This is a genomic window from Flavobacterium sp. GW821-FHT12A05 (genome assembly GCF_058807735.1).
In genome coordinates, this window is the sequence record NZ_JBXAQY010000007.1 from 341,633 (window position 1) to 399,303 (window position 57,671).

Sequence of the window (57,671 nt, forward strand, 5' to 3'; positions counted from 1 at the left end):
AAAGTTAACTGTCCAGTACCCGTTGCACAAAACGGGCCATTGGCCGTTAAGCTTCCTTGCGGTAATGGATTAACGGTAATCGTTGCTGAACCTCCAGTAAATCCTGTGCTTCTAATACAGGTATTTGCATCGGTAACAGAAACTATAGCATACGTGGTGGTCGAAGTAACTGGAGTTGTAAAAGTAGCGAAAGGCGTTCCGCTGACAACTCCTGAAGCAGTACGATTTGTTCCTCCGTTTTCTGTATAAATAACCGTAAAAGGTCCGACTCCGGAAGTAGCTGTAAAAGTTAATAGTCCAGAACCTGTTGCACAAAACGGGCCGTTGGCTGTTAAACTTCCTTGTGGAAGTGGATTAACTGTTATTGTCACTGGAGTGGAGTTAACGGCTGTACAAGTTCCACTTTGAATTACAGCTCTAAATTGAGTTGTTTGTGTAAGTGCCCCAGAAGTATAAGTCGCAATTGTATTTGTGATAGGTGTAATATCAGAAACGAAAGAATCTGTTGATGATTCCCATCTTAAAACCGATCCTGTATGACCAGTCAAAGTTAACAAACCGCTTGTCAAACCTGAGCAAACTGATTTACTTGTACCAACTGATCCGCCCACGGATGGAGGCGAAACAGTTACATTTGATGCTCCAACTGTTACACTATTTGTACAAACGCCTGATGCCAAACCTGTAACAGTTATTGTACTTGTTCCCGAAGTGGTTAAACCAACAACATCAAAATCTCCTGAACCAGCTCCAGTTACTGTCATCGCTGCAGTTAAACCAGTTCCTGTTGGATTAGTGCGATTATAAGTTACTACGTATACTCCTATTGGAAGTGTAGTACCTGTGAGTCTTAGTTTGGCCGTTCCTACTGAAGTACAAGCATTTATTAATGTCTGAAGATTATTTACACTATAAGTCGGACAAGTATAGGTTACATTAACCTGACCCGCGGCACCGTTTCCTCCAAGCTGTGCAGGTGATCCGGACAAATGCAATCCGCCACTTCCACCACCGCCCGGAGCAGTCCCCGGCTGTCCCGGACCAACAGCTAAAAGTACACTGCCCGCAGACGGCCCTCCTGCACCACCACCTGTACCGCCTCCTTTTCCTCCAGCTCCTGATCCAGCCAAAAGATTAAGCAAAGCAGTAGCTCCTGCACCACCATCTCCTCCTGCTGTTGTTGTAATAGAACCTTTTGAAATTGTTGCCGAACCACCCGCGCCTCCTGCAGGGCTACCTCCTGTGGAATTAACGGGTCCACCACTACCCCCAGCAGCCAAGAAAACGGTATCATAACCTTGAATATAAGAATTTCCACCGTTCCCTCCTGATCCTGTAGTTGCTACAGTAGTCTGAGCTACTTTAACATTCAACGTTGCACCAGCAGTAACAGATATAACGCCTTTAGCATAAGCTCCACCGCCTCCACCTGCACCACTTCTTCCTGTTAAAGCTGTAGAAGCACTTGCTCCTCCACCGGCTCCTCCACCGCCCCAGCCTTCTACATTCATGGTGAGAACTCCAGCAGGAACTAATATAGTACCATCAGCAGTGAAAGGCGGATGCTGTGCCCACATTGAAAAACAAGCAAAGAAGAATAAAAGGGAAAGTTTTGTCTTAGAACACGAAATTTTAGAATAAAACTTCAATTGAGAAAAACGAAAAATTAAAAATTGAGGTAAAATCAACGAGGCAGGTAATTTTTTTTTCATCGTACTATTTTTTAAAATTGATAGAAAAGACTCAAAATCAAATAACTCTGATTGGCTGGAATTCTAAATACCGGAAAAAATAAATTTTGACTGCAGAAAACAATCTGTAATACAAAACCAAAAAAATATGTAAATGCTTTAATAGTGGTATTTAAAAAAGGCAATCAATATTCTTGGCTGATAAAAAAATAAAATACATTTTCATTTTATAGGGGTTAATAAAAATGCATTTCAACGGCTTTTAAGTGCGTTTGTCGAATGATTATTACAACAAGGTACGATTTTATTTACATTGTAGTTGATTCTGTGAGTTAAAAGTTAGAATTTTAACACTTTCTTTATCAATTAGCTGCTTTTATAACAGTAATTGTTAAAGTAGTAAAACATCAGCAAAAACAAGGCTTTGTGAAAGAAAATACGGTCAATTTTTAATATGAAGTACAAAAAAACAAGATATAAATTTCTATCTGGTTTTTACTTTTTCTATCGCTTTATTTATTAAAAAATAATCTTTTTTACCTTTGTATTATTACTTTCTGAGACAATCTTTACTATCAAAATCTGTTTTTCTGACTTCAAATTTGAAATTTGTAAGTCATTTGAATTAAGATCTTTATTTTCATAAAGTAATTGACCTCCAATATCAAAAATAAAAACTTCTCTAAGATTTTCTTTTAAAGCTTTTATGCTGATTATTTTATTTTTAATGGAAACTAAAACTCCATCCGAAGAATTTTGAAAATCCGAAACCTTCAAATTCTCATTTTGAAAGTAGAGTTCAAACCTCTCTAAAAAATCTCCTGCTTGACTATTAAAAGTATAATCGGACAATCGTAAATCATGAACAACATTCTTCTGCTTATCATATAAATAAATTTCTTTTTTAGTCATTTCACCATCTCCATGATCAATAGAAATGGTAAAATCATCTCTTTCGGAAATTCTGTAACCCAAGGGTATTCTATCAGACTCTTGAAAAGGCAATGCCCGTCCTTGAATTACTAATTTTTTATCTTCTGCGATACTATAAAAATCGGCATTTTGATTTGCGTTCATTGATTCAGCATCGTATCGCATATCGTAAGAATTTGTCGCTCCGTTTAGATAACCAATTAGAATTTGCTTAAAAACGCCGATTTCGTTAGTAAGATTGAGCCAAATTCGATGTTTCTCTAATTGTTTTGCATTTTTAGAATTCTCAATTTTTGCAGGTTTATAAAAAGCATTATTCCTGTCTATAATTCTCATACTATTATTAAACTCAATAGATTCAGAAGAAGTACTTTTTACAAAAAAAGCTTGCCCCGATGCAATTTTACCATCTGGAGGAAGCTCATCTTCATTTGCTGAACGAGCTTTAGTACTAATACCGCCAACTAAATTATAAACAGCATAATCATCTGAACTGTATTTTAGATTTGCTATTGGTGTATTGTGCGTCCAGAAATATAATGCACCTGTTATTTTAGATTCATTTACATTTAGAAAAATATCGGCATCAATGGCTGAAGGATATGGATTGCCAATTAAGCTGAATAAATCGGCTTCTACTGGATTGATTTCTACTTTTCCGTTGTTAGGTATTCCTTTAAAAACTCCTTCGAAGACAGATCGTTCTGTTATAGAATAATCCTGCGGACCTCTTATTGAATATCCTTTGCCAACAATCATTGAATTGAATGGAGACTCTATATTCCATTTTTTTAATCCAGTGTTATAAGATGTATATTTATCTGATAAAGTATTGGGAGAAAAATCGATTAATTTTTGATTGCCAACAGGCGATGACCAATAGGTATAATCGTATCTGACGATTGGCTTTGTTTTTCGCTTAAGATGAATAATCCCGGTATTTACCAAATCATCATCTGACTGATATAAACTTGCTCCATCTTCTAAAACAAGAGTTCCTAACCCAGAATAAGAGAATTCAATTCCTAATGTATTCTGGCTTAAAAGTGTCACTATTTTACCTTCGTCTATACTGCAGCTGCACACATTTGAAGAAGCTAAATTTGGAAAATCTGCTTTAAAAAACACTTCTTTTCCTCCCGAAGGATAACCATTCGTCCATGAAGAACCATTCCATGTTGTTGATTCCAAGCAAAGTTTTAAACGTGCTATTTTATGTTTGGAAATTCCCGCAACCGAATTAAAATCTCCTCCAATCATGAGTCTATAATCAGATGTAAAACTTAATGTATAAAGATTCTTGTTTAGATGAGCATCAAAAGAGGCGTCAAAATCTCCGGTTTTCAAAAGTCTAATGAATCTTAATACTGCATTATTTTTGTAAGTTCCTGAAAATGTTCCTCCAACCAGAATACGATCATCGGGCTGTACTAAGATCGCGCGCACATCTCCTTTGCTAAATCCGGTTCCGGAATCGAAACTTGAATCTAAGTTTCCATTGGTATTTAAACGAACAATTCGCTTTTGTGAAGTATTATTAAAAGTTGTAAAAGCACCTCCCACTATTATCTTCTGATCAGATTGTAATGCCAGCGAATAAACTGTATTATTAAAGCCTGTTCCAATATTAAAACTGGTGTCAATGCTTCCATCTGAATTTAATCTCACTAAACGAGAATAGTCCTTATTATCATTAAATTTTGAAAATTTTCCTCCCAACAAAATCTTACCATCGGGTTGAATTAAAATACATTGAATAGCAGCATCGGTTTCAAGATTAGCATTAAAGGACAAATCACGCGATCCGTCTGGAAATAATCTAACAATTTTCGCAAGAGCATTCACATTATTATAGCGAGAAAAACTTCCGGCAACGATAATTTTCTGATCAGGTTGAACAGCCATTGTATAAACCGTGCCATTGAATCCAGAACCACTATTAAAACTGTTGTCAATAGCGCCATTTGCAAAAATCCTCACAATTCTACTATATGCCCCATTATTATATTTTGTAAAACTGCCTGCAAAAACAATTTTATCATCTGTTTGTTTAACTGCTGTTTCTACGGAATTATTAACTCCAACTTGTCCTGTATTAAAGCTATTGTCGAGAGTTCCATCTTCTAGAAGTCTGGCGATTCTGGAAACGGGAATATTATTGTATTTGGTAAATTTCCCAAAAACCATTTCTTTTTTATCTTCTAAAGAAATAATCTTTAAAACAGCATTATCAAATCCCACTCCGGCTGATAAATAACTAATATCCAATTCTCCATTGGCATATACTTTTGCAAGCCGACCTTGGTTTTGTCCGTCAAAAGTAGAGAATGAACCACCCATAAACCATGATCCTTCTGAATCTTGAGTAAGAGCTAAAACGGAATTATTTCCTGGTCCTAAATCTGTTTCAAAATTACTATTTATGGTTCCGTCAGAATTTAGCAAAACTACCCTGTTTACATTTTCATCATTATAAAACCCAGTAAAAGATCCACCGACCATTATATTACCTATTTTATCCAGCTTGATAATTTGTACTGCACCTTTTGTAAAACCAGCTCCTGAAAAAGTTGTATCACGCGAACCGTCTTCATTAAGGCGGATAATTCTGTTTGCTTCGCTGCCGTTGAAAAACGTAAAGCTTCCTCCCAAGATAATTTTGTTATCTGACTGTATCTCGATTGCATTCACATTATCATTAAAACCTTCTCCAATGTTAAACGTTGAATCAATACTTCCGTCAGAGTTTAATCGTACTATTTTATTCGTGGGAAATCCGTTGAATGAAGTAAAATTCCCTGTAATTAAAATTTTCCCATTGTTTAATATTCTTGCATTCGTAATATTTACAGAAGAACCGGAACCAGTTATAAAAGAAGAATCTAAAGCCCCGTTTGGCAATATTCGTGCTATACGATTTACGGTAACATTATTATATTTTGTAAAACTTCCAACAATTATTATTTTTCCATCTGGCTGTGTTACGATATCGTAGATAATTCCTGTAGGAGCACCTATTGAAGTATTAAATGAAGAGTCATGTGTTCCATCGTTATTCAGCCGAATAAGTCTGCCGGCACTGTTTCCGTTGTAAGCTGTGAAATTACCTGCAGCAATAATTTTACCATCTGGCAGTAAATCGCAAGTATACACATTTCCGTTAAAACCTGTACCTGTGTTAAAGGTATCATCGATTGAACCATCAGGATCTAAACGAGTTATATGAGAAGACAAATTTCCGTTGAGACTTAAATAATCTCCTCCAACAAGAAGTTTTTGATCTGACTGCAAAATGAGGGTGCGGCCAATACCGTCAAAACCATCACCTTTTAAACCATCATCAATTGGATTAAATGTTATATCAACTTTACCTTGCTGCGAAAAAACAGGCATTGAAAAAGGCAAAACAAGAAGAACGAGCGAGTAAAGTAAATTTTTTATCAAAACGGCAGATATTTATTTGTAAGAATTAACCGAAATTAAATATCTTTTGAAGAAACTACAATACCCACTTTCAGTGATTTTTTGGGAAATAAAAAAAATCCATTTATCATTACGACAAATGGATTTTTTTATGTTGTTGAAGAAAGTCTTTTATTTAAAGATTACTTTTCTGGTAACTTCGGCATTGTTTTCAAGGGTTACTTTTACCAGTAACACCTGATCTGCTGCCTGCAGGTTTGAAATCGAAAGTTCAGTACTGCCGACTTTCTTTTTGTTGAAAATTAGTTTTCCTGTAATGTCGAAAACAGTAACGTCTTTAATGTTTTCTTTTGAAGAAGTTATTCTGATTACCTTGTCTTTTACAGAAACCAAAAGTCCGTCTTTTACATTTTCGAAATCACCCGTTCCAAGTGTTTTATTCGTATAACGAAGCGTGAAACGATCTTTAAATGTTCCTATTTCGGTTTTAAAGTTATAATCTCCGGCTTTTAAATCGTAAATAACACCTGTTTTTTTATCTTCCAGATACACTTCCTGACTGTTGAAAAGTCCGTCAACATGGTCAATCGAGATTTTGAAATCGCCTGCAATTGTTGTTTTATATCCAAGCGGAATAACATCGCTGTTTTCAAAAGGAAGTGCACGTCCCTGAATCGATAATGGTGTGTTTTCGTTAATACTATAAAAATCTACATAAGTATTTCCGTTAAAACCAACCGCATCATAATTCTGATCCCAGCTGTTTGAAGCTCCTTCTATATAACCTACTAACATTTGTTTGAAGGCTCCCTCAGCATTTGTAAAGTTCAGCCAAATACGGTTTCTTTCCAATGCGTCGCTTTTTGCTGTTTTATAGAAATTATCATTACTGCCTCCAACTCTCATGCTGTTTGTAAAAGTGATGCTGTTAGTTGTCGGGGCGGCAAAGAAACCTTGTCCGGCTGCGATGAATCCGGTTGGTCCGGTTGGATCACCACCGCTTGCAAGAGGTCCAGATAAATTAATCGAAGCATAATCTGCAGAAGCATATTTGTATTTGTTTCCTGATCCGCCGTTAGAAGGAGGTGTATTATGTGTCCAGAAATAAATTGTTCCAATATTGGTGTCTGTAATAAGCTGCGTAGTGCTTATCGCCGATGGATATGGATTTCCAAGTAAATTGAATTTGTCCTTTACTGTAGTTTTTGGAACATCTCCATTGTTAGGCACTCCAATAAATGATGCTGTTTGTATTCCAGGGGTCACAATGTCAAAATTTTGTGGTCCTCTCACACTGTATCCCTCACCGGGAATCATTGTTTTTCCGCCTCCATAGTGAATCGCCCAGCTTCCTCCAGTGGCATCGTAGCTTGTATATTTATCAGCAAGTGTATTTGGCGACATACTGTGTAGTGTAAAGTTTGATCCCAGTGTTAATGGCGATGACCAATAAGTATAATCATAACGACGAACACTTGTTTCTCTTATGTAGGTAATATTTCCAGAGTTAACTGCATTCTTGTTAGACTGCATTAAACTTGAGTTATTATTGAAAATTAATGATCCTCCAGCATTAACGGTTACTTCATTAGTGATGTTTAATGTTTTGTTTGAGTTAACAGTCAATACTCCACCTGAATTTATTGAGACTGTGTGTGCGTAAAAATTCGGAGCAACGCCATCAATAATCGGCTGCTTTCCTGTAACTGGTATTACAACACAATCCGTTTGTACTGGAACTCCGTTTGGTGTCCAGTTTGCTGGATTACTCCAGCTTGTGTCTACTAAACCGTTCCATTGTTTTGATGTAGCGGTATTAATTGTTACTGATGCAGCACTTGATATACAACCTGTACTGATATTTTTAGCTGTTACATTATATGTTGTTGGCGCAAGTGATGGAAAAATTCCGTTTGTATTAGAATAATCCAAACCGTCAATACTATATCCATATCCACTAACCGGACTAGAAACAGTAATTGTACCTGTATTATTTGCGCATGTTGGTTGTGTAGTTACGGTTGCTGTTGGTGTTGCCGGTCCAGAGATTATATTGATTGTTCCTCCAAGACTTACTAATGCACATGGAGATAACTGTCCTACAGTTTCAACAGTATAATTTACAGTTGCTGTTGCATTACCACTTATTGTTACTGTTTTTGCACCAGAATTTTTAACAGCATTTAGTCCTGTTGGCAGGCCTGAGACAGTTACATCTGTTGCTCCTCCACCCCACGTATAAACAATATTTGTAATAGTTGCTCCAGAACATATATTTTGGCTTGATGTCCCACTGCTTAATGTCAATGTAACAGTTGGATTTGTTGTAATAGAAACAGGAGTACTGCTATTAACACAAGTTCCATTATAAGCAGCTGAAACATTTCGTCTATAATAAGTAATGTTTTGAACTGTATTTCCTGTTATTGGAGCTGGTGTATAATCTTCGCTATTTATTCCTGTACCAGTTGTAACATCTGCCCAGCTTCCAGCATTAGAAGGAGTCGTTGTTGACTGCCATTGAAATTTTATTGTTGGATTTATTTCTGTTCCAACATATTGATAAGACGATCCATCAATAACACCTGGAGTGCCTCCGCTGCAAACAACTGCTGGCGTTGTTGCTGCGATTGTGTTGGTAGACGCGTTAAATGAAGTCATACTAAATTCAATAATATTTCCGCCTCCATTTTCATAATAATCTAACACTAAATTATTGTTACCTGTAAGGTTGATTAATAAATTGTCAAATGTAGTAGGTGCTTGTTCTCCCCATCTTTCAAAAACTAATACGCCATCTACATATAATCGAGCGCCATCATCTGTTCTAATTTTAACTAAATAACAACCAGATTTGGTTGATTTCATTCTATAACGAACTGCAAATTGTTGAGTACGTATAGAAGCTCTTTGAACACCATTTGAAAAAACTGGAAAACAAACATCTTCACCACCAAAATCTTGTGCAATAGATTCTGATGTTTCATCATAATATCCAGCATATTCTGTACTTGAAAAAGGAGTTGTTGTATCTACTGAAGCAGGTGAAGGAGCACCTCCTGGAGGTAATGTAGAACTTGTCCAATTATAAATATGTCCTCTCCATCTATTATCTGCTGTTCCTGCTGCTAATTGATTATCTAATGAGTTTCCAACTGAGTTTACAGAAAATGTAATACCGCTTACTCCTGTTGTTCCATTATTCGTACAACTTCCTGTAGATAAAACAACTTTTATTTGTCCAGAAAATGGAGCCAACCAATTTGTGATAGAAGTACCACTAGGTCCATTAGCGCTTACCAATGGGGTTAAACTGCTGCTGGAATGATCTAAAATACTTAAATTTTCACTTACTCCACTAGCGGTAAATGCATCTCCAACCTGAAAATTATATCTATATCCCTGAACAATATTTACTAAAGCATATTGACCTGCATTTAAAGTCGCAGTTGTTTGAGAGTTATCAATACAAGGTATATATGTTCCAACAGAATTAGAAGGAGCTAAGGCATTAATTACAAAATTAGTTTCAGCTCTTGTACAATAATTCCCATAGGATGCATAAAATTTATAAGTTCCTGCTGGACTTGAAGTTGTAACTCCTGAGCCGGGAACTCCAACAGGGTTAAAAGATGCTCCTGTTCCTAATACAGCGCCACCAGCTGCATTTGCATACCAATTTATTGTTGGTGTTAATATAATTTGTCCCCCAGATACTGGTGTTGTAACTGTCCATATATAGTTTCCACTGTAAGTTCCTGTAGTTCCATAAGTTGTTGAAATAAGAGTATAAGTCACGCCTGCTGTAAAATTTGCAGTCATTCGCGGTTCTGTCTGTGCACCGCCATCGTCGTCGTCGTCGGCAATCCACGTACCGCCTGAACAAGTTCCTGGTATAAGTGCCCCGGAATATATATATGCCAACCCATCATAAGATCCATTTTCACTCATTTTGAAAGTATAAGATCCGGAAGTATTTACTGTAAATGTGGTAGCAGTATAGTTTCTAGTCGCTCCATTTGGTGCATAGTCACATCCAGAGTGTGGTTCATCTTCCGCTTTGTTTCTTACTGCGATTGGGTCAGTAGCGGCATTCCAAGCGCCTGAAAATGTGTTTGATGAGGCCTGTAATGATCCTGACTCACCAAAACATACCGATGTTCCTGTTGTAATTGGTGTAATTGCTGTGGGTAGTGTATAAGTAATCCTTATTTGACCAGCTCCTCCAGCTCCTCCTGATCGATTACCTCGAGCTCCACTTCCTCCTCCTCCTGGATTCGATCCTGAATTTCCATTATTTGTATTGCCTACGCCTGTAGCCCCTGCTCCACCATCTAGTACTGCAGCTCCTCCGATATTATTATTTGTTGAATTTCCTGATCCACTACTTCCAGCACTTCCTCCTCCTCCTCCAGAATTATTTGAGGTTGGATTTCCTCCTCCTCCTCCATAAAAACTACTTAAAAAACCTGCTGTGTTACCTGTAGTCACGGCGGCAGCTCCAGCTCCCGTCCCGCCAGTAAGTGATCCTCGTGTCCCTCCAGCTCCACCTACCGCAGTAAATGAACCAAATTGACTGCTGTTTCCATTACCACCGTTGCTACTTGTGCTTCCTGCTGTTCCACCTTGTCCAACGGTATAAGACACAGATGTCCCAGTTACAGTATAATTATATTTTGCGTAAGCTCCGCCGGAACCTCCTCCTCCTGATATACCGGAAAAATTACTTCCGCCGCCGCCGCCGCCAGATCCCCATAATTCTACAGTAAGCGAAGTTACACCACAAGGAATTGTAAAAGTTCCTGCACCTGTAGTAGTAATTGTTCTTGTTATCGTTTGTGCGAAAGAAAATAACGAAATTGCAAAAAGGAATAAACTGAAAAGTAGTTTTCTAATCATATAGGCGTGGTATTAAATTTGTTTTTGGGCATTTAACTCAAATAAAAAAAGTAGAATTTCGTTATTTATGAAACTTGTTTTTTTAATAGTTAAACTGTTAAAAATGTTGTTAGTAACTGTTTAATCTATTAAACAATTTAACGAACAGAATTTACGGACAAAACTATTACAAATTGGAATAAAAAACAACACTCTGTCAAACGGTTTTTAAGAAAAGTAAATATTTTATCATAATATTTAACAGTTAATTGTCTATTTTTAGCAATTAAAGTTAAAAAGAAAGAAAAAAGCCATGAATTTATTTTGCACTCCAAAAGAAGCTTTACAGAAATTAGAGCATTTTTGCGCTTATCAGGAGCGTTGTCATGACGAAGTTGTCTCAAAACTTTACAGTTTAAAAATGACAGCAGATGAAATTGATTCAATTGTAGTTCAGCTTATTGAAGGAAATTTTTTAAACGAAACTCGATTTGCCTGCAGTTTTGCCAGAGGCAAACATCGGATGAAATATTGGGGGAAAATTAGAATTACAAATGAATTAAAAGCCCGCCATATTTCTTCAACAAATATTACACTTGCTTTAAAAGAAATTTCAGCTGAGGAATATTTCGAAACTTTCGAAAATCTTTCAGAAAGAGGATGGAATTCTATTCACGAACAGAATGCTTTAAAAAAGCGCAAAAAATTCTGCGATTACATGCTTCGTCGCGGTTACGAAAGTGATTTGGTCTATGAAAAAGTTAAAGAATTAGAACAAAAATTAGAATAAAAAAACAACTCTGAAAATCTCTTTCAAGTTTGCTTTTCATAGAGAAAAATATTTCTCTAAATCATCCTAAATCTCTTACGGAATAATAAATAACTCCTAGTTGTAAAATATCGCTTTTCTGCGGATTTTTTACAAAATCAGACGTTTTTTCGATTATTCCTTCGAAAAAACTATTCAAAATTCCCTTATATTACGGATTTTTCTTATTTTTTAAAGACTTGTTTTATAAGAAATTCCACAGATAGTCCATTTTTAGAATGTATTTCATCGATTATTTTATCAGTTTATCGATTATATAGTGGTTATAAAAACCGCGATAAAATCAAACACGTAGATGTATCTATATTTGCTCGGTTCGAAAAACTATGCCAGCATAACAATCTGATAGAAAAACATCTAGTATGAAAAAAACTCTACTCTTATTTTTATTTTTATTGCCTTTTTTGGGAATTGCGCAAAATATCGATTTTGTACAATGGAATGGTTCAACGGATTTGGCTCCAACTATTTTAAACAATTACATAGTTGCAAGTAATGTTACTGGAGCAGGTTTTTCAAACGGTAATCCAACCCCAACTTATGATGGAATTGAAGGTACTAATTGGCCAACAGGAGGAATAAACCTAGGACGCTATTTTCAAATAACATTAAACCCTATTTTAGATGGTCGAATTGTGTTAAATGAAATTTTATTTAATTACAAAGGAAACTCAGCAGGATATCAGATTCGTTATTCTAAGCAGGCCGATTTTTCTTCCCCAGTTACAATAGCTAATGTAACCGGAGCAGCAACAAATGACACTTCTACTCCTGGAAATTTATCAGGATTGAATATAGCACTCAATGCGGGCGAAAGAATATACATTCGTTTTTACGCTTACAATGGTGGAGGAACTTGGAAGTTAATGAATAATAACCTTTTAAAGCTTAGAGGGACTATCGTACAAAATCCATCTCCAATGAATGGAACCTACATTGTAGGAAGTGCAGCGACAGCAAGTTTTCCAACTCTTACCAGTACCGTTAGAGCATTAAACGCGGTGGGAGTTTCCGGAGCGGTTAATTTATTATTAGATAATACTAACTACAATATTTCTACAGGCGAAACTTTTCCATTAGTAATTACTCCTTACACAGGAAATACAAATTACAAAGTAACTTTTAGACCTAATACAAACAGAACGGTTACTATTGAATCTACTAACTCGCCATCTTATACTTCAACACCGGCTGTATTTAAACTTAATGGTGTCGATAATGTAGTTTTTGATGGAAGTAACAATGGAACAACAACTAAAAACCTAACCATTTACAATAATAACCCTATAAATCCAAAGAAATCTGTTATCTGGATTGCCAGCGAAAACAGCACAAATGGAGCTTCAAATAATGAAATAAAAAACTTAATTTTAAGACAATACTATCGTGATGATAATATTTCAGTAGGAGTATTTGGGGGTGGAACTAGTGATGTTGGAAGCGATGCAGAAGCTGCAAATTCAAACAATATAATACAAAATGTAACTTTTACAAAAGTTGGCCAAGCAGTATATTCCACAGGATCAGCATCTGCACTTTCATCTAACTGGAAAATACAGAATAACACAATTGGCGGAACAACAACAGCAGATAAGCCATTTGTAGGTATTTATCTTTCAAACATGAAAGACTATGAGATTTCCGGAAATACAATTAATGGGGTCGAAAAAAACACAACTGGCTATAGTCCGTTACACTCAGGAATAATCATTACGGGCTCAAGTAATGGGACAATTTCAAAAAACAAAATTAACGACATCAACAATAGCGTTGGAAACAGTTATTGTGCTGGAATTTATATAAATAGTAATAATAACAGTATTTATAATAATATCATTAGCAATGTTGTTTCTTCAAATATTGGACATGGTATTTATTTAAATTCTGGAGATAATAACAAGATCTATTACAATACTGTTGTAATGAATAATAATTCAAATCCAACAGGATCTTCATGTCTTTATATTGCCAATGGTACTAATGTTGCAATTAAAAACAATATTTTTTATAGCTCACAGACAAATGGTACGCAATATTTAATAAATTCAGATATTGCTCAAAGTGCCATAACAGATTTCAATAACAATGCCTACTATTTATCGACAACTACGTCTAAATTTCAAAATAGATTATCTACTGGCTCTTACACTGATTTAACATCTTGGACAGGGGCAATTACTGCTCCAAAAGAAAGAAGCTCTATTGTTGTTGAACCAAAGTTTATTTCGCCAACTGATTTCCATTTAGCTCAAAATACCACAAATTCTGGTATACATGCAAAAGGAGCGCCAATAATTGGTATTACTATTACCACCGATATCGACGATGAAATCAGAAGTACAACAACACCAGATATGGGTGCTGATGAAATTATTATATGCGAGCAAGGAGATCAAACTTCATTTGGTACAAACTCATGGATTGGTTACGTGTATAAATGGACTGGCAACAATGCTCCAAATCCAGCATTAAACGATACTCCTGCAAGCGCAACAAATGTTTTTATAGGAAATGTGACGGAACCAGCACAATTTGACAGAAATGTTGGCGCAGGTGCGGTTAGAGGCGTAACAACTAATATTTGTGGAACTCCGCCCGTAGATAATTTTTTCGTTCGTTATAAAATGAAAACTACTACAGCTGCAGGTGTTTATAATTTTACGGTTGCTGGAGATGATGGTATTAGACTTTATATAGACGGAACACTTGTGGTTGGTCGTTGGAATGATCATAGTTACCTTGCAGATGCTGTACAATATACTTTAACAGCTGCTTCTCATGAGTTTGTTTTAGAATATTACGAAAATGCCGGATCTGCTCGTGCAACTATTTCATACGGAATTGTACAGGGAGATCAAAATCTTCCTTACGGAAATAAAGTTTGGAATGTTTATGGGTTTACACAGAATAACTTAGCACTTGAAAACATAAAATCTAGTTATGCGGGAAGTTATGTTGATTCCAACTTAAATGTAGATACACAAACATTTTGGAATAAAACACAGTCACCATCAAGTTATTCGGGTTGGCAAGGTGCACCAATACCTGTAGATAATTTTACAGTTAGTTACAGACGCCAAGGTTTTCCTTGTGGCAGTTATCAAATACAATTGGTAAATTGTGATGATGTAGGTGAAATATACCTTGACGGGACAAGTATTTACCTTCAAAACGGATATACCACAGCTTTAACGAATGTTGGAACATATCCCTTAAATTCTGCTTCAAAAATCGAGATTCGTCTTAGAGAAGATGGAGGTGATGCCAATGTTGCGGTTAAATTTGTTAGTGTACCTACTATTTACGATGGATCTTCAGCTCCAACAAGCGGCAGTGCAATAACAATAACGGGATCGAATGTAACTTTAGGATCTGACGTTACTGTTTGTTCTTGTACAATTAAAGCAGGTGCTAAACTTACAGTTCCAAAAGATAAAACGCTAACTATCGATGACGCCTTAATTTTCGAAGGAACTGGGAAACTTCTTATAACTAATGGCGGCTCATTATTGCAAAACAATACAACTGCTAATGCGCTTCAAGGTGCAGCGGCAGATTCATTTGAGATGCAAAGAAGTACATCAACTCGTCGTTATGACTATACCTACTGGTCATCGCCATTAACATTAGCTTCTGGTTTTACACTTAAAAAAATGTCGCCAAATACGCTTGCTGACAAATATACAAGCTACGATGCAACTGGAGGAAGCTGGGCGATTCACTATGGCGGGGAAAAAGTAATGATTCCTGGGGAAGGATACAGCGTGAGAGGGCCGCAGAACTTTGATATAACAACTGCAGGAACTCAAATTGCTTCGTTTGTAGGAGTTCCAAACAATGGGGATGTTCCTAAAACTACTGTTAAGGATAGATTTAATTTACTCGGTAATCCATATCCTTCGGCAATAGATGGTTATAAACTGATTAGGGATGCCAACATTGGAACAGTATATCTGTGGACACACAATACTCCTCCGGCTAACGACGGGACAAATAATAAATACAAATATGCTTCTTCAGATTATGCGTCATTTAATTTATCAGGCGGTCTCAAAACTGGTGGAAACACAAGTCTCCCAACCGGATATATTGCGGCTGGACAAGGTTTCTTTGCTGCTCCAACAACTAATAGTATTACCTATACAAACAGTATGAGAATTGGCGGCAACAACAGTACTTTCTATAAAACAGCAAAAACGGATGATCTTGAAAGAAATCGTATATGGCTGAATTTATCAAATGCAGAAGGAGCCTTCAAACAAATTTTAATTGGTTATATAGAGGGAGCTTCAAACGGCTGGGATCAGAATTTTGATGCAGTTGGTTTTAACGGAAACAGTTATCTAGATTTTTATAGTATAAACGAAACTACAGTATTATCTATTCAAGGACGTGCACTGCCGTTTGAAAACAGTGATGTAATTCCGTTAGGTTATAAATCAACAGTTGCCGGTGATTTTACAATTTCTATTGATCAAGTTGACGGACTATTTAATAATCAGGAAGTTTATTTAGAAGATAAAAAAACTGGTATAATTTCAAATCTAAAAACAGGAGATTATAATTTTAAAACAGAAATAGGAACTTTTAAAGATCGTTTCACTCTTCGTTACACTAATAAAACATTAGGAACCGATGATTTTGAAAATGTTGATGGAGGTCTTTTAGTTTCGGTAAAAGATAAAGTAATCAGACTAACTTCTTCAAAAGAAAACATTAAAGAAGTTAATCTATTTGATATTTCGGGAAGACTTATTTATCAAAAAGGAAAAGTGGGAACAACAGAATTATCGATCTCAAATTTACAATCAAGTGATCAGATTCTACTAGTAAAAGTTGTTCTGGAAAATGGCTATACAATAACTAAGAAAGTAATTTTTAAATAGTCGATAAATAAAAAATAATAAAAATCCGACAGCGAAAGCTGCCGGATTTTTCCATGTAAAAACAATACATAATTAAAACAAATAAAATATTGCATTAGAGAATTATAAACCACATTAACCCTCAAATCAACCAAAAAAATCAAAACCTATATGTGCCCAAAATCACTTTTGTTTACTCGTTCATTATTTTTAAAATTATCTTTAGTTCTTTTTTTAATTTCGTTTAATGTTTCTGCACAATCTACTGTTTCAAGAATTTATACGGATTGGAATGGATATTGGACATCAAATTCCTCAACTCCTGCTGGCAATCGCCCTGATTTAGAAAATAACCTAATCGCTTTTTCCTGGAAAACCAAAACGTACTCTACGGGTGTTAATGATGGTGCTCTTGATACGCGTTCTATCTCTTATGATAAGCAAAAATTTAGGGCATTAAAAATCCAGTCTTTAGGAATAGGCCCAAGTACTTATTTTTTACAAGGTTCTAAAATTGACGGATCAAATTCTATTACAAGATTAGAGCCTGCATTGGCTGGATCTACGGCTACTGGTGCGGAATTAGCATCAAGATTAACTGACGGTGTAAACGGATTATCGTTAGGAACCGGAGTAGCAAATATAAAAAATGGAACAGCTGAGTTCAAAATAGGAACGAACAATCTAAATTTAACCGGAATTAATGATGGTACTCCTGATTTGATTGTAACTCAAGTTGCAGAATATGGAGGTGATCCGGATAAGTTTAAATTTATTGATGCAGCGGGTAATACGGTTGGAAAAGAATTATCGATAACTTTTGGTTCAACTACTCCTTCAATGGGAACTTATAGTCTGGATTTATTTAATATGAACGGAACTGTTGCTTTTACACCTGCGGCGACAAGAGAAATTAGGATGCTGGCTATCGAAACCAGTGAGTTCGAAATAAACGCTTCTAACGCTTCATCTGTAGATCGGTTTGTTGTAACCTTTTCAGGTAGTTCAGATTGTGCTTTTATAGCTTTTAATACCAATTCATTAAAAATTGCCGAATTACAACTTTTAAAAACAGCTTCGTTGAATTCTTGTGCTGTTGAAGGCAGTACAATCAATTATACTTTTGAAGTAAAAAATCCCGGAGAAGTTCCTATTACGAATATACGAGTAACAGATCCAAAACCTATTACTTATACTACAGGAAATACTATTGCAAGTCTGGCACCTGGTACGAGTGCCATATTAAGAGGTACTTATACTGTTACAGCAGCTGATGTAACTGCCGGAAGAGTTGTTAACTCTGCAAAAGTAACAGGAACAGATCCATCTTTAAATACTGTTGAGGATATCTCAGGCACATCATTTGCTAATGACACACCTACTTCTATAGATTTACTTGCACCTCCTACGATAGGTACAACAGTAAATACAACATGTACTGATTTAGGAACTGTAACCCTAACCGGCTTACCTGGAACTGGAAATTGGCAAATAGTGAGAAGTCCAGATGGAGCAATAAAAACAGGATCAGGAACAAGTACAATAATTACAGGTCTTGTGGCAGGAACCGCTTACAGCTTTAAAGTAACAAGTGCAGATGGTTGTAAATCTCCTTCAAGCGCACCAGTAACGGTTACCAATCAGTCAGCTACAACATGGAATGGCACTGCTTGGTCAAATGGCACTCCAAACAGTACTAAAAGCGTTATTTTTACAGGTCCTTATACTCTTACCGGAAATCTTGATGCATGCTCTTGCACAGTCAGTTCATCTGGAAGTTTAATTGTTCCATCTGGAATTGTTTTAAACCTCACTAATGAAGTAACCGTTAATGCTGGAGGATCATTAATTTTCAATAATAACTCAAGTTTAATGCAGTCTAACAAGAATGCAGTTAACTCTGGAAGTATTACCTACATAAGAGAAACAAGTGTTCGTCGTTACGATTATACCTACTGGTCATCGCCATTAACACTGGGATCAAACTTTACACTACACAGTATGTCGCCTAATACTCTTGCTGACAAATATACCAGCTACGATGCAACTGGAGGAAGCTGGGCGATTCACTATGGTGGCGGAAAAACAATGATTCCCGGTGAGGGATACAGTGTGAGAGGACCTCAGAATTTTGACATTGTGACCCCTGGAATACAAACAGCATCATTTATTGGAGTGCCTAACAATGGAGATGTTCCAAAAACTACAGTAAAGGACAAATTCAATTTACTTGGAAATCCATATCCATCTGCGATAAGCACTACGCAGCTTATTACAGATACCAATATCGGAACAATTTATTTCTGGACACATAATACGCCTCCTTCTAACGGCGGATCAGGAAACAAATACAAATATGCTTCTGCAGATTATGCTTCCATTAATTTATCAGGACCTCTTGCAAGCGGTGGTGATCCAACCGGACCAACCGGATTCATAGCAGCCGGTCAAGGTTTCTTCGCTGCGCCGACAACTAACAGCATCACTTTTACAAACAGCATGAGAGTTGGAGGCAGTAATGATAATTTCTATAAAACAGCAAAAACTGACGGATTAGAGAGAAACCGTATTTGGCTGAACTTTACAAATGCCGAGGGCGCTTTCAAACAAATGTTAGTAGGTTATATCGAAGGTGCTTCTAACAGCTGGGATCAGAATTATGATGCGGTTGGTTTTAACGGAAATACTTATGTAGATTTTTATAGTATTAACGAAAACACACCATTATCGATTCAGGGACGTGCACTTCCTTTTGAAAACAGCGATGTAATTCCATTAGGATATAAAACAACAATTGCAGGCGATTTCAAAATCTCGATTGACCATGTTGACGGACTTTTCAACAGTCAGGAAGTGTATCTGGAAGATAAAAAAACAGGTGTTATTTACGATTTAAAAGCTGGAGATTATAACTTTAAAACCGAAATAGGAACTTTTAAAGATCGTTTTACTCTTCGTTATACGAATAAAACACTTGGAACGGGTGATTTCGAAAATGTGAAAGACGGACTTTTGGTTTCTGTAAAAGACAAGGTAATCAGAATAACTTCTTCAAAAGAAAACATTAAAGAGGTTACTGTTTTCGATATTACAGGAAAATTGATTTTCAACAAAAAGAAAGTCGGCAGTACTGAACTTTCGATTTCAAACCTGCAGGCAGCAGATCAGGTGTTACTGGTAAAAGTAACCCTTGAAAACAATGCCGAAGTAACCAGAAAAGTAATCTTTAAATAAAAGACTTTCTTCAACAACATAAAAAAATCCATTTGTCGTAATGATAAATGGATTTTTTATTTAAGGTATAATCTATGCTTTTTCGATTAAAATACTGACGGCATTTCCGCCAAAACCAACGGCGTTTACTAAGACTTTTTTAATTTCTTTTTCTTGACTTTTCTTTTTTGAAAATGGAGTTTCTATAAAAGTATTGTGCTGCATCATCAACAATGCCAATTCCAGACTCAGCGTTCCTGATGCGCCAAAAGTGTGTCCGATTTTCCATTTGTTTGTCGTTAACAAAGGTATCTCTAAACCGAAAACTTTTTCGATAGCACGTAATTCTGTTAAATCTCCTTTTATGGTTCCGGGGGCATGCATTACAATAGCATCAACACTTTTTAAATCTATATCTTTTAAAGCCATTTTCATCGATTTTTGAAAACAATCCGCTTCCGCAGAAATAGAAATATTATGTTCTAAAATTTCTGTTGCATATCCAACTCCGGTTATATAAGCAATCGCATTTTCTTTTTCACCAGATTCTAAACAACAAACTGCGGCTCCTTCACCTAAAATCATGGTGTTTTGTGTTTTCTCAAAATCAAAAGCTAAATTAGGCCAGGCATCTAGGTCCTGGTTAAGACGTGAATAAATTTTCAAAGCCCGCATCTGACCAATGGTAAAATCGGTTAAAGGCGCTTCGCTTCCTCCTACTAAAAATTTATCGGCCATTCCTGATTTTAACCACGCCACTCCGTTTAAAAGCGCATGAAGCGCTGTAGAACAAGTAATAGAATGCGAAATTTCAGGGCCGATGCTTTGCAAATCATGCGCAATCCAAGACGAAATATTTCCTAAAGTTGTCGTTGGCGAAGCTAATGTTTGTGCTTTTCCGGTTTCTAAATATTCTTTGTAATGCTTTTCGAATAAATCTGTAGCACCTCTTGAAGATCCTATATTAATTCCGAAAGTATCATTTGTTTTCCAGCCAGCATCCTGAACTGCTTTTCGCGAAGCTGCCAAAGCACATAGAACCGAATCGTCTAAAAATTTATATTTAATATCAGACTCTCGTATTTCGGCAATAATTTGTTTCGATTCAGCGCTTAGAGCCGCAACCGAAGTTTCCTGCTGATCTAAAAACTGCTTCGTAAAACAATGGTTTCTATCGAGATATTTTTTCCAAACTTCATCACTATTATTCCCTAAAGGAGAAATAGATGAAAAAGCAGTTATGGCAATTTTTGGTGTATTCACAATAATTAATTTAGCACAAAGGTCTGTAAAAAAATGGCACACTGATGACACGGGTTGAACAGATTTACACGGAGTAAATAATTAATCTGTGTTCATCCGTTTAATCTGTTAAAATCTGCGGGCAAAATCACACCATTTCAATGGCTTCTTCAATTGTATTATATACTTTTTGAAGTTGATCGTCTGTCATTATGTATGGCGGCAAAATGTAAACAATATTTCCAACTGGTCTTAAAACAACACCTTTATCAATAAAGAAATTATACAACTTGTTGCGCATTGATCCGTAATAACTTTCGTTTGAATCTGATTTTATTTCAACCGCAAAAATAACTCCCAAAGTTCTCGCCGTTAAAACCTTTGGATGGCTTTCCATTTTCTTTTGAAAGTCTAAGTGCTTTTTATTTATTCTTTCAATATTACGCTGCATTTCATCGGTCTGCAATAATTCGATACTTGCTAAAGCTGCCGCACAACCCGTTGGATTTGCCGTAAAAGTATGTCCGTGAAACAGTGCTTTATTAATATCATCATCATAAAACGCCTCAAAAATATCCTGGGTAAATGTTGTAATCGCCATTGGGATTGTTCCTCCAGTTAATGCTTTTGAAAGGCAAATCATATCTGGTTCTTCTGAAACATAATCCATTGCGAAAGTTTTTCCTGTTTTCCCAAAACCCGTCATCACTTCGTCGGCAATTGTGAGAACTTTATTTTCTCTACAAATCTGAATTAATTTTGCCAAAGATTCCGGTTCATACATCACCATTCCAGCCGCGCCCTGCACCAAAGGTTCAAAAATAAATCCAGCACAATTGTGACTTTTAATTGCATTTTCCAGAGCCTCAAAACTTACCTGCTCCTGCCCTTTTACCGGAACCGGAATTCGGACCACATCTATAAACATGCCTTGAAAAGCCTGCGTATAAAATGAAATTCCGCTAGCTGCCATTGCTGCAAAAGTATCTCCGTGAAAAGCATTTTCAAAAGCAATAATGGTAGTTCGTTTTTCATTTTTATTGAAGAAATATTGCAAAGCCACTTTTATAGCTATTTCAACGGCCGTTGAACCATTATCTGAAAAGAAAATCTTCTGTTGATTTTTCGGCAGAATTTCCATTAACTTTTCAGCCACTTTTACTGCCGGTTCATGTGTGAAACCTCCAAACAAAACATGTTCAAGAGTTGTCAGCTGTTTATAGATCGCATCAGCAATAAATTTATTACTGTGCCCAAACGGGTTTACCCACCAAGATGCAATTGCATCAATATACTCCTTATTATTTTCGTCCCAAAGCAACGCGCCCTCTGCCTTTGTAATAGCAATTGGCGTTTGTGCTGTTTTATGCTGTGTATAAGGATGCCATAAATATTGGCTGTCTTTTTCTGTTAAGGTCATCTTAGCAATATTGTAGATTTCTGATTTTAGATTTTAGATTTTTTCCAAAGCCAATATATTGTCTCTAAATAAATCGGCGTATTCTTTGATTACATTTTGATCGAAATAAGGTTCTTCATCAATTCTTCCTATGCATTTTATTTTGGTTTTATTGAGAATTAGACTTTCTGTCGATTTGTTTTCGCTTCCGCTGAAGATAATTCCCGACACTTTAAATCCTCGATTCTGAATTGCCTCAATCGTTAATAAAGTATGATTGATACTGCCCAGATAATGTCTGGAAACAATTATAACTTTATAATCGGGTTTTATTAAATCGATGATGGTTTCTTTTTCGTTTAAAGGAACAAAAATACCTCCTGCACCTTCAATAACTAAATGATTAGTTGTTTTGGGTTCCTGAATTTGATTGAGCTCAATTGTTATTCCATCAATTTCTGCTGCTAAATGCGGACTTGCCGGTGTATTTAATTTATAACTGTTCTCAAAAAAACGAGTCTTTTCATTAGAAATTCGGGATTGAACTTTATGAGTATCTGAATTGTCTAAATCGCCTGCCTGAACCGGTTTCCAATAATCGGCCTCTAAAGCTTCAACAATTATAGACGAAGCGATTGTTTTTCCAACATCTGTAGAAATTCCTGTAACGAATATTTTCATAGTCTATAGACCACGGCTATTACTGATTAAACAGATAACCGCGGATTTTTATTTTTTTTAATCAATCTTGACTTAACAATCAGTGCAAACCTCCTGCATCTATTTATCTGTTGGCCATCAGCAAAAATACCAATAAAAAAAGAAACCCATCATTACGATGGGTTTTGTTTATTATTCTTCTTTTAATTCGTCGATCACTTTTCTTATTTCTTTGGCATACTTTCCATAAAATGTATGAACCCACCATTCTAAACTTATTCCCATAAAAAGAACACAGAAAACAACAATAAAAAAGAATGTAATCAATTGGCCGGTTGTAAATTCATGATCGAAAAAGCCCGGGATTTTTAAAAATGCATAAAAGTAAAAACCTACCAAATACAAAATTAAAAAAGGCACAAGAGCAAATCCAAAAGTTTTATACAATTCCATATTCAGCCTAATATCAAAATAGGTTTCGTACAAACTATCTTTAGTTTTCAATGTAATCACGCTTAATCTTTTATAAAAGAAATATAGTTTCACTAAATAATATGTACAAACCGCCACATACAAGCTGTAAATCAGATAATAAAAGAAAACCATTTTTGGTGCAAAGTCATAAATTAACGGAACGAATGCTACAATCAAAATCGATATAATTTGATATATAAATTCGTTCTTGATATTTTTTTTGATTTTATCCAAAGGCGTGTTTGCCGATTGTATTTTTTCTAAATTGTTTGGAACAACCACATTATCTGTTTTCTCGTTATTCCATGCATTTTGTATATCGTTAAAATCCATATCCTTGGTTTTTAATTATTTCTTTTAATTTTTCCTTTGCCCTATTCAGTTTTACCCTTGCATTTCCCTCGGAGATTCCGAGGTTTTCGCCTATTTCTTTATGTGAAAATCCTTCTAACTGATAAAAAATAATAGCCTTGTCGATTTTTTCCAGTTTTTGAACTGCTTTATAAAAATGTTCGATCTGACTTTCTTTAAGGTGAGAATCGCCTTCATCTTCTTTTATATTATCTGAAGCGATATCGTATTTATCAACTTTCCGTTTCTCTTTCTTTAGGAAAACAATGGCCGTATTTACTGCAACACGATACATCCAGGTCGAAAATTGGCTTTCGTTCCTAAAAGAATCATACGATTTCCAGAGCTGACAAATAATTTCCTGAAATAAATCCTGCTGATCGTCATAAGTGTCCATGTACATTTTCGAAACTTTGTACAAAATTCCTTTATGACTTTCTATCCGATTTAAAAATTCTTTCTCCCTGTCTTTCAAAATCTATTACTTCAAGATTGGTTTTACTACGTAACCAGCTTTTCTTAATAAATTAATTACTCCAAATTCTCCCGCTAAATGCCCCGATCCTACAGCAAAAAAGACACTTTGCTTTTTCATTAATTCGGGCATATTTTTTACCCAGTTTACATTTCTTCCGTCCAGAATAATCTTTTTCGTTTTCTCGCTTGTAAACTTTTCGTCGGTTGTATTATCGTATAATAAATCGACATTTTCTGTTTTATAAGCCGAAATTAATTTTGTGGTTTCTTCTGGTGTCGATTCTCCAAGCATTGCGATCATTTCGTCATTTGTATAAGCATTCTCAAGTATCGCGAATTGTTCCTTTACAGTTTCTAGTCCGCCAATTTCAATATTTCTTTTCTTAGCTTGTTCTATAAATTCCATTTCGTAGAATTTTAAATCTGTACAGCCAAAAGTTTTCATCGAAATCAAACTCATTACGGTAAGCAAACTAAAACTATCGACTTGCTGTATTGTCATTCCGGTGCTTTTTTTCAAAATAGCATCTAGTTTGGTTAATTGTTCCGGAGTAAGTTTTTTACTCAAAGGTTCTTTTCCCATTGCCAATTGCTGCATTTCTAACATTTGTTTTGGATCTGAAAAATTGATTTCCAGCATTAGTTTTTCTGAAGACTCAAAAGCTTTTTTTGTTTTATCTGTCAAGAAATAATCCGGAGAGCAAATCATGTGTATGGTTCCGTACAAATAAGACGGTTTTGAAAGTCCGTTTCCGGAAACTTCCCATAAAAGTGAGTTTTCTAATTTTGGAGATGCTGTTTGAGCTTGAGTTTTTGCTCCGAAAAGAAGTATTGTAACTATAAATAACTGGAATAAATTTTTCATTTTGAGATGAATTAGGTTGATAAATGAAACTCATTTTGTAATTACAACTCGTAAGTACAGGAATTAACGAAACGTTACAAAAAAAAACCTAAAATTTATTTTGGCCCGCTGGTTTTACTGATTAACATTGGGTTTTCAAAACCAAAATGTCACCCTGAGCGAAGTCGAAGGGCTCACTAACTCTAAATGGCTTCGACTTCGCTCAGCCTGACAAAGACACCTTAAAATATAAAATCTCTCAAAAGTCCTAATACCGAAATAATCTCTTCTTCAGAATTATAACTATGAATACAAAAGCGAAGACGTTCCTGACCTTCTGGAACTGTTGGAGAAAGTATAGGTTTTACATCAAAACCTTTGTCTTGTAATTGCTGCGCCAGTTTCTTTACATTTTCATTTCCCTGAACGATAGCAGATTGTATTGCCGATTTACTTCGGACAAACATTGGCTTTAAACCCAATAAGTTTTTCTGCTGATTGAAGAAAACAATATTCTGACGTAGTTTTTGAATGGCTTCTTTTTCGATTTCTAATTGCTGATAGGCTGTTAGAATAGAAGCAACAGAATGCGGAGATAATCCTGTGGTATAAATAAAACTTCGGGCAAAATTTATTAGATATTCTTTAAGTTCCGGACTTCCGAGTATAACTGCGCCGTGACATCCGAGTCCTTTTCCGAAAGTCATGATTCGGGCAAAAAGGCGGTTGTGTAATTCTAAATATTGAGTCAGTCCTTCTCCTTTTTCACCAAAAACGCCTAAAGTATGTGCTTCGTCAACAACAAGATAACAATTGTATTTTTCAGAAAGCTGTACCAATTCTTCCAGATTGGGGCTGTCGCCGTCCATAGAAAAAACCGTTTCGGTAACGATATAAATATTGGTTTCAGGAAATTTTAGAATTAAGCGTTCTAAATCTTCAAAATCATTGTGATTGAATTTATACGATTTGGCATTTGACATTACAATTCCATCCCGAATTGAGGCGTGACTTAATTCATCGTACAAAATAACATCGTTTCTTTGCGGTACAGCGCTAAAAAAACCCACATTGGCATCGTAACCCGAATTAAAAATTAAAGCCGATTCTGCGTCATGAAATTGCGAAATAAAGTTTTCTGTAATTTGATACAAAGAATGATTCCCCGAAATTAATCTGGACCCCGTTGCACCATTCTGAAAAATTTCATTTTCGAGCAAGTACGCATGAGTAAGTTTGAAAATCGATTCTGATTTTGAAAAACCTATATAATCGTTAGAAGAAAAATCGATTAGGTTATTAAACACAGGAAGTTTTCTCAGCGAGTTATTCTGCTTTCTGTTTTCCAGTTTCTGATTGAGGTTTTCAGGTAATTTCATAAAAACAAAGTTATGAAATTGAAATTTATATAAAACAGCGGGTTTTATACTTCCCGCTGTTTGCTGCTTTATTCTAAATTGCACTTATAAAAGGCGATTGTCTGCTGAAATTTGACTTTTCCATTTCTTGAGTCATAAAAACGCCAATATCAAATGCACTTATTTTATCTCCCAAACAATCTTCGAGATTTACTGTTATTTCAGAACTATTATCTGAAAATTCAATAAACGGAACGCGAACCTGCGTCCAGTTTGCATCGCTTTCCTCCAAAAGATCATACGCTTTTTGTCTGTCTTGCTGAATAATTGGGAAATTAGTTTTCATCCAATCTGTTGCCATAATTGTTTTGGGACTTTTTTTATCAAAGGGTGTATCAATATTAAGTCCGGCAAGCAGAACGTAACGGTCAATTTTAAATTCTTTCATTGCCTTTAAAACATTTTTTGTTACCTGACTTGCAACCAAAGGTTCGTCTTTTCTCTGTCCAATCGTACTTACAACGGCTTGACAGTCTTTCAGCAATAATTTTATGGTTTCAAAATCGAGCGCATCGCCTTGGATAATTTCAATATCAGGATTTTTGATTTCGAAATTTTCAGGATTTCTTAATAATAGTTTTACACTAAATCCTTTTTTTAATAACTGGTTTACAAGAAATTTTCCAGTTCTTCCGCCGCCACCTAAAACAGCGGCTTTTGATATATTTTTCATAGGTATTCTTTATAAAATTTGACATAAATAATTTGCGCTTTATGAGATCAATAAAGCGAAAACATAAAAGCTTACTGAGCTTTTACAATAGAATCGATATTTTATAAAGAGATTTTAATGCTTCAAAAGTAAAAAATTTCTTTTAAAGTAGTAAACAAAAAAAAGCCAGACATTACTATCTGGCTTTTCATTTATTATAAAAATTGTATTAGTCAACTAAAACAATTACTTTATTGTCTTTCATTTCGATTGTACCTGACGTAATCTCTAATGTATAAGTTTGGTCATTAACTCTCGTAAATTTATCCGCTACCTCTTTAGAAAAATTAAAGCTTGAAGCTGCAATTTTTATAGTTCCTTTTTCTAGAATAGAAACAATAGGAGCGTGATTATTCAATATTTGAAAGCTTCCGTTAACTCCAGGAAGTGTAACTGATGTTACTTCTCCTGAAAATAATTTTGCTTCTGGTGATACTATATCTAAAATCATCTTTTTTTAGTTATGAGTTATAAGTTATGAGTTATAAGTGAGTTGGAACTCATAATTTATAACTCATAATTCATAATTATATTAAGCTTCAGCTAACATTTTTTCTCCAGCTTCGATAGCATCCTGAATAGAACCTTTCAAGTTGAAAGCTGCTTCTGGAAGGTGATCTAATTCACCGTCGATAATCATGTTAAATCCTTTGATAGTATCTTTAATATCTACAAGAACTCCAGGAATACCTGTAAATTGCTCTGCTACGTGGAACGGCTGAGACAAGAAACGTTGTACACGACGTGCTCTTGATACAGAAAGTTTATCTTCTTCAGATAACTCTTCCATACCTAAGATCGCGATAATATCTTGAAGTTGTTTGTATTTTTGAAGAATCTCTTTTACTCTTTGCGCACAGTTGTAGTGCTCATCTCCTAAGATATGTGGAGTTAAAATTCTTGAAGTAGAATCTAACGGGTCAACCGCTGGATAAATACCTAGCTCAGCAATTTTACGAGACAATACAGTTGTTGCATCTAAGTGGGCGAAAGTTGTAGCCGGCGCCGGGTCAGTTAAGTCATCCGCAGGAACGTAAACCGCTTGTACAGATGTAATAGATCCTTTGTTTGTAGATGTAATACGCTCTTGCATAGCACCCATCTCTGTTGCCAAAGTTGGTTGGTATCCTACTGCAGATGGCATACGACCTAAAAGTGCCGATACCTCAGAACCTGCCTGCGTAAAACGGAAGATATTGTCAACAAAGAACAATACATCTTTACCTTGGTCAGATCCAGCTCCATCACGGAAATACTCAGCGATAGATAATCCTGAAAGTGCCACACGTGCACGAGCTCCAGGCGGCTCATTCATTTGTCCGAAAACGAAAGTAGCTTTAGACTCTCTCATTCCCGGCATATCTACTTTAGATAAATCCCATCCTCCATTTTCCATAGAGTGCATGAAATCATCACCGTATTTAATAATTCCTGACTCTAACATCTCACGAAGTAAGTCATTTCCTTCACGTGTTCTTTCACCTACTCCAGCGAATACTGAAAGTCCACCGTGACCTTTTGCAATATTGTTGATCAACTCCTGAATCAATACTGTTTTACCAACACCTGCACCACCAAACAATCCAATTTTACCTCCTTTTGCATAAGGTTCGATCAAATCGATTACTTTAATACCTGTGAATAAAACTTCAGATGAAGTTGACAAATCTTCAAATTTAGGAGCTTGTCTGTGAATAGACAAACCGTTTTCTCCTGTTTTTGGCAAGTTTCCTAAACCATCAATTGCATCTCCAATTACATTAAATAATCTTCCATATACGTCTGGACCGATTGGCATTTGGATTGGATTTCCTGTTCCAACTACTTCATATCCTCTAGACAAACCGTCTGTAGAGTCCATAGAAATGGTACGAACAGTGTTTTCTCCAATGTGAGATTGTACTTCTAGAACTAATAAAGTTCCATCTTTTTTAGTGACTTCTAGTGAATCATAAATTTTTGGAAGTTCAACATCTTTACCGTTGAAAACTACGTCTACTACTGGTCCAATGATTTGAGCAACTTTTCCTATTACTTTTGACATTACTTATGTGTTTATTAAATAGCTATTTAGGTTTATCGAAAATACCTCTTTTTTCAGAGCGCAAAGATAATTTTTTAAAATATAAAATCAATTTTTTTTTCATAAAAAATACCACGATTTTGTTTGATTCATAAAACTTACCCAAAAAACAAGCAAAAAAGCATTTTTTTAATAGAAAGAAAAAAACCGCTTCATCTTAAAAATGAGCGGTTTTTTGAGATCAAAAATCGTTATAATTATAATTTCGCCGGAAACAGAACCGGATAATTCCCAATATCTACACCTTTTAAATTTGAACCGTATTTACCATTAATTGCCTGAATAAATTTATTAGCAATAAAAGCATACCCTCTTGGAGAAGGATGAACTCCATCTAAAGAAAACATACCTCCCGTAACAAATGTCGCTTTTAATGTAAAATTGTTCATTGTAATACCACTTGGCTTATTTAGATCTGCCATAATTGATTCTGCATCAACAATTGCTAAACCATTTGCTTCTGCAACTGCTTTTATTGTTGAATTATAAGCTGCTGTTGCCACTCCAATTTCTGCTACTTCAGAAGGAAGTAAAACATATCTGTCAGGCAAAGGAAAAGTAACTCCTAACTGCGATAAAGCAGGAGAAGGCGAAGCAATTCCATCAAGTGCTACACTTGGAACTTTTCCAATTCTGCTGGAAGCCCCCAAAACAATTAAGTCAGTAGGAAGCGCTTGTCTCGCTCTTCCAAAAATCTGCCCCATAACCGTAGCGGTAGTCGCATCTAATCCGCCGCCCATCAATACTGTTTTTAAACTTGCCGACAAATCAGGCAGAGTTTCATCTACAATTAATAACGGATTATTTCCAGTTGTAGACAAAAGATTAATTCGGCTTCCCTGCCCTAAAAAAACTAAAGCATTACGCAATGGCCCGTACAATTGAGCGTTTAAAGTATTTACTAAGCTAACTCCTCCGGCACTTAAATTAGCCTGAGTAAGTTGATTATATGCAATTACATGAAAATGAGGAAGAGTTGTAATAACAGGTAAATTAGCCACAACACCTTTTCTTCCACCAGCAACAAGCTGCGTAACCAATCCTTTATATGCCGCATCGAAAGTGGCAGGCGGCGTTAAAGGATTCACCGTTGGGTCTCCACCAGCAGTTGCATATCCTAATTCATCATTTCCTCCAATCCATAATGAGAAGAAAGTAGGATTTTGACTTAAAGCATCTGCCAAAACTGTAGTTGTTGCACTTGAAGCAAAACGAGCAAAATAAGGATTCGCCGTTCCTGCAGCTACCCCGGCCGGATTACCATAACCAGGCGCCAGCAAATGAAAAGATTTAGCGCCAGGAACTCCTAAATTATTAAAACTACCCGTCAAGTGAGCTGTAACTTCTGTTGTTGGCACTCCACTAACAGGATCAACAGTTGAAACTGGATGCTCCGGCGTAACAGTTGTATTAAAATAAAAACGAGGTCCGGCAATAACATTTCCTCCTAACAACAAACCTCCAATATTATCTTTTGTAAAAGGCGTTGTAAATGTTCCTCCTCCTGCCAAAGCAAATTGCTGTGCCAAGATATTAGGATATGCACCTTCCTGTCCTTTAATAAATAGAGCATTGTCACTAAAACCCGCTGCAAAAGAATCTCCTAACGCAACATATTTAGAAAAATTAGCAGAACCAGATGTCAAAGGCTGACCATCTGAAGAATCTACAACGGTAACCGCGTCATCGTCGCTGTTACAGGCCGCAAAGGTCAACGAAACCAATAAGAGCCATTTGAAATTTTTTATCATGATTATATATTTTTAAATTATTTCTTTCTAAAAAGAGTCCTTCATTGAAAGTAAATAATATGATTATAGTATTTTAAAGATTTTCAATTACGGATTAATTGTCCAAGAAGCAAAGTATTGCTGTCCTATTAATCCAGCCCCAATTACCTGATAGTATTCTTTACCGCCAATGTTCGCCGCTCCTAATTTCACAACCGATTTTAATTGTGGAATTCCATAATTAATCTGAGCATCTATTACTGTTGCAGATTTGATTATACCATCAGCAAATCCTGCCTGCCATAAATATTCGCTATTCCATCTTCCGCTGACATTAAATCCAAAATTTTTGAATAATTTTTCATTTCCAAGAGAAACTTTAACTCTATGTTTTGGAGTATTGAAACCAGCCTCAAAACTTGGATCTTTTGCCTGATCAAAATCAAATTGAGCGTAATTATAATTAACTCCTAATTCGAAGTCAGAAACTATTTTTCTAGAAAGACCAACCCCAAATCCTAATGAATGAATTTCTACATCTGAGTTTGTATATAATTGATACGTTCTATATTCTCCGTTTTGAAGAGCACGTATAGATTGTGCGCCTGCATCAGTAATCGGATTACCAGGTATTGGCAAGTTTGGACTATCCTGTGCTGTTCCATAGAAAGGAGAAACCACATTTAAATTACCTATAAAATTATTGTAGATATTATAGTAACCATTAATATCGATTGACATTCCTTCAAAAACAGAACGATATCCTAATTCAAAAGCTTTCACTTCTTCCGGTTTAACAAGATTAGCTCTTGATTTCGTTAACAACGCAGCCGCTGCAACAGGATTAGTTCCGGCCATAGCAGAAAAAGCGCTAACAGAACTTGCTATATACGAATTGTAATAAGCATCGTTACCATTCATAACTTTCGACGGACCTCCATTATACGCCTGACCTTCTGCACTAAGATTAAATGTTTCATTAAATCTTGTTAAGTTATCCGGAGCAGATCCAAGCAATACTGCGTTTCCGATATTAAATCCGATATACTGATCCTGAGTTGACGGGTTTCTGAAACCTGTTTGGAAAGATCCTCTGAAAATATGATTTTTTCTTTCACCTGCCGAATATACCAAAGACAAACGCGGTGAATAATTTCCATCAAAGTTTTTAGATTTATCGTAACGGATAGAACCTGTAAACTTCAATCTGTCGTCCATGAATTTTTTCATTAACTGAACGTAAGCGCCATATTCGTTATAATCAATTGGTCCATTTGCATCTGTGTAGATTCTTCCGTGAGAATTTAATTCATAAGCTCTAAATGATCCCCCAGCCTGAATTTCTGCGAATTTTATTAGATCTCTGAAATTGTAATTAACATCTGAATGATAAATCTTTGAATTATCTACCAATTTTGAACCAGAAAGAACATCCGCTTCATTTACAACCTGATTAAATGCGCTTTGAAATTGAGGTGTTCCTGGTAAAAAACGTCCTGTATCAGCTGTAGCTCTTGCTGCAGCATGAGCTTGCTGCGGATTCATTCCTCCTAAAGTTCCCTGAATGAAAGCTCCTGCATATTGACCAAACCAAGTATTATCGTCTTTCCATTTTCTGTTTACATTAATCCCTGTAAAAACCATATCGTAAGAATGTCCTCCATCTTCTGAAGTCATATAACCTCTTAAGAAAAAGTTTTTTCCTTTAAATTCTAATTTATGCTGCTGCATAAAAAAATCATTTAAATAATATCTGTTTGCTCCTTGATAAACCGCATTACCAGTACCAAATTTACTCTGCCAGATAATTTCTAATCTTTCATCACCAAAAGGTCTGCCGTGAAAAGAGAAATCAACTTTTTTATTCGCTGCTTTATTATTAGTTAAATCTATTTCGTTATATCCGGTTCTGCTTACATTTGAATTTGGAAGAAGATTAGATGCTCCTGCAGGAATTAATCCCATAGCTTCTAATTTTAAACCAACCCCTTTAATGTTTGTAGAAGCCTCATCACCATATACGTTGATACCATCGTAGTTAGGATCTGTTCTATCAACACCTGATCTTGTTTTATCATTGTAATTTGTTGCATACCAATCTGTAGCCTGCATATAAGTAAAATTCGCTTTTGCTGCAAAATATTTATTAAAAGCATGAGCGAATCGAATACCAAAATCATAGTAACTATTTGTACCCGCTGCCTCTTGTGAAGTTACACCATATTTAAAATAAGTTGAAACACCTTGATAAGTAAAAGGGCTTTTACTATTCATGAATAAAATTCCGTTGAATGCATTTGCTCCGTATAAAGCTGACGATGCTCCAGGAAGCAGCTCCACACTTTGAACATCAATCTCAGAAACTCCAATCATATTTCCTAAAACGAAATTCAACAGCGGAGATGAGTTATCCATACCGTCTACCAATTGCATAAAACGAGTATTGGCAACGGTTGCAAATCCTCTGGTATTTACAGATTTAAAAGTCATACTACTTGTATTCATCTGCACCTCTTTTAAATTCTCTAAACCATCATAAAAAGATGGCGAAGCAGTCTTCTTAATATCCTGAATACCCATTCTTTCAATTGTAACAGGAGATTCTAAAATACGTTCAGGTGTTCTTGAAGCCGAAACCACGATCTCATCCAGCTTATTTTCTTCACCTTTTAAAACCACATTTACTTTTTGACTTGCCGATGTTACATTAACTGTTACCGTTTCAAATCCTACCGCCGAAACTTTTATCGAAAAGGGCAGCTTAGCATTTGTAGTCAATTTAAATGTTCCATCAAAATCAGTTGATGCACCAGTACTGCTGCCTGATACAACAACATTGGCACCGGGAATAGATTGTTTGTTACCATCAGTAACAGAACCTGTAATTGTATTCTGCGCAAAGGATATTCCGCTGAAAAACAACATAATTAGCAAATAGACTCTCATTAGGGTTAGGTTTTTGGTTAGTTTTATTACTAGTTTGTATAGCCAAAATACAAATAATTTTAATATTAATAATAAAACGTTAAAAAAAACCAATATTAAGTACAATTTTTGCAACAATTTTAACTATTTCGTAATTACTTTTATTAGATTAAAATCAATATTTAATTACAATATCAACAACAATACTATGCATACATATAAAATTTCGTAACATTTTTGAGAATTTAATAAAAATACATATCGCAGAAAAAAAATTTGGCAATAAAAAAAAGCGAGACCTAAATCTCGCTTTTTTAACATTATCTAAGCTTTTAACTTACTTAGACTTTACTTCTTCTACTTTATCTAATCTGTTTTTCAAATCAATGATTTGTTTATTCTGCTCAATCATATACAAAGTCATTTCTTCGATTTTCTGAAGAAGTTTTGCATTCATTTCTCCAAGGTTAATTCCGTTTTTCAAAACCTCTTCTTCACTTGGAATATTTTCTAAATGTCCTTTTTCAGCAATATGTTTTTCTACTTCAATAAGGGTTGGCAGATTGTATTCTTTTTTAAATACAAAATCAGACCAGCCATCCATATCTACATTCACTTCCTGCGAATGGATTGTTCCTTTTACATCTAGTTTGTTTTTTGGGTTTAGTTCTCCTATGCCAACGTTACCATTATCCATTATAGTGAAACGATTACCACACATTCCTCCAGCGCAACCTAAATCATCATAGGCCCAAAACTGTAAGCTATTTCCGTAACCGCCTGTCATATTATAAATATTCCAACTGGTTGCAGAACCAGTACTTGTTTTTAAAGGGTTTTTTAATTGTAACTGACCTCCTATAACATCTGATACAGAACTAATAATTGCTCCCTGAAATGATGCATTCCCCCTTACATCTAATTTATGGGATGGATTTGCCGTACCAATACCTACATTGTCACCATTAGCAGGAAAAATACTTTGAGCAAAAGTAATTTGCGAAACAAACATCACAAATAATAAAACAAATCTTTTCATTGTTTATTTTTGGTTTTTCTTTAATAATTCAATTTCTTTTTTCATTTCAATCATATACAAAGTCATTTCTTCTATTTTCTGCAATAACTTCGCATTCATTTCGCCAAGGTTAATTCCGTTTTTCAAAACTTCCTCTTCACTTGGAATATTCTCTAAATGTCCTTTTTCGGCAATATGTTTCTCTACTTCTTGAAGTGTTGGCAAATTGTATTCTTTTTTAAATACAAAGTCTGACCAGTTATCCATATCTACATTTACCTCCTGCGAATGGATAATTCCTTTTACATCCAGTTTGTTTTTGGGATTTGATTCTCCTATACCAACATTGCCGTTGCCTAAAATTCTCATCTTTTCTGTTTGCCCCGTCAAATGAGAATCTTCAGTAAAAAATTGGAGTCCGTAATTGTTACTTCCTGCATTTTGAGTAATAGATCTAATTGATGTACCTGTGGTATCAAAATTGCTTATATTTACTGAATGTGCCACCATAATAGAAGAAACACCATCAACATTTTCAATATTTCTTATTAATAAATTTCCTCCAGAAACATCAAGTTTTGCTAAAGGATTATTCGTTCCTACTCCCAAATTACCTTGAATACTTTGATTACCCACAAAATCATTAGCTCCTTTAGTTGCTAATTCAATCCAAGGATTCCAAGTATTAGCATCCCCATTTTTGGTTCTAAAGGAAATATGACTACTCCAGTAATCACTACTTATCTGGGTATCGTAATTATTATCAAATCCTCCAAAGCTAATAAGAGAACCATTCCACGGGGTTCCCGATGTCGCATAGGAAAAGGTATATCCTCCTTTAAAATTATCCGCGGTTCCTGCAACCCAAATATGAGATGTTGGTTCTAATTTTTGTGCATTTAAATTAGAAATTAATAATCCCATTACAATTGTAAACAACAGTTTTTTCATGTTCTTTTTTATATCATTTTAATTTTTCTTCAATATTAGACAATCTCTCTAAAACATTTTTCAAAACTTCATTTTCTTTTTCCAATAATTCAATTCGCAAAGATTGTTTATTATTATTCTTTTCCTGTTCAATAGCATAAAGCGTCAATTCCTCAATTTTTTGCAGCAATTTAGAATTCATCTGCCCTAAACTAATTCCGTTTTTCAAAACTTCCTCTTCACTTGGAATATTCTCTAAATGTCCTTTTTCGGCAATATGTTTCTCTACTTCTGTAAGCGTTGGCAGATTATATTCTTTTTTAAATACAAAATCAGACCAATTATCCATATCTACATTTACTTCCTGCGAATGGATAATTCCTTTCACATCCAGTTTGTTTTTGGGATTTGATTCTCCTATGCCAACGTTACCATTATCCATTATAGTGAAACGATTACTGCACATGCCTCCAACACAACCTAAATTATCATAGGCCCAAAACTGTAAGCTGTTTCCGTAACCGCCTGTCATGTTATAAATAATCCAACTATTTGCCGTACCACTGGATAATTTAGAAGGATTTACAATTCGCATTTGCCCCCCCATTTCACCTGACCTGGAAGTTGTAATTGCCCCACTAAAAAAACCATCACCACGCACATCAAGATCATAAAGCGGTTCAGTAGTTCCAATACCTACAGAACCTGCGGTTGGAAATCTATTTTGAGCATAACTCAAATTTAATACTAAAAAAAAGGCATAAAACAGTATTCTATTCATCATTTTAATTTTTATAATTTATATTAATAGTTCTTTTTTTCTTTAAATAATTATGCCTTTTAAGTTTCAACTGCATCCTTTATAATGACATAATAATAGTTTTCATTTTTGTTTGATTTTCTTCTTTCAAAAATCAACTTCTTTAGATTGTTTGTTAATCTTCTTTTTTATTTTATTTGAAAAATTAATTACACTAGGGCAATATTTCTCTTAATCATTCTTTTGGAACAATCAAGTTATCTTCGATATTTACAATTACCAAACCTGATGATTTATAAACTAAAAAATTAAAATTCCCCTTTTTCTTCACTATCGAATCTCCAATATCAACCTTTTTATAGCAATTATTCCAAACGTTTACTATCTCTCCTGATTTCAATTTTAATTTACAAATTGAATGATCTGAAGAATCTATATACTTATTGACAACAAATCCTTTATATTCATAATTTATTTCATCTTCATAATTTACCATATCTTTTGATTTTTGAAAAAAAGAAATAGTAATCAACAAAATAATTAAACCCAAAACACCTAAATTCCAATACTTTTGTTCTTTACATGGTACCAAACCATTCATCCAATTGCTCATAAATATTAAAAATTAAATGTCCATGTTCTTGATTCTGTAAAGAATGCCCCAACACCCTGCTACCGCACGAATCCTTTCGTGTGGTACAACAGCTAAACATCAAACATCTTAAAAACAACTATATCATCAACCAAACCTTTTTGTCCAGAATAATCAATTGCACTGCTATATACATAATCTTCTGCTTTATAAACCAATCCCTCCTCAACAGGGTTAGCATGTACATAATCTATCTTTTGCTGAATTACTTTATTACTCCAAAGCTCAATTGGTTTATTGTCATGACGCCAAAACTGATAATGCTTTACATTAGAACTTTTTTCTGCTTCTTTTTTAAAAAAATCTAATAGAAACTCTTTTCTACTTTCTCTGGGATTCTCCTGTATACTTTTAACTATAGATTGACTAGTAAATCTTTTCAAATCTCCAATCAATAATTCTGGGTTTTGCCCATTTACACTCCTAAAAACTAAATGAACATGATTTGTCATAATACACCACGCATGAATTTCTAACCCTTTCTTTTTTTGGCAAAACTCCAGACTTTCCAAAAACAAATCTTTATATTCATTTCTTGTAAATACATCTAGCCAACCTACTACTGCAAAACTTATAAAATACAAGCCTTCAGGATTATGAAATTTGTAATTTCTACTCATTTTTAACCTTTATAAAAAACTAGACTTTAATCTACATACTGCCACACGAAAGGATTCGTGCGGGAGCGGGGGAAACTCCATGTTCTAACTCAATTTTTCGTTGCCATGCTCGTCTTTCTTTTTTTTCTGTTTTTGGGTCTTTATTCTCTATTCCAAATTGTATATAGAAATACTTTTTTCTCTTTAAACCAATCGATTTTCCAATAATAAAATTAGGAAACACAGAGAAATACTCATTATAGTCTTTTACACTAAAGTTATAGTTTTCAATGGCTTTATTTATAGCATCTATACAAGCTCTTATTTTAGGATTATGAGATGTATCTTTATCTTTTAAATAAAAATCTAAAAGAGGCAATGCATATTTATTAGCCAAATATTGATGATAAATGATCGCAGAATCACATTCCCTACCTTTATAATTATTATATTTAGATAGAATTTCTTCTAGACTATCTAAATACTTTATATTTTGTGGTCGTTCTTTAATTAAACCATACAACAAATATTGTCTTTCGTCTTGCAACTTTACAACTTTACTCCAATTCTCGTTCAGTAAATTTAATTTAGTTTCTAAATTATTCCTTGCATGATTTTTATATAACAACCATATTCCTGTTACAACAAGAATGACCAATATTAATCCTTTAAGTAAAAATGAAATTATTTTTTTCATACTAATCTTTTATGTTATTCCCCCCGCTACCGCACGAATCCTTTCGTGTGGTAGATCCTAGCAACACTAATAATTATAAAATTTATAATTATCTACTCCCCTTTAGTCTTTACAAAAAACTAGACTTTAATCTACATACCGACCAGCAAGAAAAGATTATACCTATCAGAATATTCTATTCAATGACCTTTATTGGCACTTTATTCTTGGACTCTAGAATACCATGATAAACTTTTACATTATTTTGTTTAATAGTTTCTAATATATCCCTAGGCAAAACTTTTTTATAACTCATACTATCACTAGAAATTGACACTTTGGAAAAATACTTTTGGTTATCATTTAAATCAATAAATCCACTACGATTGCCATCAAACTCCTTGAAATTTTTCATAAAAATTGGATACTCAAAAAAAAGCTCTTCATTTGGATGAATAAAAATTCTTTTATTTTCTTTATCAAATGCTTCAAAATAATCTAAATTAGATTTATATCCCAACCATATTCTAGTTGAATCTGCTTCATTCATTAAAAAATTATAGAATAATTCCGTATTGAAATTCTTGTAAAAAATTCTTCTTTGTTTATACGTTATCTCTTTTCCATCCTTACTATAAACGCAAATATTTATACCATTTTTATACAAACCCATTTTAAATACATCTGAACTTTTAATCACTTGATTAATATAATATGTATTTGAAGAATTATTTTTTATAGAATAGCGAATAATATTCACTGTATCTTTTATATATTTATTTGAATATGTATAAAGAGTATCGTTTTTAAACATAATTTCTAAATCGCTCTTTGAGATATTCGTTTTTTCATCACAACCACTTAAGCTGTAAAAGCTTATAAAACACAATAAAAATCTTTTGTAATTTTTCATATTATTAATTTCTTTTTTTATTCCATTGAATTTTCATACTAGTAAAGTATTTTTTTAATCTTTCAAGAACATATCCTTCAGAATCTCCCATTCTAAACTGATATGAATATGCATCTAATTCCATCATATCCCATCTACCCCCTTCTCCTAAATGACCAACATCGTAAAGTTCAGTCCAAGCATCGTAACGACTATTGTAATTAATACCTCCGATTGTATATGGCTGGGAATATTGAAATGCATGTCGATATTCATGAAATAAAACACCTGCAAAATGTAAATTATTCTGAATAGAGATCAATCCAGCGTTTAAATTTACTCTTCCGTGTTCAGTAATGGCTTCATATTGATTTCCTATTAAATCAAAAGAGTGTTTTGGACTTCCTCCATTTCTATAAGCTTGATCCAAACCTTTAACATTTTTAAGTAACTTAGCAATCCCATTACTCGAAACATCAGCTTTAGCATAAGGATCAATACCTCCTTTTACAAATCTATCAATTAAACTAATTCTAGATTGGGCAGAATAATTACCGCCATTGATATTCGCATAACTACTCAAATTAGGAGGAGGTCCGTGCTGTTTATGGCGACCCAAAAAATTATTAAGACTAATTTTGTCTTTTCTCCATCTATCCCAATTCTTCAAATTAAAATTTTTGCTAAGCCATTTGTCAATTCCATAATCTTTACCAAATTGCTCAATATCAAAAGGAGTTCCTGTTTGATCCCCAGGACCAATGTTAATTCCACAACCTTTACAGTCTCCTCCACTACCTTGAGATGCATTCCCACTTGGGTCTGTATACAACAACGGGTTATTTAATACATAACCATATTGGTTATAGTTTTGGGTATTAGTTGGATCTTGTATATAATTATCGACCTGTAAAAATCTATGCAGCATTGGGTCGTATAATCGTGCGTTCATATTAATAAGACCAACGCTCTGCAAATGTTCATGACCGGTGTAGCCACGGTCTAAATTAGTCAATCCTGTAAGTGTATTTCCTGCACCATCCTGCACTTTTATAATACTTCCCCAGGCATCGAATAAACGCTTTTCGAGCAAATTGGCATTAGCATCTGTTATCGCAAGAATAGTACCTTGGTAGTCACGATGTAAATACGAAATATTTGGAGCTGTGTACACCCCGTCATTTCTGGCAATTATAGGAGCCGAATAAGCATCGCCCCCTATATAAGCAATAAATTCAGTAACACCGGTTTTTATATTCTCTTTGATCTCCATCGTTCCATCGGCAGAATAATGTTTACGCAAAGACCTTAGTAATTTATCGTCTAAATTACCATAATACATTGTGCTTCTTTGATTATTATCATTGTAGGCAAAACTTATTTTATCAATAGTAGTTTCAGTAATTTCTAGTGGGCTTTTAAAAGCATTATAAGTAATGTCTAATTTTCTTTCTTTCTTGTCATCGTTAAAAGTTCCTGTTCTATTTGCATAATAGTTGTTGGCTTCTGGACTAAGGGTTATAGAGATGTTTTGATATGGTTTTGCTTTATCATAATTATAAGTTCCCAGATTATTATCTTTTATTTTACCTGACGCTTCGTAATTTTGTGTTTCTTCGACTCCAAGCTTATTTGTAAATTTTACAAGTCTGTCTATTTCGTCATAGTCAAAATTTTCTGTATAATTATTAAAGGCACTATTGGTGCGATTCTCTAAATTATCTGTTTTAAAATCGAATTTTGTATTCAATGTCAAAACATTCCCTTTATCTCCTGTCGTTTTATCATACTTTATTTTTGATACATAACCATTCGTATCATATTCATTCGTAGTTTTTATACCATTGCCTAAAATACTTTCCAGCACCTGGCTTTTGGCATTTAAGTCGTTAATCTGCCATAATACTTTTTTAGTTCCATCATGCACAATTTGATATAAACTTCCATTTTTGTATTTTCTTTGTGTAGCAATACTAATCTTTTTTGTTCCTAGTTGTGCCTCCTTCGTTTCTACATCAATCCTGCCTAATCCATCATAAGAAAATGAGGTAGTAAATTTAGAAATGCCTGTTTTATCTTCAACAATTTTTATTACTCTTTTAAAAGTATTATCATAGGTATAAGTTGTAATAATTTCTTTTCGTCCCTCAGATTCTTTTTTATCAGTAAAAGTAATTTTAGAAAGCAGCTTTGTCGACGAATCGTAATCGTAAACAGTTTCTGTCTCTGTTCCTGAACCTACAACTGTTTTCTTGATTGGTTTACCATTGCTGTCTCTAGTTATTGTAGTAACCACTTCGCCATTTTTGCTGGTTTCTATTTCCAGTTCTCCCAAATCGTTATTTTTGTAGGTATATACCCCAGCTGAAGGGTCTGTAATTTTAGTTTTATGCCCCCAGCCATCTTGTTCTATCTCTATTTTTACACCGTTATAATCTGTTTGTTTTAAATTTCCGTTGGCAAAATAGTCATACTTAATTGTTCCTCCGGTAGTTTCAGTAGAAGAAACGAGGTTACCAATGGCATTTTTTGTTAAGCTTTTTGTTTTTTGTCCATCGATAATAGTCGATGTTAGAGCATTGTATAAAGCCGAAACTGTTCTTGTTGTAAACGACTTGCTTTCCTCCGGCCTGCTGTATATATCAAATTTAGTTACATTCCATTGAACTGGTTCTGCACCAAAATACGGTTCGCTTGTTTTATAATTTCGATCAAAAATATCATACATAAATGATACTGACGAAAAGTTTCCGTTAAGATCATTTTGTGAAGTTTTTATTTTTCTGCCAAGATCATCATATGTTTCTTCGCTTGTACTTCCATCTAAAGCATCGGTAGTGGTTAAAACAATCGTTTTTTCAGCATTCCTTTTATAATCATAACTTATCGTTTTATTTAATTTATCATCTTTTGCTGTACGCTTTTTAAACCAGGCATCATAAGTAAATGACGTACTTAAGCCGTAAGGATTCGTTTGTGATTTCAATGTCCCAACGGGGTTATAAACAAATGAAGTAGAAAGTTTTTCATTGTCTGTTACTTTCGTTAAAAACCTGCCCGAAGTATCATATTCATAATTTGTTTCTCTAGGTTCAACACCAACAGCAACAATTTTTTTCTTAATAATATTCCCAAAGCTGTCGTAATCATTGTATTCTGTTACAGCATTAGTATTATGCCCTCTTCTTTCAATTTGTTTAATAAGTCCAACAGAATCGTAATCATATTTTTCTTGAGCATTCATTGTGCTGCCTGCAATAGAGACATTTTCTGATTTGCTTAATGGCCTTCCAACAACATAAGGCCATCCTAAATCATCGTTATAGTAAGCCACATCCGAAACTGTTGTTTGAACTCGCGAAGAACCTTCATTGACAATAGTAGTAGTTTTTAGAGGACTATTAAATCTATCATAATCTATATGTTCCTCACTATTAGTATTTGTTAATGTATTAAATTGCTGATTAACTGTGTTTTTTAGCTTGAAAACTTTATTTGTCATAAGATTAGTTTCGTAATCTGAAATCGATTTTGTTATAAAGTCTGTTGGAGTATTAGGCGAATCATTAGCCCCCGGATTTATTTTTGCCAAAAATCTACTTCCTGATTTTATTACAGTTTTGGGTTTTAATTTAATACTTTTTGTGGCAATTAAATTATCAGACTGGACTACATTATAATCTGCATTTTCGCCTTTAACAATTGTAGCTGGTAATTTATCATTAAGTGTGGTTATCAAGGGCTCTCTAAAACCCCTAACATAATAATTTTCGATATTTGCTCCTCTTAGATCAATATCATTTTTTGCAATGTTTGAGAACATGGCTGTATTATCGTCATGCCAATCTGTGTGGCTTACTGATCTAAAACCAAAAAAACCAAGTCCTTCTACATTCGAGACGGCGCCATAATATGCAAATAATTTCTTTTTGTAAACGTCCTTACTTTGTTTCTCTAATTTAGAAACCACATAGAAATTAGGATCTACAAGAATATCTAAATTAGGATAACTTGATATTCCTTTACTTGACTGGTAAATAGTCGTATTTTGATAGGTATTAGCAAACTGCGAGTCTAATGGAATATAACTAATCGCCTCTTGTACTCCATTGCCTGTTGTTATATTGGTTAATAAATTTTGTTTTTTATAATTATAACCTGAACTAAAAAAATGTATTTTGCTTTGATTGAAAAAAGCTATTTCAAAAGTTGAGCTAATCTTGTTCCCTAAAATATTGGCGTTGTTTAATGACTGAGGAAGATAGACTGGGAGAGCATAAATATTAATATCTGGTCTTGAACTGGTTGAGGCATATTTTGGCTCACTGCTAAAATCACCATTTACATTTGCATAAGATAAAATTGTAATATAGCCGCTGTTATTTTGAACGTAATTCAAAGTTTTTATTAAATCTGTTCTGCCATCATTATTGCAATCTACTGCAAAATAATTATAAGTTGTACTGGAATCATTTTTACTAAAAACCGGCAGATATGTTTTTTCTTCTTTTATCATGGTAATACCAGTAGAAGTATACTTATACCATTGTGAAGAACCATAAGCTTTCGGAATCATAAAATCAGATTTTCCATCTCCATTATAGTCTCCCAACAAAATAGGAAAACTAGTCCCTCCAATAGAAGTGTTTCTATACAAGATAACAAGTTTACCTGTTTTATCTAAAGAATAAACTGTTAAAGTACCAAAATCAAATATAAATAAATCTGTTTTTCCATCTCCGTTAAAATCACCTACTTCTATTTTTGCAGTTGTTGACAATGCTCTTTCTAACTCGCCCAAAAGTGTTACAAAATCAGTTGTTTTGTCTCTTTTCAAATCGATGAAATAAATTTTCTTAGAGGTAAAGTCTCCTGAAAGACACTCTGTACCTGGATCCGTGCAATTTACATTTGTTGGATGTGGCATATCAATAGCTACAACATCTGTCAAGCCATCACCATTAAAGTCTCCTGAAATAATTTTTTTCGGAAAAATCGCCTCAGTCCCTCTCATTTCACTACATCCTGGATTACAAGTACTAAATCTAGCCGATTTTGGAAAACTTACTACCCTGTCGTAATGTTTTTCTATATTAATATTACCAACTATTTTATCCATACCATATACTGAAAAAGTATAGTCAGAAGCTGTTTTTTTTGCAACGACCCAGCCTTGCGGTAAAACTTTATTATCAGAACTCAAAAATGTAGCTGGAAAAATTTCATCAAAAACTCCAATTTTGTGTTCTAAACCCATATTGTAATTATTTCCAATTTCAACTCCGGCATACAACCAATATTTTGCTTTAGCATCGTTACCTATTGTTGGATAAACCAAACAATCCATTTTGCCATCACCATCAAAATCACCAGAAACAGCCGCAACATTTAAGGAATTTACATTTCCAATATTTAATGAAGTTGTTATATCTAAATATTTCATTTCCTCAGAAGTCATTTCATAATCAAAAACCGTTGGATTGTAACTTTTAGAACCATCACCGCTCGTTTCTGTTATTTTTTCTATACGATCTACTGGTCTAAATACTAAACTGTAATTTCTAAAACCTATTCCATTTGTAAAGACTTTTATCTCCTTAAGTCTTTTCCCTTTTATAACATTTTGCCCTCCAACATAATTATTTTCAGGAACTGCTCGATCTTCATAAATAAATCTTACCTCATTCATGGGAATAAGACCATATAAAGCTCCGTATTTAATACTATCAACATATAATGTATTATTTAACAATATGTAATTATAGTTAATTCGAACTCCCTGAGCATTTTGCCAATATACAATTGACCATTCCATAATTGATTTGGAATTTGTCGAATTACCATAATATGCCTTAGACCCATCTGGATATTCAACTAAAAAACTATCTGGTCCATAATTGGCACCATAAGGTGAAACACCATTGGATGTAATTTTAATATTCGAAAAATATTCTGTTTCATAAACTGTTTTATCTGCTCCATACACTCCTGTTGTTCCGCTTTTCACAACTAATCTTTGGCCATCTAAGGCGAATCTGTCTAATGCATTAAAATCTACAGGATCAATTACTCCATCATGAAATTTTGTAGCCGGAATTCTGGTTATAGAAGAAACCCCTGAAATATCCCAGCCGCGTGCAGCCGTACCAGCAAGTCCGTTTTGGCTATTGTAAGTTAAACTTACTTGAGGCTCTACATTATTAATACCTTTTGGAACTGCAATAGGAATTGAATAATTAGCATTCCCATTTAAAGAAACAGTCAATTCTCCCTCTGTTATACCAACCTCATTAGAGTCGCCTGTAGGTTTATTTGCTGATGGAAGAACTGCCTTTAATATTTTATTAGTTGGAGCTATAATCTCCTCTGTTTGATCTATCCTTTTTATTATTGTAGTCTCCGTATTTTGCCCAAAACCAAATAAACCAACTAATAAAAACAACAGGCTGATATAAAACTTCTTCATCGTAAATTATTTTTTAATGATTTTAATAGACTTTTCCCCTCCATTTTGGTACGAAAGCAAAACAAGGTAAACACCAGTAGGATATTGCTGAAAAGGGATGTTTAAACTGCTCGTAGTATTGTTTAGCTGATAGGTTCGTAATGCCTGCCCTGTTACAGAGTACAGATGAACAGCCGTTACATAATTATCATGAGCTAACTCCCATTGCAGATAGAGTTCTTCTTTTACTGGGTTTGGGTAATACGAAATGACATCTTCGGGGAAGAATTTTTCTAAATCATTTTCTGTAATGGCTTCTGCTGTTGGAATCTCTTTTGCAGGTTTGGCCAGACAGTTAATACATAAGGTTCTGGTAATTTGATTTCCTGCACCATCGTAAGTGAAATTGAGCTTAGACTGCGCATGGGAAGAAAAATAAAGAGTCGTGAAAAAGGCAAGTAGAATTGTTTTCATAAGAAATATTTACACTATTTCTTACAAACATATAAAATAAATACAAATCCTACAAAATTTAAATATTAAAAAAGTAAAGACATAAAAAAAGCGAGACCTAAATCTCGCTTTTTTAACATTATTTGTATTTTAAAATAACTTATTCTACTGTAACTGATTTTGCTAAGTTACGCGGCTGATCGACATTACAACCTCTCATAACTGCAATATAGTACGAAAGTAATTGTAAAGGAATTGTCGTAATAAGCGGTGATAATGCATCTGAAGTTTCCGGAATTTCGATTACATAATCGGCTAATTCACGAACTTGCGTATCTCCTTTAGTTACAACTGCAATGATTTTACCGCTTCGGGATTTAATTTCCTGAATGTTACTTACAATTTTATCATAGTGACCTTGCTTTGGCGCAATCACAATAACCGGCATGTGTTCGTCAATTAAAGCAATTGGACCGTGTTTCATTTCGGCTGCAGGATATCCTTCAGCATGAATATACGAGATCTCTTTAAGCTTTAATGCTCCTTCAAGTGCAACCGGGAAATTATATCCTCGCCCTAAGTACAAGCAGTTTGGCGCATCTTTAAAAGCAGCCGCAATTTCTTTTGCTCTGTCATTCGTTTCTAAAGCCTCAGAAACTTTCTCCGGAATTAATTCTAATTCTTGCAGATAAGCATGGAAATCAGGATTTGATAAGGTTCCTTTTGCTTTTCCTAATCTTAAAGCAATCATGGTTAAAACCGTGATTTGAGTTGTAAATGCTTTTGTAGAAGCTACTCCAATTTCCGGTCCTGCGTGTGTATAAGCACCAGCATGACTTTCTCTTGAAATAGAAGAACCTACAACGTTACAAACTCCAAATACAAAAGCGCCGTTTTCTTTCGCTAATTTAATAGCAGCCATAGTATCTGCTGTTTCTCCAGATTGAGAAATGGCAATTACAACGTCGTCTTTATTGATAATTGGGTTTCTGTATCTAAACTCTGATGCGTATTCTACTTCAACCGGAATACGGGTAAACTCTTCAAAGATATACTCAGCAACTAAACCGGCATGCCATGAAGTGCCGCAAGCGACAATTAAAATTCGCTTAGCATTTAAGAATTTCTCTAAATTATCTTCAACACCAGCCATTTGAACGATTCCTTCATTTGCATGAAGTCTTCCTCTGTAAGTATCTTTAATTACACTTGGCTGTTCGTAGATTTCTTTTAGCATGAAATGGTCGTAACCGCCTTTTTCAATCTGCTCCAAATTCATTTGAAGTTCCTGAATATAAGGATCTACTAAAGAGTCGTCTTTAATTTTTCTAATTTTAAGAGGCTTGTGCAGTCTGATATTCGCCATTTCACCATCTTCTAAATATACTGCATTCGAAGTATATTCTATAAACGGAGAAGCATCTGAAGCAATGAAGTATTCTCCTTCACCAACTCCAATTGCCAATGGGCTTCCTAATCTTGCTGCTACAATTTCGTTTGGATTTTTTCTATCAAAAACCGCAATTGCATAAGCACCTACTACTTGGTTTAAAGCAATTTGAACTGCTTTACCCAATTTTATATTTTCTTTTTTCTGAACTTCTTCAATTAAGTTTACCAAAACTTCTGTATCAGTATCAGATTTGAAAATATAACCACGCTTAATTAATTCTTCTTTAAGCGGTGCATAATTCTCAATAATTCCATTATGAATAATGACTAAGTCTCCGGAATTAGAAACATGAGGATGTGAATTTACGTCGTTTGGAACACCGTGGGTTGCCCAGCGGGTATGTCCAATTCCAATATTTCCATTAACAGCAAAGCCTTCTTTTGCTTTAGCTTCAAGATCTGAAACCTTACCTTTTGTTTTACAAACTTTTATGCCTGACTCGTCATCATACAACATAACGCCGGCACTATCATATCCTCTGTACTCGAGCCGCTTTAATCCTTTTATAACAATAGGATAAGCCTCTCTATGACCGATATATCCAACAATTCCACACATATATATTAATTAATTTGGTTTCGTGTAGTAAACCTCAAGTCTCAATCGTTTACTGTAATCCGAATTCTGTGTATCTGAAAAAGGAATATTAGTACCATATAAGATGGTTCCTAACGGATTCATGACTGATGCTTTTGGCACTTGCGAAAAGTACTCGTTTGTCTTTGGCGGATAGAGTACAATTCTATTTTCCAGAAAATTAAAGGTACTGATACCAATACTTTCTGTAACAACCAGTCCTAAATCAACATTTTTGGCTGTTTTGTCTTTAATAAGATTACGGTAATAATTAGTTATCCTGAATTTATACGTTTTACCACGTTTATCATCTCCACGATTAATTAATCCCCCAAAAATATATTTAGCTCCTTTAGTATCTCCTGTAACCAAACTTGAAGTTTGATCTGAAAAATAATCTACAAGCGGAACATTATTTGTTAAATCATATAAATAAATTCTGCGAGGCTCATCTTCTACTTTAACCTTAGCCATTTTATCAGCATCAATGGTAAAAACCAAATTAGCCTCATTCACTTTCCAATTTTTAGTGGCCACATTATTTCTAATCTCATCTAACTGATCTGGAACACCATTTGGACCATTAACTATACTTCCTGAGCTGTCATAACTAATCAAGTCAGTTTGATTAAAAAGCTTGATAACTGCTGCAGATCCCTGACCTCCTTTTATATAAAGTCTTTGGTCTCCTTCTGTTTTATTTACATTAGACGAATTTATAGCATCTGCATAAGCAGATTCTTTTGCGTCTTGTAATAAATTTGCTGTACCGCCTGAACTGGTCGGGTTCACAAAATTAATTACTAATGTTTTCTCTTCTGTAGTATTAGGATCATCAGTTGTAATTGCCGTTTTAGCCTTATAGGTAATTGTAATTTTTCCTTTAGAAAAATCCATTAAAGCCATATTGGTTGTCGGGCTGCCATCCGCTTTTTCAACTTTAAAATACAATCCTCTAAAATACTCCTGAAAAACATCGGCCGCTGCTAATTTAGAAGGCGCATCTAAAATTTTCTTCTGAAAAATATCTTTATCTAAGTTCAAACGCATTTCTGGAGCCGTATAAGTTGTAGTCTCTTTTCCTGCATCATCTTTTGTAACCAGTTTATACTCTTCTGAACTAAAAAAGAACTGATCATTTTGAGCAGGTTTAGAAGTATCATTATTCAAACGCGGATTTGATCCTATAGCCCCTTGAAAAACCGAATTTTGCGCTGTATAATAAAACTGCGGCAATTCAGATCCGTTATTGATGTACGAACTGCGCATTTGGTAACCTGACTCATAAACACTTAACTTCAATTTCCCATCTGGCGGGCCATAAATAGAATCTAATGCATAAGTATGACTTCCATCTGTATTATTTGCGGTTATATGGCTGAAATAAGGAACACTTAAAATAGCACTTTCGATAACAGGAGTTTCTCCTATTGTTGGTGCATACGTGGCAAGGGCAACCTGAGTTACATAATTTGCTGTAGTTTCTCCAAAAACCGGATTATTATAAATTCCTAAAGCTGTCGTTGATAAAATATTCGATTGTACCGAAGTAACTTCTTGATTAAACGCAACTACATCGTATTTTTCAGACTCAAGTCCAAAATGATCATCACCAATTAAATTTTCGCCAATCGCATTAAAATCTTTGTCACAAGAATATAAAAGAACAACCGTAGCGGCTAATAGAATTTTCTTAATAAAAGAAGTATTGTACATGTTTAATAATAAAGTTAATTTTTAAAGTCCCATTGTTTTATAGAAATTTGTATACGCCTCAGCGAATGCATCTTTCGTGGCGAAAGGTAAAAAAGGTTTTCCTGAAGATTCTATAAATTTTGTTAAACTTGGGGAAACATTCTCAGAAGCAATGATAACAGCGTCAGAATGTAATATACTAGCCTTTAAGATATTTTCGTAGTTTGGAGTTTCAAGATCTGAAATTGACTCGTGCGGCACACCGTCAAATTTTACTTTATTGATCATTTCTAAGTCTAGATTCTCATCAAAAGACTGACCATAAACAGAAGTCACAATTTTTGTATCATTAAACAAAGCCTCGTTCTTATAGTAATGTTTCATATAGATAGGAAGCATTGCTGCCAGCCAGCCATGAACGTGAATAATATCAGGAACCCAGTTTAATTTTTTTACTGTTTCGACAACTCCTTTTGCGAAAAATATAGCTCGCTCATCATTATCCGGATATAAAACCCCCTCTTCGTCAGCAAAAGTGGCTTTACGTTTAAAATATTCATCATTGTCAATGAAATAAACCTGAATTCTTTCTTTCGGAATTGAAGCTACCTTGATAATCAATGGCATATCTAAATCATTCACTACCAAATTCATCCCTGAAAGTCTGATTACTTCATGTAATTGATGTCTTCTTTCATTGATATTCCCATATCTTGGCATGAAAATTCTTATCTGACCTCCTTGATCATTAATCATTTTAGGAACGTCATAAGACATTAAAGAAACCTCATTTTCAGCCAGATAAGGCACGACTTCAGATGATACGTATAATATCCTCTTATCTTTCATAATAGTATTTTACTTAATTTTTGGTAATAAAAACGTCGCAAAATTACAAAAATTTATGCAGTTTATAACTAATATATTATGTTTGCAGTAAATTTTAATAATACCGCCATGCATATTTTCTACGGTAAAGTAGCTCTGATAGCCTATTTAAAAACTATCAAAACCGCAAATTCAACAATAGGATTTGTACCAACCATGGGAGCTTTACATCAAGGGCATCTGGCTTTAATGCAGCGATCACTAAAAGAAAACGACGACACAGTTGTAAGTATTTTCGTGAATCCAACTCAATTTAACAATCCCGAAGATCTTGAAAAATACCCTCGTACTCTTGAAGAAGATGTGAAAAAAATGAGAGGTTTAAGTGACAAAATAATTTTATATGCTCCTTCTGTCGATGATATTTACGAAGGACAGACCATTTCGCAATCATTTGACTTCGATGGTTTAGAAAATCAAATGGAAGGAAAATTCCGCCCAGGGCATTTTAATGGTGTTGGAACAATTGTAAAACGTCTTTTCGAAATCGTTACTCCAACAAATGCCTATTTTGGAGAAAAAGACTTTCAGCAGCTGCAAATTGTTAAAAAACTGGTAGAGAAAAACAACTTGCCTGTAAATGTTGTAGGCTGCCCGATTTTTAGAGAAGACAATCTTTTAGCGATGAGTTCAAGAAACGAACGTCTTACGACTGAAGAAAGAAAAGAAGCTTCGATAATCTACAAAGTTTTAACCGAAGCCAAAGAAATATTCCAAAACAGTACTCCTGAGGAAACTATTAAATTTGTCGAAGATGCTTTTAAAGACAACGAAAGATTTGATCTCGAATATTTCGTAATTGCTGACGAATCTACATTATTATCAATCGATCATAAAATTAAAGACAAAAAATACCGTGCGTTTATAGCGGTATTTGTTAATTCTATAAGGTTAATTGACACCATTTCATTAAATTAAATTACCTTTGCAGCATGCAAATTCAAGTTATAAAATCAAAAATTCATCGAGTAAAAGTTACTGGTGCCGATTTAAATTATATTGGCAGTATTACTATTGATGAAACCCTGCTGGAAGCTTCAAATATTATTGAAGGCGAAAAAGTATCTATTGTTAACATCAATAACGGAGAACGTTTTGAAACTTACGCGATTAAAGGAGAAAAAAATTCAGGTGAAATTACACTGAATGGTCCTGCAGCCAGAAAAGTTCAAAAGGACGACATTATTATTATCATTTCGTATGCAACCCTGGAATTTGAAGAAGCTAAAACCTTCAAACCATGGATCATTTTCCCTAATGAAAATGATAATTCGTTAACATAAGTTTCAACTCAAACTTTACTTTTATTCTTAATTTGTCAAAAATGCCTTTTTGAACAAACAAATCTTCATTTCCCCATATCAAAGTGGTTTGCGTAAGAAATCATTGCTTTTTTAAAATCCCAAATAACAAAAAAGCAAATAAAGTATTATATTGCTCCCTATTTTCAATACTTTTTAATTCACTGAAATACCCCAAATCATGAAGAAAGTTTACCTGCTGCTTACCCTAATTTCTGTTTCTGTTTTTTCGCAGAAAAAATTTGACAACATTCAATCCGAAAAACTGGGAGAAGAAAGAAGAATAACAATTGGACTTCCTGCTTCTTACGACGCAAAATCAGATAAAAAATACCCAGTTTTATATTTATTAGACGGCGATTATTTATTCGATCCGTTTTCTGGAGCCGTAAGTTATGGCGCTTATTGGGATGATATTCCGGAAATGATTATCATTGGCATTCATCAAAATAAAGACGAAGAACGCTACGACGACACCACAATTGATCAAAATACAGGTTTACCATTTGAAAAAGGAGCCAAATTTTTTGAATTTATTGGAGCAGAATTGATTCCGTACGTTGAAAAAAAATACCGTACAACCCCATTCAGAATTATTGCAGGCCACGATGTAACTGCTAGTTTTGCTAACTTTTATTTGTACAAAGAAAATCCGCTTTTCAATGCTTATATTTGTTTAAGCCCGGAACTTGCACCAAAAATGGAAGTTCGAATAGCCGAAAAATTTGCCAAAATACAAAAACCAATATTCTACTATCTTTCTGCCGGTGAAGGTGATATCAAAAAAATCAAAGAGCCGATAGAAAAATTAGACAGCAATATTAAAATCGCAAATAATCCGTTAGTGAATTATAAATACGAATTGTTTAAAAACGCAACTCATTATACCGAAGTTTTACATTCGATTCCGAGTGCCTTGTATCAGATTTTTGAAGTATACAGGCCAATAAATTCTGCCGAATACAGCAATAAAATTGCCGTTCTTGAAACCGGTTACGCTGATTATTTAGAAAAAAAATACAATGCAATGTCTGAAGTTCTTGGCGTTCAGATTCCGGTTAGAATGAGCGACTTTAAAGTAATTGAAAACCTTATTCTTAAAAAGAATGCGTACGACGAATTAGGAAAAATGGCCGAAATTGGAAATGTAAATTACCCAAAAGCCATGTTAGGAGAATATGAATTAGGATTGATGTACGAAAAAATGGGCGATGCAAAACATGCATCAAAAAAATACCAAAATGCTTCGCAAATGGAGCCTATTGGAGATTTGAACAAAGATTTGATGTATGAGAAAATTGACGAAATGAATACGCTTGCTAAAAAAAGTAAATAATGTCTAAAGTTAAAACTTCATTCTTCTGCCAAAACTGCGGCACCCAATATTCTAAATGGCAGGGGCAGTGCAACGCGTGCAAAGAATGGAACACTATTGCTGAAGAAATAATTCAGAAGCAGGAAAAAGTGGCTTGGAAAAGCGAACCTACTTCATCAAGTAAAGCGCCAAGACCTTTAAAAATTAACGAAATTGATTCGGCTCAGGAAATCCGCATGGATACTACCGATGGCGAATTGAATCGTGTTTTAGGCGGCGGAATCGTTCCGGGATCTTTAACGCTTTTGGGCGGAGAACCGGGAATTGGAAAAAGTACACTTTTACTTCAAATCTCATTAAAATTACCTTATAAAACTTTATATGTTTCTGGAGAAGAAAGCCAAAAACAGATAAAAATGCGTGCCGAAAGAATAACGCCAAATAGCGATAACTGCTATATTTTAACGGAAACCAAGACGCAAAACATATTCAAACAAATTGAAGCCATTCAGCCAGAAATTGTCATCATCGATTCGATTCAGACTTTACACACTGATTATATTGAATCTACAGCCGGAAGTATTTCTCAAATTAGAGAAACCACTGCGGAATTGATCAAATTTGCTAAAGAAACCAATATTCCGGTTATTCTAATTGGCCATATTACCAAAGACGGAAATATAGCCGGACCAAAAATCCTGGAACACATGGTTGATACCGTTCTTCAGTTTGAAGGCGACAGAAATCATATTTACAGAATTTTACGATCCCTAAAAAACCGTTTTGGTTCCACTTCTGAACTCGGAATTTACGAAATGCTCGGAAGCGGTTTGCGCGAAGTAAGCAACCCGTCAGAAATATTGATTTCGCATAAAGACGAAGAATTATCCGGAACTGCAATTGCCACAACTCTTGAAGGCATGCGTCCGTTAATGATCGAAATTCAATCGCTTGTAAGCACAGCCGTTTACGGAACGCCGCAACGCAGTACGACTGGCTACAACGCCAAAAGGCTAAACATGATTTTGGCTGTTTTAGAGAAAAGAGCCGGATTTCGTTTAGGCGCAAAAGATGTTTTCCTGAATGTAACCGGAGGAATTTCTGTAGACGATCCCGCAATTGATTTGGCTGTTGTTGCTGCCATCTTATCATCAAATGAAGATATTCCGGTTGGAAAAGGTTTTTGTTTTGCCGGCGAGGTAGGACTTTCTGGAGAAATCCGTCCTGTGAACCGCGTAGATCAGCGTATTCAGGAAGCCGAAAAATTAGGTTTTGACACGATTTTCGTTTCTAAATACAATAAAATCGCTTTAAAAAATACAGGAATCAAAATTGAACTTGTAGCAAAAATTGAAGATGTTGCCAGTATACTTTTTGGGTAATTTCTAATAAAAATACCACTATGAATTTTCCAAAACAAAAAATATTCAAAGCCTTAAAAATACTTGCCGTAGTATTGATATTGCTTTGCATCGGGCTTTACTTTTTTCGTAACTCGCTTTTAAAACAGGCGGTTGCAAAAGTAACCCACAAAATGGCTGTTGATTATAATAGTGACTTTTCTATTAAAGAAGCTTCTTTTGACGGTTTGTCCAGCATTAAACTTACAGATGTCGTTTTGGTTCCAAAAAATGCCGATACACTTTTAAAAATCAAAAACATTGAAACCAGCGTAAGTTTAAGTAATTTATTAATTGGAGATGTTCAGGTTGGAACTTTAAAAGTCAACAACGGCTACATTCAATTAGTCAAAAAAGGAAAAATCCGCAATTTTGATGCTTTCTTAAAAAGAGACCGTGACGATTCTGAAAAAAGCGAAAAAAGAAAATACGGTGCTTTTGCTTATCGCATCATTTCAAAGCTGCTTAATTTGGTTCCGACCGATATGAATCTGGAAAACTTCAAATTCAAAATTGACGATAATGGCAAGAAAACCGATATCGCAATCAATAAGCTCGTTTTAAACAACAAACAGCTCGAAACCAATATTCATGTTCAAAGCAAAGATTTTGATCAGCGCTGGAACTTAAAAGGATTTGCTGACCCAAGAAATCAAAAGGCCGATATTCGTTTCTTTAATTTAGATACCGGAGCCATTCGCGTTCCTTATCTTGATGAAAGATATGGTTTAAAAGCAAGTTTTGATTCGATCCGCTTAAATGTTCAGAATATTGATAAAAGCGGCAGCGAATTCCACCTTGACGGCTTTACTTCTATCGTAAACTTAAAAATCAATCACCCAAAAATTGCAAGCAAAGATGTGGTCATTAAAAATGCCCGTTTTGATTACCGTTTTTTACTGGGCGACAATTTTATTTCGGTTGACAGTACTTCGTCTATAACGCTGAATAAAATAAAAGTACGCCCTTATATTTCTTATGACACCGAAAAAGACACGGTTTATACTTTAAAAGTTGATATCCCGAAAATGAAAGCGCAGGATTTCATCGTTTCGCTTCCTGATGGTTTATTTACACATTTCCAGGGGATGCAGGCAACTGGAAATTTCGATTACAAACTGGATTTCAAATTCAATAAAAACAAACCGAATACACTTGTTTTTGACAGCAAGCTGAATAAAGAAGATTTACGAATTACCAAATATGGCGAAGCCGATTTGAATAAACTAAATGGTGAATTTGTTTATCGCGCCATAATTCAGAATGTTTTACAAAGACCGGTTTTGGTTGGAAATGCTAATCCAAATTACACGCCTTTAGATCAGATTTCGCCTTATTTACGAAAATGCGTTTTAACGACCGAAGATCCTTCTTTCTTCTCGCATCGCGGTTTTATAAATGAAGCTTTCAAACAATCAATTCTTAAAAACATCCGAACTAAAAAATTCTCTCGCGGCGCCAGCACAATCAGCATGCAGTTGATTAAAAATGTGTTTTTGACCCGAGAAAAAACGCTTTCGCGAAAGCTGGAAGAAATTCTATTGGTTTATATTTTAGAAAATAACCGAATTGTAAGCAAAGAAAGAATGCTTGAGGTTTATTTCAATATTATAGAATGGGGACCAAACGTTTACGGAATTGGCGAAGCGAGTCATTTCTATTTCCAAAAAAGTCCTTCGGTTTTAAATGTAGACGAATGTTTGTATTTAGCGACTATTATTCCGAAGCCAAGAAAATTTATGTATCAGTTTAATGACGAAGGAAACCTGAAAGATTTCGCTATAAAAAATCAAAAATTCCTGAAGAATTTAATGTTCCGCCGCGGTTTATTAGTTCCCGAAGATACAATTGGTCAATTGCCTGTTTACATTTCCGGAAATGCGCGTTCGTTAATACGAATCAAAGCCCCGGATTCAACGGCAGTTAAAAATGATTCCTTAGCGACTGATGATGAGTTTGATTTGTAGTTTTTTAAGTTGCTAAGGCACTAAGATACAAAGGTGCAAAGTTCAATAGCGTCCAGCTTTAGCTGGATGAAAATATAAATGTAAGCGAAAGGGCTTTAGCCAAACAATGAAGTTTGGCTAAAGCCCTTTTCTATGTTAATCTTATTCCCTTAGCTAAAGCTAAGAACTATGGATATATCGTATTTTTGCACCTTACTGCCTTCGTGCAAAAAAAACTTAAGGCGCCGGATCAGGAATTACAGCCTGAACTGCATCAATTTCAGCCAAAATCTCTTTTGAAAGAACCACATCAATAGTTGCGATATTTTCTTTTAACTGATCCATAGTTGTAGCACCAATAATCGCACTTGTTAAAAACGGCTGTTGCAGCACAAATCCCATTGCAAGTTCGGTTAAAGTTAATCCGTGTTTAATTGCGATTTCCTGATACAATTTTACTGCTTGCGTACATTGTTCGCTGTTGTAACGAGTATATTGCGGGAAAAGTTTAATTCTCGCATTTGG

36 protein-coding genes (1 of these 36 cut by a window edge) are annotated in these 57,671 nt (G+C 34.7%); 8 read left to right on the forward strand and 28 right to left on the reverse strand.

All coding sequences use genetic code 11. From position 1 onward, the window contains the following. From AC1RRQ_RS17965 to AC1RRQ_RS17975, 3 genes are all read right to left on the reverse strand, one after another. The coding region (locus AC1RRQ_RS17965; protein WP_493024396.1) for a DUF8696 domain-containing protein at nt 1–1,712 on the reverse strand (1,712 nt) is incomplete at its 3' end. Nucleotides 1,713–2,210: 498 nt separating this feature from the next. After that, nucleotides 2,211–6,068: a DUF8693 domain-containing protein gene (locus AC1RRQ_RS17970; RefSeq protein ID WP_493024397.1), complete on the reverse strand. Its 3,858-nt coding sequence runs from the start codon at nt 6,066–6,068 to the stop codon at nt 2,211–2,213. A 150-nt stretch (nt 6,069–6,218) separates the two neighbouring features. After that, nucleotides 6,219–10,946 (reverse strand): DUF8693 domain-containing protein, encoded by a 4,728-nt coding sequence (locus AC1RRQ_RS17975; protein WP_493024398.1) that lies wholly within the window; start codon nt 10,944–10,946, stop codon nt 6,219–6,221. Between the two features lie 292 nt (nt 10,947–11,238). On the opposite strand from AC1RRQ_RS17975, the gene AC1RRQ_RS17980 reads away from it, so the two are divergent. The 3 genes from AC1RRQ_RS17980 (at nt 11,239) to AC1RRQ_RS17990 (ending at nt 19,853) form a co-directional block, all read left to right on the forward strand. Further along, complete coding sequence (locus tag AC1RRQ_RS17980) at nt 11,239–11,715, forward strand: regulatory protein RecX (RefSeq protein WP_493024399.1); 477 nt, start codon at nt 11,239–11,241, stop codon at nt 11,713–11,715. Nucleotides 11,716–12,116: 401 nt separating this feature from the next. Next, nucleotides 12,117–16,640 (forward strand): DUF8693 domain-containing protein, encoded by a 4,524-nt coding sequence (locus AC1RRQ_RS17985; protein ID WP_493024400.1) that lies wholly within the window; start codon nt 12,117–12,119, stop codon nt 16,638–16,640. Nucleotides 16,641–16,790: 150 nt separating this feature from the next. After that, nucleotides 16,791–19,853, forward strand: a complete 3,063-nt coding sequence (locus AC1RRQ_RS17990; protein ID WP_493024401.1) for a DUF8693 domain-containing protein — start codon at nt 16,791–16,793, stop codon at nt 19,851–19,853. A 72-nt stretch (nt 19,854–19,925) separates the two neighbouring features. Here AC1RRQ_RS17990 and AC1RRQ_RS17995 read toward each other — a convergent pair whose 3' ends face one another. The 24 genes from AC1RRQ_RS17995 to AC1RRQ_RS18110 form a co-directional block, all read right to left on the reverse strand. Then, entirely contained in the window at nt 19,926–21,095 is a 1,170-nt protein-coding gene (locus AC1RRQ_RS17995; protein WP_493024402.1) for a beta-ketoacyl synthase N-terminal-like domain-containing protein, read from the reverse strand. Between the two features lie 127 nt (nt 21,096–21,222). After that, nucleotides 21,223–22,494, reverse strand: coding sequence for an adenosylmethionine--8-amino-7-oxononanoate transaminase (gene bioA / locus AC1RRQ_RS18000; RefSeq protein WP_493024403.1), 1,272 nt, complete (start codon nt 22,492–22,494; stop codon nt 21,223–21,225). Nucleotides 22,495–22,527: 33 nt separating this feature from the next. Continuing rightward, nucleotides 22,528–23,154, reverse strand: coding sequence for a dethiobiotin synthase (gene bioD / locus AC1RRQ_RS18005; RefSeq protein ID WP_493024404.1), 627 nt, complete (start codon nt 23,152–23,154; stop codon nt 22,528–22,530). A 171-nt stretch (nt 23,155–23,325) separates the two neighbouring features. Further along, nucleotides 23,326–23,940, reverse strand: coding sequence for a hypothetical protein (locus AC1RRQ_RS18010; RefSeq protein WP_493024405.1), 615 nt, complete (start codon nt 23,938–23,940; stop codon nt 23,326–23,328). Beyond that, on the reverse strand, nt 23,930–24,433 hold the full coding sequence (locus tag AC1RRQ_RS18015; protein ID WP_493024406.1) for an RNA polymerase sigma factor: 504 nt from the start codon (nt 24,431–24,433) through the stop codon (nt 23,930–23,932). The genes AC1RRQ_RS18010 and AC1RRQ_RS18015 overlap by 11 nt, the downstream gene beginning before the upstream one ends. 6 nt (nt 24,434–24,439) lie before the next feature. After that, nucleotides 24,440–25,300 carry a TraB/GumN family protein gene (locus AC1RRQ_RS18020; protein ID WP_493024407.1) on the reverse strand — a complete coding sequence of 287 codons (861 nt, stop codon included), beginning with the start codon at nt 25,298–25,300 and terminating at the stop codon, nt 24,440–24,442. A 221-nt stretch (nt 25,301–25,521) separates the two neighbouring features. Then, the gene (locus AC1RRQ_RS18025; protein ID WP_493024408.1) at nt 25,522–26,658 is read right to left on the reverse strand and encodes an aminotransferase class I/II-fold pyridoxal phosphate-dependent enzyme; all 1,137 of its coding nucleotides are present in this window, start codon (nt 26,656–26,658) and stop codon (nt 25,522–25,524) included. Between the two features lie 73 nt (nt 26,659–26,731). Next, entirely contained in the window at nt 26,732–27,370 is a 639-nt protein-coding gene (locus AC1RRQ_RS18030) for an NAD(P)-dependent oxidoreductase (RefSeq protein ID WP_493024409.1), read from the reverse strand. A 208-nt stretch (nt 27,371–27,578) separates the two neighbouring features. Beyond that, nucleotides 27,579–27,860 (reverse strand): F0F1 ATP synthase subunit delta/epsilon, encoded by a 282-nt coding sequence (locus AC1RRQ_RS18035; RefSeq protein ID WP_493024410.1) that lies wholly within the window; start codon nt 27,858–27,860, stop codon nt 27,579–27,581. An 81-nt stretch (nt 27,861–27,941) separates the two neighbouring features. After that, nucleotides 27,942–29,453, reverse strand: coding sequence for a F0F1 ATP synthase subunit beta (atpD, locus tag AC1RRQ_RS18040; protein ID WP_493024411.1), 1,512 nt, complete (start codon nt 29,451–29,453; stop codon nt 27,942–27,944). A gap of 236 nt (nt 29,454–29,689) precedes the next feature. After that, nucleotides 29,690–31,243: a G-D-S-L family lipolytic protein gene (locus AC1RRQ_RS18045; protein WP_493024412.1), complete on the reverse strand. Its 1,554-nt coding sequence runs from the start codon at nt 31,241–31,243 to the stop codon at nt 29,690–29,692. Nucleotides 31,244–31,330: 87 nt separating this feature from the next. Beyond that, nucleotides 31,331–34,168: a TonB-dependent receptor domain-containing protein gene (locus tag AC1RRQ_RS18050; protein ID WP_493024413.1), complete on the reverse strand. Its 2,838-nt coding sequence runs from the start codon at nt 34,166–34,168 to the stop codon at nt 31,331–31,333. 316 nt (nt 34,169–34,484) lie between these two features. Further along, the gene (locus AC1RRQ_RS18055; protein ID WP_493024414.1) at nt 34,485–35,186 is read right to left on the reverse strand and encodes a hypothetical protein; all 702 of its coding nucleotides are present in this window, start codon (nt 35,184–35,186) and stop codon (nt 34,485–34,487) included. 3 nt (nt 35,187–35,189) lie between these two features. Further along, on the reverse strand, nt 35,190–36,116 hold the full coding sequence (locus tag AC1RRQ_RS18060) for a hypothetical protein (RefSeq protein ID WP_493024415.1): 927 nt from the start codon (nt 36,114–36,116) through the stop codon (nt 35,190–35,192). A 13-nt stretch (nt 36,117–36,129) separates the two neighbouring features. Next, entirely contained in the window at nt 36,130–36,879 is a 750-nt protein-coding gene (locus tag AC1RRQ_RS18065; RefSeq protein WP_493024416.1) for a hypothetical protein, read from the reverse strand. 211 nt (nt 36,880–37,090) lie between these two features. Next, complete coding sequence (locus AC1RRQ_RS18070) at nt 37,091–37,468, reverse strand: hypothetical protein (protein WP_493024417.1); 378 nt, start codon at nt 37,466–37,468, stop codon at nt 37,091–37,093. A gap of 92 nt (nt 37,469–37,560) precedes the next feature. Further along, complete coding sequence (locus AC1RRQ_RS18075) at nt 37,561–38,127, reverse strand: REP-associated tyrosine transposase (RefSeq protein WP_493024418.1); 567 nt, start codon at nt 38,125–38,127, stop codon at nt 37,561–37,563. Nucleotides 38,128–38,158: 31 nt separating this feature from the next. Continuing rightward, nucleotides 38,159–38,803: a hypothetical protein gene (locus AC1RRQ_RS18080; protein WP_493024419.1), complete on the reverse strand. Its 645-nt coding sequence runs from the start codon at nt 38,801–38,803 to the stop codon at nt 38,159–38,161. Between the two features lie 175 nt (nt 38,804–38,978). Beyond that, nucleotides 38,979–39,695, reverse strand: coding sequence for a hypothetical protein (locus AC1RRQ_RS18085; protein ID WP_493024420.1), 717 nt, complete (start codon nt 39,693–39,695; stop codon nt 38,979–38,981). 4 nt (nt 39,696–39,699) lie between these two features. Further along, on the reverse strand, nt 39,700–46,140 hold the full coding sequence (locus AC1RRQ_RS18090; protein ID WP_493024421.1) for an FG-GAP-like repeat-containing protein: 6,441 nt from the start codon (nt 46,138–46,140) through the stop codon (nt 39,700–39,702). A gap of 6 nt (nt 46,141–46,146) precedes the next feature. After that, complete coding sequence (locus AC1RRQ_RS18095) at nt 46,147–46,593, reverse strand: T9SS type A sorting domain-containing protein (RefSeq protein WP_493024422.1); 447 nt, start codon at nt 46,591–46,593, stop codon at nt 46,147–46,149. Between the two features lie 139 nt (nt 46,594–46,732). Then, nucleotides 46,733–48,583 (reverse strand): glutamine--fructose-6-phosphate transaminase (isomerizing), encoded by a 1,851-nt coding sequence (gene glmS, locus AC1RRQ_RS18100; RefSeq protein WP_493024423.1) that lies wholly within the window; start codon nt 48,581–48,583, stop codon nt 46,733–46,735. A gap of 9 nt (nt 48,584–48,592) precedes the next feature. Then, nucleotides 48,593–50,317 (reverse strand): BamH family beta-barrel-assembly machinery protein, encoded by a 1,725-nt coding sequence (gene bamH / locus AC1RRQ_RS18105; protein WP_493024424.1) that lies wholly within the window; start codon nt 50,315–50,317, stop codon nt 48,593–48,595. 21 nt (nt 50,318–50,338) lie between these two features. Continuing rightward, nucleotides 50,339–51,145, reverse strand: a complete 807-nt coding sequence (locus AC1RRQ_RS18110) for a glycogen/starch synthase (protein ID WP_057122038.1) — start codon at nt 51,143–51,145, stop codon at nt 50,339–50,341. Between the two features lie 78 nt (nt 51,146–51,223). Here AC1RRQ_RS18110 and panC point away from each other — a divergent pair, with 78 nt between their 5' ends. The 5 genes from panC (at nt 51,224) to AC1RRQ_RS18135 (ending at nt 57,167) form a co-directional block, all read left to right on the forward strand. Beyond that, nucleotides 51,224–52,102: a pantoate--beta-alanine ligase gene (gene panC / locus AC1RRQ_RS18115; protein WP_493024425.1), complete on the forward strand. Its 879-nt coding sequence runs from the start codon at nt 51,224–51,226 to the stop codon at nt 52,100–52,102. 14 nt (nt 52,103–52,116) lie between these two features. Continuing rightward, nucleotides 52,117–52,467, forward strand: coding sequence for an aspartate 1-decarboxylase (gene panD / locus AC1RRQ_RS18120; protein WP_026727479.1), 351 nt, complete (start codon nt 52,117–52,119; stop codon nt 52,465–52,467). Nucleotides 52,468–52,666: 199 nt separating this feature from the next. Next, the gene (locus AC1RRQ_RS18125) at nt 52,667–53,821 is read left to right on the forward strand and encodes an alpha/beta hydrolase (protein WP_493024426.1); all 1,155 of its coding nucleotides are present in this window, start codon (nt 52,667–52,669) and stop codon (nt 53,819–53,821) included. After that, nucleotides 53,821–55,182, forward strand: a complete 1,362-nt coding sequence (gene radA / locus AC1RRQ_RS18130; protein ID WP_207298621.1) for a DNA repair protein RadA — start codon at nt 53,821–53,823, stop codon at nt 55,180–55,182. The genes AC1RRQ_RS18125 and radA overlap by 1 nt, the downstream gene beginning before the upstream one ends. 20 nt (nt 55,183–55,202) lie before the next feature. Continuing rightward, nucleotides 55,203–57,167 carry a transglycosylase domain-containing protein gene (locus tag AC1RRQ_RS18135; protein ID WP_493024427.1) on the forward strand — a complete coding sequence of 655 codons (1,965 nt, stop codon included), beginning with the start codon at nt 55,203–55,205 and terminating at the stop codon, nt 57,165–57,167. A 216-nt stretch (nt 57,168–57,383) separates the two neighbouring features. Here the strand turns inward: AC1RRQ_RS18135 and AC1RRQ_RS18140 are convergent, their stop codons facing one another. Continuing rightward, nucleotides 57,384–57,671 carry the final stretch of an aldo/keto reductase gene (locus AC1RRQ_RS18140; RefSeq protein WP_493024428.1) on the reverse strand. 750 nt of this gene lie beyond the right edge of the window, so only the last 288 of its 1,038 coding nucleotides appear in the window; its start codon lies beyond the right edge, outside the window — the gene reads right to left on this strand; its stop codon occupies nt 57,384–57,386.

Bases quoted from the DNA above. Each gene is read 5' to 3' on its own strand.
- atpD (WP_493024411.1), bottom strand. From the start codon at position 29,453: ATGTCAAAAGTAATAGGAAAAGTTGCTCAAATCATTGGACCAGTAGTA.
- AC1RRQ_RS18025 (WP_493024408.1), bottom strand. From the start codon at position 26,658: ATGAAATTACCTGAAAACCTCAATCAGAAACTGGAAAACAGAAAGCAG.
- AC1RRQ_RS17985 (WP_493024400.1), top strand. From the start codon at position 12,117: ATGAAAAAAACTCTACTCTTATTTTTATTTTTATTGCCTTTTTTGGGA.
- AC1RRQ_RS18010 (WP_493024405.1), bottom strand. From the start codon at position 23,940: ATGGATTTTAACGATATACAAAATGCATGGAATAACGAGAAAACAGAT.
- AC1RRQ_RS17980 (WP_493024399.1), top strand. From the start codon at position 11,239: ATGAATTTATTTTGCACTCCAAAAGAAGCTTTACAGAAATTAGAGCAT.
- AC1RRQ_RS18110 (WP_057122038.1), bottom strand. From the start codon at position 51,145: ATGAAAGATAAGAGGATATTATACGTATCATCTGAAGTCGTGCCTTAT.
- AC1RRQ_RS18035 (WP_493024410.1), bottom strand. From the start codon at position 27,860: ATGATTTTAGATATAGTATCACCAGAAGCAAAATTATTTTCAGGAGAA.
- bamH (WP_493024424.1), bottom strand. From the start codon at position 50,317: ATGTACAATACTTCTTTTATTAAGAAAATTCTATTAGCCGCTACGGTT.
- AC1RRQ_RS18055 (WP_493024414.1), bottom strand. From the start codon at position 35,186: ATGAAAAGATTTGTTTTATTATTTGTGATGTTTGTTTCGCAAATTACT.
- AC1RRQ_RS18125 (WP_493024426.1), top strand. From the start codon at position 52,667: ATGAAGAAAGTTTACCTGCTGCTTACCCTAATTTCTGTTTCTGTTTTT.
- AC1RRQ_RS18030 (WP_493024409.1), bottom strand. From the start codon at position 27,370: ATGAAAAATATATCAAAAGCCGCTGTTTTAGGTGGCGGCGGAAGAACT.
- radA (WP_207298621.1), top strand. From the start codon at position 53,821: ATGTCTAAAGTTAAAACTTCATTCTTCTGCCAAAACTGCGGCACCCAA.
- AC1RRQ_RS18050 (WP_493024413.1), bottom strand. From the start codon at position 34,168: ATGAGAGTCTATTTGCTAATTATGTTGTTTTTCAGCGGAATATCCTTT.
- AC1RRQ_RS18085 (WP_493024420.1), bottom strand. From the start codon at position 39,695: ATGAAAAATTACAAAAGATTTTTATTGTGTTTTATAAGCTTTTACAGC.
- bioA (WP_493024403.1), bottom strand. From the start codon at position 22,494: ATGACCTTAACAGAAAAAGACAGCCAATATTTATGGCATCCTTATACA.
- panD (WP_026727479.1), top strand. From the start codon at position 52,117: ATGCAAATTCAAGTTATAAAATCAAAAATTCATCGAGTAAAAGTTACT.
- AC1RRQ_RS18135 (WP_493024427.1), top strand. From the start codon at position 55,203: ATGAATTTTCCAAAACAAAAAATATTCAAAGCCTTAAAAATACTTGCC.
- AC1RRQ_RS18045 (WP_493024412.1), bottom strand. From the start codon at position 31,243: ATGATAAAAAATTTCAAATGGCTCTTATTGGTTTCGTTGACCTTTGCG.
- panC (WP_493024425.1), top strand. From the start codon at position 51,224: ATGTTTGCAGTAAATTTTAATAATACCGCCATGCATATTTTCTACGGT.
- AC1RRQ_RS18060 (WP_493024415.1), bottom strand. From the start codon at position 36,116: ATGAAAAAACTGTTGTTTACAATTGTAATGGGATTATTAATTTCTAAT.
- AC1RRQ_RS18075 (WP_493024418.1), bottom strand. From the start codon at position 38,127: ATGAGTAGAAATTACAAATTTCATAATCCTGAAGGCTTGTATTTTATA.
- AC1RRQ_RS17975 (WP_493024398.1), bottom strand. From the start codon at position 10,946: ATGATTAGAAAACTACTTTTCAGTTTATTCCTTTTTGCAATTTCGTTA.
- AC1RRQ_RS18080 (WP_493024419.1), bottom strand. From the start codon at position 38,803: ATGAAAAAAATAATTTCATTTTTACTTAAAGGATTAATATTGGTCATT.
- AC1RRQ_RS17990 (WP_493024401.1), top strand. From the start codon at position 16,791: ATGTGCCCAAAATCACTTTTGTTTACTCGTTCATTATTTTTAAAATTA.
- bioD (WP_493024404.1), bottom strand. From the start codon at position 23,154: ATGAAAATATTCGTTACAGGAATTTCTACAGATGTTGGAAAAACAATC.
- AC1RRQ_RS18070 (WP_493024417.1), bottom strand. From the start codon at position 37,468: ATGAGCAATTGGATGAATGGTTTGGTACCATGTAAAGAACAAAAGTAT.
- AC1RRQ_RS18065 (WP_493024416.1), bottom strand. From the start codon at position 36,879: ATGATGAATAGAATACTGTTTTATGCCTTTTTTTTAGTATTAAATTTG.
- AC1RRQ_RS18020 (WP_493024407.1), bottom strand. From the start codon at position 25,300: ATGAAAAATTTATTCCAGTTATTTATAGTTACAATACTTCTTTTCGGA.
- glmS (WP_493024423.1), bottom strand. From the start codon at position 48,583: ATGTGTGGAATTGTTGGATATATCGGTCATAGAGAGGCTTATCCTATT.
- AC1RRQ_RS18090 (WP_493024421.1), bottom strand. From the start codon at position 46,140: ATGAAGAAGTTTTATATCAGCCTGTTGTTTTTATTAGTTGGTTTATTT.
- AC1RRQ_RS18095 (WP_493024422.1), bottom strand. From the start codon at position 46,593: ATGAAAACAATTCTACTTGCCTTTTTCACGACTCTTTATTTTTCTTCC.